The organism is Actinoplanes sichuanensis, assembly GCF_033097365.1.
GTDB lineage: Bacteria > Actinomycetota > Actinomycetes > Mycobacteriales > Micromonosporaceae > Actinoplanes > Actinoplanes sichuanensis.
In genome coordinates this window covers 230686-286460 of sequence record NZ_AP028461.1, presented here as the reverse complement: position 1 = coordinate 286460, position 55775 = coordinate 230686, and the positions used below count along the sequence as shown (strand labels likewise).

Annotated in this window: 53 protein-coding genes (2 of these 53 only partly in view); 17 read left to right on the top strand and 36 right to left on the bottom strand. The window is 71.6% G+C overall.

The features are described from left to right. Positions 1-40 carry the 5' end (the start) of a hypothetical protein gene (locus tag Q0Z83_RS01180; RefSeq protein WP_317791881.1) on the bottom strand. It extends 176 nt beyond the left edge of the window, so only the first 40 of its 216 coding nucleotides appear in the window; the start codon lies at positions 38-40; the stop codon falls past the left edge of the window. An 80-nt stretch (positions 41-120) separates the two neighbouring features. On the opposite strand from Q0Z83_RS01180, the gene Q0Z83_RS01175 reads away from it, so the two are divergent. After that, positions 121-873, top strand: coding sequence for an SIR2 family NAD-dependent protein deacylase (locus tag Q0Z83_RS01175; RefSeq protein WP_317791880.1), 753 nt, complete (start codon positions 121-123; stop codon positions 871-873). Here the strand turns inward: Q0Z83_RS01175 and Q0Z83_RS01170 are convergent. From Q0Z83_RS01170 to Q0Z83_RS01155, 4 genes are read right to left on the bottom strand one after another with little or no spacing between them, the layout of a single operon-like run. Next, positions 851-2338: an acyl-CoA synthetase gene (locus Q0Z83_RS01170; RefSeq protein WP_317797401.1), complete on the bottom strand. Its 1488-nt coding sequence runs from the start codon at positions 2336-2338 to the stop codon at positions 851-853. The two genes, Q0Z83_RS01175 and Q0Z83_RS01170, sit on opposite strands and share 23 nt — an antisense overlap. Then, positions 2338-2796 carry a MaoC family dehydratase gene (locus tag Q0Z83_RS01165; protein ID WP_317791879.1) on the bottom strand — a complete coding sequence of 153 codons (459 nt, stop codon included), beginning with the start codon at positions 2794-2796 and terminating at the stop codon, positions 2338-2340. Before Q0Z83_RS01165 ends, Q0Z83_RS01170 begins: the two co-directional genes overlap by 1 nt. Further along, positions 2793-3665: an amidohydrolase family protein gene (locus Q0Z83_RS01160; RefSeq protein ID WP_317791878.1), complete on the bottom strand. Its 873-nt coding sequence runs from the start codon at positions 3663-3665 to the stop codon at positions 2793-2795. The genes Q0Z83_RS01165 and Q0Z83_RS01160 overlap by 4 nt, the downstream gene beginning before the upstream one ends. Continuing rightward, a complete protein-coding gene (locus Q0Z83_RS01155) occupies positions 3665-4549 on the bottom strand; it encodes an SDR family oxidoreductase (RefSeq protein WP_317791877.1) in 885 nt (294 codons plus the stop codon). Before Q0Z83_RS01155 ends, Q0Z83_RS01160 begins: the two co-directional genes overlap by 1 nt. 107 nt (positions 4550-4656) lie before the next feature. Between Q0Z83_RS01155 and Q0Z83_RS01150 the strand changes: the two genes are divergently transcribed. Further along, positions 4657-5067 (top strand): MarR family winged helix-turn-helix transcriptional regulator, encoded by a 411-nt coding sequence (locus tag Q0Z83_RS01150; protein WP_317791876.1) that lies wholly within the window; start codon positions 4657-4659, stop codon positions 5065-5067. A 9-nt stretch (positions 5068-5076) separates the two neighbouring features. Here the strand turns inward: Q0Z83_RS01150 and Q0Z83_RS01145 are convergent, their stop codons facing one another. The 3 genes from Q0Z83_RS01145 to Q0Z83_RS01135 all read right to left on the bottom strand — a co-directional run bounded on the left by Q0Z83_RS01145 (position 5077) and on the right by Q0Z83_RS01135 (position 8885). Continuing rightward, positions 5077-6483 carry an amidase family protein gene (locus Q0Z83_RS01145; protein ID WP_317791875.1) on the bottom strand — a complete coding sequence of 469 codons (1407 nt, stop codon included), beginning with the start codon at positions 6481-6483 and terminating at the stop codon, positions 5077-5079. A gap of 22 nt (positions 6484-6505) precedes the next feature. Further along, on the bottom strand, positions 6506-8164 hold the full coding sequence (locus Q0Z83_RS01140; RefSeq protein ID WP_317791874.1) for a CocE/NonD family hydrolase: 1659 nt from the start codon (positions 8162-8164) through the stop codon (positions 6506-6508). 268 nt (positions 8165-8432) lie between these two features. Continuing rightward, the gene (locus tag Q0Z83_RS01135) at positions 8433-8885 is read right to left on the bottom strand and encodes a DUF3237 domain-containing protein (RefSeq protein ID WP_317791873.1); all 453 of its coding nucleotides are present in this window, start codon (positions 8883-8885) and stop codon (positions 8433-8435) included. An 80-nt stretch (positions 8886-8965) separates the two neighbouring features. On the opposite strand from Q0Z83_RS01135, the gene Q0Z83_RS01130 reads away from it, so the two are divergent. Next, positions 8966-9553 (top strand): TetR/AcrR family transcriptional regulator, encoded by a 588-nt coding sequence (locus Q0Z83_RS01130; RefSeq protein WP_317791872.1) that lies wholly within the window; start codon positions 8966-8968, stop codon positions 9551-9553. Here the strand turns inward: Q0Z83_RS01130 and Q0Z83_RS01125 are convergent. The 5 genes from Q0Z83_RS01125 to Q0Z83_RS01105 form a co-directional block, all read right to left on the bottom strand. Beyond that, positions 9540-10253: an ABC transporter ATP-binding protein gene (locus Q0Z83_RS01125; RefSeq protein WP_317791871.1), complete on the bottom strand. Its 714-nt coding sequence runs from the start codon at positions 10251-10253 to the stop codon at positions 9540-9542. The genes Q0Z83_RS01130 and Q0Z83_RS01125 overlap by 14 nt on opposite strands. After that, entirely contained in the window at positions 10253-11185 is a 933-nt protein-coding gene (locus tag Q0Z83_RS01120; RefSeq protein ID WP_317791870.1) for an ABC transporter ATP-binding protein, read from the bottom strand. Before Q0Z83_RS01120 ends, Q0Z83_RS01125 begins: the two co-directional genes overlap by 1 nt. Positions 11186-11282: 97 nt before the next feature. Continuing rightward, positions 11283-12110, bottom strand: a complete 828-nt coding sequence (locus tag Q0Z83_RS01115; RefSeq protein WP_317791869.1) for an ABC transporter permease — start codon at positions 12108-12110, stop codon at positions 11283-11285. After that, the gene (locus Q0Z83_RS01110; protein WP_317791868.1) at positions 12107-13051 is read right to left on the bottom strand and encodes an ABC transporter permease; all 945 of its coding nucleotides are present in this window, start codon (positions 13049-13051) and stop codon (positions 12107-12109) included. The genes Q0Z83_RS01115 and Q0Z83_RS01110 overlap by 4 nt, the downstream gene beginning before the upstream one ends. Next, a complete protein-coding gene (locus tag Q0Z83_RS01105) occupies positions 13048-14682 on the bottom strand; it encodes an ABC transporter substrate-binding protein (protein ID WP_317791867.1) in 1635 nt (544 codons plus the stop codon). Before Q0Z83_RS01105 ends, Q0Z83_RS01110 begins: the two co-directional genes overlap by 4 nt. A 174-nt stretch (positions 14683-14856) precedes the next feature. Here Q0Z83_RS01105 and Q0Z83_RS01100 point away from each other — a divergent pair, with 174 nt between their 5' ends. Continuing rightward, on the top strand, positions 14857-17067 hold the full coding sequence (locus Q0Z83_RS01100) for a putative bifunctional diguanylate cyclase/phosphodiesterase (protein WP_317791866.1): 2211 nt from the start codon (positions 14857-14859) through the stop codon (positions 17065-17067). 9 nt (positions 17068-17076) lie between these two features. On the opposite strand, the gene Q0Z83_RS01095 is transcribed toward Q0Z83_RS01100, so the two are convergent. From Q0Z83_RS01095 to Q0Z83_RS01065, 7 genes are all read right to left on the bottom strand, one after another. Continuing rightward, entirely contained in the window at positions 17077-18678 is a 1602-nt protein-coding gene (locus Q0Z83_RS01095) for a HAMP domain-containing methyl-accepting chemotaxis protein (RefSeq protein WP_317791865.1), read from the bottom strand. Between the two features lie 42 nt (positions 18679-18720). Further along, on the bottom strand, positions 18721-19746 hold the full coding sequence (locus Q0Z83_RS01090) for an aldo/keto reductase (protein ID WP_317791864.1): 1026 nt from the start codon (positions 19744-19746) through the stop codon (positions 18721-18723). 60 nt (positions 19747-19806) lie between these two features. After that, positions 19807-20505, bottom strand: a complete 699-nt coding sequence (locus Q0Z83_RS01085) for a DedA family protein (protein WP_317791863.1) — start codon at positions 20503-20505, stop codon at positions 19807-19809. Positions 20506-20644: 139 nt separating this feature from the next. Then, positions 20645-21817 carry an MFS transporter gene (locus Q0Z83_RS01080; RefSeq protein WP_317791862.1) on the bottom strand — a complete coding sequence of 391 codons (1173 nt, stop codon included), beginning with the start codon at positions 21815-21817 and terminating at the stop codon, positions 20645-20647. Between the two features lie 241 nt (positions 21818-22058). After that, positions 22059-22565 carry a ribonuclease H-like domain-containing protein gene (locus tag Q0Z83_RS55695; RefSeq protein WP_378079224.1) on the bottom strand — a complete coding sequence of 169 codons (507 nt, stop codon included), beginning with the start codon at positions 22563-22565 and terminating at the stop codon, positions 22059-22061. Between the two features lie 1116 nt (positions 22566-23681). Next, positions 23682-25364, bottom strand: coding sequence for an N-6 DNA methylase (locus tag Q0Z83_RS01070; RefSeq protein WP_317791860.1), 1683 nt, complete (start codon positions 25362-25364; stop codon positions 23682-23684). A gap of 29 nt (positions 25365-25393) precedes the next feature. After that, positions 25394-26326: a DMT family transporter gene (locus Q0Z83_RS01065; protein WP_317791859.1), complete on the bottom strand. Its 933-nt coding sequence runs from the start codon at positions 26324-26326 to the stop codon at positions 25394-25396. Between Q0Z83_RS01065 and Q0Z83_RS01060 the strand changes: the two genes are divergently transcribed. Beyond that, positions 26325-27743 carry an aminotransferase-like domain-containing protein gene (locus Q0Z83_RS01060; protein ID WP_317791858.1) on the top strand — a complete coding sequence of 473 codons (1419 nt, stop codon included), beginning with the start codon at positions 26325-26327 and terminating at the stop codon, positions 27741-27743. The two genes, Q0Z83_RS01065 and Q0Z83_RS01060, sit on opposite strands and share 2 nt — an antisense overlap. 496 nt (positions 27744-28239) lie before the next feature. After that, complete coding sequence (locus tag Q0Z83_RS01055) at positions 28240-28902, top strand: hypothetical protein (protein ID WP_317791857.1); 663 nt, start codon at positions 28240-28242, stop codon at positions 28900-28902. A gap of 207 nt (positions 28903-29109) precedes the next feature. On the opposite strand, the gene Q0Z83_RS01050 is transcribed toward Q0Z83_RS01055, so the two are convergent. The 5 genes from Q0Z83_RS01050 to Q0Z83_RS01030 form a co-directional block, all read right to left on the bottom strand. Continuing rightward, entirely contained in the window at positions 29110-30516 is a 1407-nt protein-coding gene (locus tag Q0Z83_RS01050) for a protein adenylyltransferase SelO (RefSeq protein ID WP_317791856.1), read from the bottom strand. 95 nt (positions 30517-30611) lie between these two features. Further along, entirely contained in the window at positions 30612-31445 is an 834-nt protein-coding gene (locus Q0Z83_RS01045) for a protein kinase family protein (RefSeq protein ID WP_317791855.1), read from the bottom strand. A 74-nt stretch (positions 31446-31519) separates the two neighbouring features. Next, positions 31520-32590, bottom strand: coding sequence for a hypothetical protein (locus Q0Z83_RS01040; protein WP_317791854.1), 1071 nt, complete (start codon positions 32588-32590; stop codon positions 31520-31522). A gap of 28 nt (positions 32591-32618) precedes the next feature. Beyond that, the gene (locus Q0Z83_RS01035; RefSeq protein WP_317791853.1) at positions 32619-33053 is read right to left on the bottom strand and encodes a hypothetical protein; all 435 of its coding nucleotides are present in this window, start codon (positions 33051-33053) and stop codon (positions 32619-32621) included. A gap of 24 nt (positions 33054-33077) precedes the next feature. After that, the gene (locus tag Q0Z83_RS01030) at positions 33078-34193 is read right to left on the bottom strand and encodes an NHL domain-containing protein (RefSeq protein WP_317791852.1); all 1116 of its coding nucleotides are present in this window, start codon (positions 34191-34193) and stop codon (positions 33078-33080) included. A gap of 83 nt (positions 34194-34276) precedes the next feature. Here Q0Z83_RS01030 and Q0Z83_RS01025 point away from each other — a divergent pair, with 83 nt between their 5' ends. Then, positions 34277-34849: a YbaB/EbfC family nucleoid-associated protein gene (locus tag Q0Z83_RS01025; RefSeq protein WP_317791851.1), complete on the top strand. Its 573-nt coding sequence runs from the start codon at positions 34277-34279 to the stop codon at positions 34847-34849. A gap of 29 nt (positions 34850-34878) precedes the next feature. Here Q0Z83_RS01025 and Q0Z83_RS01020 read toward each other — a convergent pair whose 3' ends face one another. Together Q0Z83_RS01020 and Q0Z83_RS01015 are read right to left on the bottom strand one after the other, a co-directional pair. After that, positions 34879-35475, bottom strand: a complete 597-nt coding sequence (locus Q0Z83_RS01020) for a hypothetical protein (RefSeq protein WP_317791850.1) — start codon at positions 35473-35475, stop codon at positions 34879-34881. Between the two features lie 140 nt (positions 35476-35615). Continuing rightward, entirely contained in the window at positions 35616-36080 is a 465-nt protein-coding gene (locus tag Q0Z83_RS01015; RefSeq protein WP_317791849.1) for an Asp23/Gls24 family envelope stress response protein, read from the bottom strand. 260 nt (positions 36081-36340) lie between these two features. On the opposite strand from Q0Z83_RS01015, the gene Q0Z83_RS01010 reads away from it, so the two are divergent. The 3 genes from Q0Z83_RS01010 (at position 36341) to Q0Z83_RS01000 (ending at position 38425) form a co-directional block, all read left to right on the top strand. Next, on the top strand, positions 36341-36700 hold the full coding sequence (locus tag Q0Z83_RS01010) for a PadR family transcriptional regulator (protein WP_317791848.1): 360 nt from the start codon (positions 36341-36343) through the stop codon (positions 36698-36700). Beyond that, a complete protein-coding gene (locus Q0Z83_RS01005) occupies positions 36697-37671 on the top strand; it encodes a permease prefix domain 1-containing protein (protein WP_317791847.1) in 975 nt (324 codons plus the stop codon). Before Q0Z83_RS01010 ends, Q0Z83_RS01005 begins: the two co-directional genes overlap by 4 nt. Positions 37672-37885: 214 nt before the next feature. Then, positions 37886-38425: a hypothetical protein gene (locus Q0Z83_RS01000; protein WP_317791846.1), complete on the top strand. Its 540-nt coding sequence runs from the start codon at positions 37886-37888 to the stop codon at positions 38423-38425. Between the two features lie 130 nt (positions 38426-38555). On the opposite strand, the gene Q0Z83_RS00995 is transcribed toward Q0Z83_RS01000, so the two are convergent. Continuing rightward, positions 38556-40802 carry a putative bifunctional diguanylate cyclase/phosphodiesterase gene (locus Q0Z83_RS00995; protein WP_317791845.1) on the bottom strand — a complete coding sequence of 749 codons (2247 nt, stop codon included), beginning with the start codon at positions 40800-40802 and terminating at the stop codon, positions 38556-38558. Between the two features lie 52 nt (positions 40803-40854). Beyond that, a complete protein-coding gene (locus tag Q0Z83_RS00990; protein WP_317791844.1) occupies positions 40855-41172 on the bottom strand; it encodes a hypothetical protein in 318 nt (105 codons plus the stop codon). Positions 41173-41237: 65 nt separating this feature from the next. Between Q0Z83_RS00990 and Q0Z83_RS00985 the strand changes: the two genes are divergently transcribed. Continuing rightward, positions 41238-42026 (top strand): alpha/beta fold hydrolase, encoded by a 789-nt coding sequence (locus tag Q0Z83_RS00985; protein ID WP_317791843.1) that lies wholly within the window; start codon positions 41238-41240, stop codon positions 42024-42026. 3 nt (positions 42027-42029) lie between these two features. Here Q0Z83_RS00985 and Q0Z83_RS00980 read toward each other — a convergent pair whose 3' ends face one another. Beyond that, positions 42030-44792: a BREX system ATP-binding domain-containing protein gene (locus tag Q0Z83_RS00980; protein ID WP_317791842.1), complete on the bottom strand. Its 2763-nt coding sequence runs from the start codon at positions 44790-44792 to the stop codon at positions 42030-42032. Between the two features lie 153 nt (positions 44793-44945). Here Q0Z83_RS00980 and Q0Z83_RS00975 point away from each other — a divergent pair, with 153 nt between their 5' ends. From Q0Z83_RS00975 to Q0Z83_RS00965, 3 genes are read left to right on the top strand one after another with little or no spacing between them, the layout of a single operon-like run. Beyond that, positions 44946-45386, top strand: a complete 441-nt coding sequence (locus Q0Z83_RS00975; RefSeq protein WP_317791841.1) for a hypothetical protein — start codon at positions 44946-44948, stop codon at positions 45384-45386. A 33-nt stretch (positions 45387-45419) separates the two neighbouring features. Then, the gene (locus tag Q0Z83_RS00970; RefSeq protein WP_317791840.1) at positions 45420-46022 is read left to right on the top strand and encodes a hemerythrin domain-containing protein; all 603 of its coding nucleotides are present in this window, start codon (positions 45420-45422) and stop codon (positions 46020-46022) included. After that, on the top strand, positions 46019-46978 hold the full coding sequence (locus Q0Z83_RS00965; protein ID WP_317791839.1) for a hypothetical protein: 960 nt from the start codon (positions 46019-46021) through the stop codon (positions 46976-46978). Before Q0Z83_RS00970 ends, Q0Z83_RS00965 begins: the two co-directional genes overlap by 4 nt. A 62-nt stretch (positions 46979-47040) precedes the next feature. Here the strand turns inward: Q0Z83_RS00965 and Q0Z83_RS00960 are convergent, their stop codons facing one another. The 3 genes from Q0Z83_RS00960 to ispH form a co-directional block, all read right to left on the bottom strand. Further along, positions 47041-47664 (bottom strand): TetR/AcrR family transcriptional regulator, encoded by a 624-nt coding sequence (locus Q0Z83_RS00960; protein ID WP_317791838.1) that lies wholly within the window; start codon positions 47662-47664, stop codon positions 47041-47043. A 76-nt stretch (positions 47665-47740) separates the two neighbouring features. Then, positions 47741-48358, bottom strand: a complete 618-nt coding sequence (locus Q0Z83_RS00955) for a VOC family protein (RefSeq protein WP_317791837.1) — start codon at positions 48356-48358, stop codon at positions 47741-47743. A 23-nt stretch (positions 48359-48381) separates the two neighbouring features. Further along, positions 48382-49368, bottom strand: coding sequence for a 4-hydroxy-3-methylbut-2-enyl diphosphate reductase (ispH, locus tag Q0Z83_RS00950; RefSeq protein WP_317797400.1), 987 nt, complete (start codon positions 49366-49368; stop codon positions 48382-48384). 98 nt (positions 49369-49466) lie between these two features. On the opposite strand from ispH, the gene Q0Z83_RS00945 reads away from it, so the two are divergent. The 3 genes from Q0Z83_RS00945 to Q0Z83_RS00935 are packed head-to-tail and all read left to right on the top strand — an operon-like array spanning position 49467 to position 52814. Further along, the gene (locus Q0Z83_RS00945; RefSeq protein WP_378079226.1) at positions 49467-50900 is read left to right on the top strand and encodes a family 2B encapsulin nanocompartment shell protein; all 1434 of its coding nucleotides are present in this window, start codon (positions 49467-49469) and stop codon (positions 50898-50900) included. Between the two features lies 1 nt (position 50901). After that, positions 50902-51966, top strand: coding sequence for a family 2 encapsulin nanocompartment cargo protein terpene cyclase (locus tag Q0Z83_RS00940; RefSeq protein WP_317791835.1), 1065 nt, complete (start codon positions 50902-50904; stop codon positions 51964-51966). A 2-nt stretch (positions 51967-51968) separates the two neighbouring features. Next, positions 51969-52814 carry a geranyl diphosphate 2-C-methyltransferase gene (locus tag Q0Z83_RS00935; protein ID WP_317791834.1) on the top strand — a complete coding sequence of 282 codons (846 nt, stop codon included), beginning with the start codon at positions 51969-51971 and terminating at the stop codon, positions 52812-52814. 48 nt (positions 52815-52862) lie between these two features. Here the strand turns inward: Q0Z83_RS00935 and Q0Z83_RS00930 are convergent, their stop codons facing one another. From Q0Z83_RS00930 to Q0Z83_RS00920, 3 genes are all read right to left on the bottom strand, one after another. Further along, positions 52863-54806 (bottom strand): sensor histidine kinase, encoded by a 1944-nt coding sequence (locus Q0Z83_RS00930; protein WP_317791833.1) that lies wholly within the window; start codon positions 54804-54806, stop codon positions 52863-52865. A gap of 259 nt (positions 54807-55065) precedes the next feature. Further along, positions 55066-55503, bottom strand: a complete 438-nt coding sequence (locus Q0Z83_RS00925) for an acyl-CoA thioesterase (protein ID WP_317791832.1) — start codon at positions 55501-55503, stop codon at positions 55066-55068. Beyond that, on the bottom strand, positions 55500-55775 hold the end of the coding sequence (locus Q0Z83_RS00920) for a TetR/AcrR family transcriptional regulator (RefSeq protein WP_317791831.1). Its footprint extends 360 nt past the window's final position; 276 of the gene's 636 nt are visible here — the last part of the coding sequence; the start codon falls outside the window, past its right edge — the gene reads right to left on this strand; its stop codon occupies positions 55500-55502. The genes Q0Z83_RS00925 and Q0Z83_RS00920 overlap by 4 nt, the downstream gene beginning before the upstream one ends.

The following is a 55775-nucleotide window of genomic DNA, read 5'->3' as shown; positions in this document are numbered from 1 at the left end:
GGGCGTTATCCCGGTTGGACGACGGCAACAGCACCTCCATACTCGACCGATCAACGAACCAGCGGCGGAATGGACTCTGGGACACTCTTTCGTGCTGGTGGATACGGCTGGGGGGCGACGATGGTTGACGTGCGCGAGGCGGCGAAGGCACTGGCCGGGGCGCGGCGGGTGGTGGTGTTCACCGGCGCCGGTATCTCCGCGGAGAGCGGCGTGCCCACTTTCCGGGACGCCCTGATCGGCCTCTGGGAGCGGTACGACGCGCAGGCGCTGGCCACCCCGCGGGCCTTCGAGGACGACCCGGATCTGGTGTGGGGCTGGTACGAGTGGCGCCGCAGCCTGATCCAGCGGGTCCGGCCGAACGCCGGGCACGACGCGGTCGCCACCATCCAGGCCCGTTCCCCGCACACCGTCGTCGTCACGCAGAACGTCGACGACCTGCACGAACGCGCCGGTTCGCGGGCGCCGATCCACCTGCACGGCAGCCTGTTCACACCGCGCTGCGCGGCCTGTTCGCGGCCCGCCGAGCCGGGTCCGGCCGACGAGCCGGAGGGGGGACGCCGTTTGGCCCCGCCGCGCTGTGGGTGCGGCGGGGCGATCCGGCCCGGTGTCGTCTGGTTCGGTGAGGCGCTGCCCGAGGAGGCCCTGGAGGAGGCGGTCCAGGCCGCGACCGAGTGCGACGTGCTGCTGACGGTCGGCACGTCGGGGGTGGTCTACCCGGCGGCGGAGATCCCGAAGGTGGCGTCGATGTTCGGCGGCACGGTGATCCAGGTGAACCCGCAGCCGACGCCGCTGGACACGGTCGCCACGATCAACCTGTACGGCACCGCGGCGACCGTGCTGCCCGAGCTGGTCAAAGCGGCCTGGCCGGAGTAGGCAGCGGGAGGTCCCGCAGCGGGCCCTTGCGGACCTTGTTGGAGCCGGTGCGCGGCAGGTCGTCGACGACGTCGACGTAGACCGGGATCTTGTACCGGGCGAGACGGCCGGACAGGAACTCGGGGACGTCGGCCGGGGTCAGCGACGCGCCGGACACCGGCACCACGAAGGCCCGGCCGACCTCGCCCCACTTCTCGTCGGGCACACCGACGACCGCGACCTCGGCCACCGCCGGGTGCTCGAAGACGGCCGCCTCCACCTCGGCCGGATACACGTTCTCGCCGCCGGAGATGTACATGTCCTTGGTGCGGTCGACGATCCGATGGTGGCCGGCTTCGTCGACGACGGCCAGGTCACCCGAGTGGAACCAGCCGTCGTCGGTGAGGGCGGCCGCGGTGGCCGCCGGGTCGTTCCAGTACCCCGGAGTCACGTTCGGGCCGCGGACCAGCACCTCCCCGGGTTCGCCGGGATCCACCGGCGTGAGATCGGGGCGGGTCACCCGTACCTCCGCGAAGAAGACCGGAAGCCCCGCCGAACCGATATGCGCCCGGCTCTCCCGTGCTTCCAGGAACGTCGCGCCGGGTGCCGTCTCGGTCATGCCGTAACCCTGGCAGAAGGCCAGCCCACGCTCCTGGTAGGCACGGATCAGCGCTTCCGGGACGGGCGCGCCGCCGGTCATCAGGCTGCGCACCGAGGTCAGGTCGGCGTCCGGCCAGCGCGGTGACCGGCTGAGTCCGGCGAACATCTGGGAGACGCCGAACATCCAGGTGATCCGATGCTCGGCGATGGCGTCGAAGCAGCCGTCGACGTCCCAGCCCGGCATGATCACCGAGGTGCCGCCCTTGAGGAACGTGGGCAGCAGGCACTGGTTGAGCGCGGCGACGTGGAAGAGCGGCGCACTGACCAGGGTGATCTCGTCGCTGGCGACGTCCACGCAGACCAGCAGGTTGTAGCAGTTCCAGATGATGTTGCCGTGGGTGAGCATCGCCCCCTTGGGGTGCCCGGTGGTCCCCGAGGTGTAGAGGATGCAGGCGACGTCGTCCAATCCCGCCGGCTCTTCGATCTCGGCGGGTTCCGACGCGAGGAACCCCTCCAGGTCCGCCAGCCGCACGTGCAGGCCGACCTCGGTCTGCACCTCACCCGCCGAGATCAGCGCGACCGCCCCGCTGTGCCGCAACTGGTAGTCGACCTCCGGCGGGGTGAGCCGGAAGTTCAGCGGGACGAAGATCGCGCCGAGCATCCAGGTCGCGAACATCGTCTCGACGAACGACGGATGGTTGGGGCCGAGGTAGGCGACCCGGTCGCCCGGGCCGACCCCGGCGGCGCGCAGGGCCGCGGCCAGGCGCGAGGTGCGTTCATACAGTTCGGCGTACGTCGTACGCCGCTCCCCGAAGATCAGGGCGGTCACCCCGGGTGACATCGCCGCCCGGCGCGCCGGCCATGACCCCAGCCCGGCGTTACGCATCACGCGTAGTGGCGGTAGACCGGGCGCGCCACACAGGCCGGCTTGGCCGAGCCCTCGACCTCGACGGTGAAGTCGAACGTGCTCTGCACGCCGGGGCCGGCCACGTCCTCGACACCGACCACCGAGGCGGCCAGCCGGATCCGCGCGCCGACCTTCACCGGGCTGGGGAACCGCACCTTCTCCAAGCCGTAGTTGACGCCCATCGAGATGCCCTCGACCTGCAGCAGCTGGGTGAAGAGCGGGATGACCAGCGACAGCGTGAGGTAGCCGTGCGCGATCGGGGCGCCGAACGGCCCGGTCTTGGCCCGCTCCACGTCGACGTGGATCCACTGGTGGTCACCGGTGGCGTCGGCGAACGTGTTCACCCGCTCCTGGGTGATCTCCAGCCAGTCGCTGTGGCCGAGGTCCTTGCCGGCGAGGCTCTTGAGTCCGTCGAGGCCGGTCACGGTGGTGGTCATCTCAACTCCCGGAAAAGTAGGCGGAGGGCGTTCTCTTTGAGGATCTTCGGGCGGACCGTGTCCTTGACGTCGAGTTTCTCGAAGTCGGCGAGCCAGCGGTCCGGGGTGATCACCGGATAGTCCGAGCCGAACAGCACCTTGTCCTGGAGCAGACTGTTCGCGTACCGGACCAGTTGCGGCGGGAAGTACTTCGGCGACCAGCCGGACAGGTCGATGTGCACGTGCTCCTTGTGGGTGGCGACGGCCAGCGCCTCGTCCTGCCACGGGAACGACGGGTGGGCCAGGATGATCCGCAGGTCCGGGAAGTCGACTGCCACGTCGTCGATCAGCATCGGGTTCGAGTACTTCAGGCGGATTCCGCCGCCGCCGCGGACCCGGGCGCCGATGCCGGTCTGCCCGGTGTGGAACAGGGCGACCGCGCCGAGTTCCTCGATCGCCTCGTAGAGCGGGTAGGCGAGCCGGTCGTCGGGGGCGAACCCCTGGATGCTGGGGTGGAACTTGAAGCCGCGTACGCCGTACCGCTCGACCAGGCGCCGGGCCTCGCGGACACCGGCTCCCCCCTTGTGCGGGTCGATGCTCGCGAACGGGATCAGCGTGTCCGGGTGCCTCGCGCAGTCCTCGGCGATCTCCTCGTTGGCGATCCGCGGGTGGCCGGTGGCGTGCTCGGCGTCGACGGTGAAGACGACCGCGGCCATCTTCCGTTCCCGGTAGTAGTCGGCCGTCTCGTCGATCGTCGGCTGGCGGTGCCCGTGCGCCTGGAAGTAGTCGGCGGAGGCGCCGAGCAGCTCGGGGCTGAGCGACGACCGGCCGTCCCGACCCACTTCGGCGTGCGTGTGGACGTCGATGGCGACCAGATTCGACGTGTCCATCACTTCCCCTTGGGCGCCGGAATGCCGTAGGTCTCCTGCTCGAAGCCCCAGGACGCCTCGATCGCGTCGGCGCTCCAGCCTCCCTCGGCATACGCGACGGACTTCTCCGCCGGATGCGACCACAGCGCCAGCTTGTCGCCGCCGATGCCGATCGCCTGCCCGGTGATGCCCTTCGAGGCGTCCGAGGCGAGGAACGTGATCAGCCCGGTCACGTCCGCCACGGTGCCGAGGCCCTCGTCGTGCCGCAGCCAGGCCGGGTACGGCGTACCGGTGCGCTCGGCCTCCTCGATGACCGGCCCGAACGCCGGGATCGTCTTGGTCATCTCGGTGGCGGCGATCGGGATCACGGCGTTCACGGTGATCTCGTTGCGGGCCAGTTCGAGCGCCCAGGTGCGGGCCATCGCGGCGATGCCGGCCTTGGCGGCGGCGTAGTTGGTCTGCCCGAAGTTGCCGCGCTGCCCGGCCGGTGAGCCGATCAGGATGATCCGGCCGCCGGTGCCCTGCTCGCGCATCCGGATCGCGGCGGCCCGGGCACAGGTGAAGGTGCCACGCAGGTGCACGTTGACGACCGCGTCGAAGTCGTCGTCGGTCATCTTCCAGAGCACCCGGTCGCGGAGGATGCCGGCGTTGGTGATCAGCACGTCCAGCCTGCCGAACGCCTCGACCGCGGCGTTCACCAGCTTCTCGGCGCTCGCGGTGTCACCGACCGCCGCGGTGACGCCGACCGTGTCGCCGCCGATCCGGGCGACCGCCGCGTCGACCGCCGCCTGGTCCACGTCGTTGACGACGACTGACGCGCCGGCCGCGGCGAGCGCCTCGGCGTAGGCCAGACCGAGCCCGCGACCGCTGCCGGTCACGATGGCCACCCTGCCGGTCAGATCCATGCTCATCAACCTCTCACGGATTTTTCGGTTCCTCAATCAACAGGAATCCTGTTGATCTGATCCTGGATGACGATCAGGTTTCCTGTCAATGGTGTAATCTGCCGCCCATGCCATCACTGCTCTACCTGGTGAAACAGCTCGAACTCGCGGTGCGCGCCCGTCTCGACGAGGTGGTCCGCGGGCATGGCATCACCGCGCTCCAGTACACGGCGCTCACCGTCCTGGAACGCCACGACGGCCTGTCCGCGGCCCAGCTCGCCCGCGACTCGTTCGTCACCGCCCAGTCCACCGCCGATCTGGTCCGGGCCCTGGAGACACGCGGCCTGATCCGCCGCGAACGCAACCCGGCCAACCGCCGCGAACTGCTCATCCACCTCACCGCCGAAGGTCGGGCGCTGCTCGCGGCGGTCGACGCCCCGGTCCGTGACCTGGAGTCCCGCATGATCACCAAGCTGACCGAGGACCAGGCGGCCGGTTTCCGTCAGTCCCTGATCACGGCCTGGCAGTCGATGGCCTGAAACCGGCGGTCAGGCCGGGCGGACCGGGGTGATCGGCGGGAAGGCGGCCTCGATGTCGCGGGCCGCGGCCAGGGCGATGTGCTCGCCGTTCCGGCGGGCGATCACCTGGACGCCGAGCGGCCGCCGGCCGGACACCCCGGTCGGCACGGCCACCGCGGGCAGACCCAGGAAGTTGGCGGTGACCAGGAGACGGTGGGCCTTCCACAGTGCGGTGGCCGCGGCCGGGCCGCTCAGGTCGTAGCCGATCTCCGGCATCGGGCGGGTGGTGACCGGCCCGAGCACGATCGGGTACCGCACGTGGAACGCCAGCCACGCCGCCGCGTGCACGAACCGTTCCGCCCACGCGCCCTGGTAGGCGGCCGACGTGTCGAGCAACCGCACGTCCGCGATGTTGTCCCGGAAGTATCGGACCGTGCCCTCGGACAGCGGCCCCGGGAAGACACCGGGGGTGAGCAGCATGGGCGCGTTCTCGGTCGACGACAGCTGCCGCCAGAGGGTGGCGCACCGGTCCACGGCGGGCGGTTCCACCTCCTCGACCGCCCAGCCGGCGGCGGCCAGCGCCCCGGCGGCCGACCTGATCGCGGCGACCACCTCGGGGTCGACCTCACCCCAGCCGGCCGGGTCGACGGTGACGGCGACGCGGCGCGGGCCGTCGTACCCCGCGGGGTGCTCGACGGTGACCGACAGCGGGTCGAAGTCGTCGGCGCCGTGCATCAGCCCGAAGATCAGGTCGAGGTCGGCCACCGAACGGGCCAGCGGACCGTTGACCGCCATCTGCTGAAGAGACAGCGGCAGCGGCTCGACCCCGCGTCCGGGTGCGGCGACCCGCCCGGCGGAGGGCCGCAACGCGGTGATCCCGGCGGCGTGGGCGGGCAGCCGCAGCGAACCGCCGTAATCGTTGCCGAGCCCGGCTGCGGCCATCCCGGTGGCGACCGCGACCGCGTCGCCGCCACTGGAGCCGCCGGGCACCCGGGCCGGGTCCCACGGATTGGCCGTACGCCCGTAAAGGTCGTTGTCGGTGTCCCAGCGCAGCCCGATGTCGGGCATGTTCCCGCGCCCGACCGGAATGGCTCCGGCCGCCAGCAGCCGGTCGACGAAGGTCGCGTTGGCGGCCGGGACGTCGCCGGCCGCGAAAGGCAGCCCGGACGTGGTCGCCGACCAGGTCAGGTCGATGTTCTCCTTCACGGTGATCGGCACGCCGGCCAGCGGCCCGGGCGCCTGCCCGTCGGCGATCCGGGCGTCGAGGTCGGCCGCCGCCTCCCGCGCCCGGTCGGCGAGAACCACGGTGACCGCGTTGACCTGCGGATTCACCTCTTCGATGCGGGCCAGGTGCGCCTCCACGACGGCGGCCGCGGTGAGGCGGCCATCGCGGACACCCGCGGCGATCTCGGTGGCGGTGAGGTGGGTGACGTCCATTTCGGTCCTTAGGAAGGGAGGCTCAGCAGGGGAGGACGGTGCAGGTCAGGCGGGTGGCGCCGAGGTGCAGGCGCTGCTGGTTGGGGATGGTCTCGGCGGCCGTCCAGCGGTGCTCGCCGGTGCCCGGAGCGGGCACGAACTCGGGCGCGTCCGAGCTGGCCAGGGTGAGCCGCAGCGCGTGGCCGGCGGGCAGCCGGTAACCGGTGTGACCGAGATCGATCGTCACGGCGAAGGCGTCGCCCGGGTCCAGGACGGTCTGCTGGCCGCGGGCGACGAGGCGGGTGGCACCGTCCGGGGCGACGTCGGTGAGCCGCACGAACAGGTCCATCTCGGGCCCGTCCGAGCCGATCACGGCGTCGAGGCGGATCGGCCCGGCCAGGTCGAGCGGCCCGGTCACCGGCGCCGCGGTGAAGACCAGCACGTCGGACCGTTCGGCGAGATGCCGCTCGTCCGGGAATTCGCGCAGGAAGGCGAAGGGGTCGGTCACCGGCGAGGGCACCGGGTCGGCGGCGTCGTGGGTCCAGACCGCGACGCCCCCGGCCGGGGCGGCCGCGGCGGCGGAGACCGGTTCAAGGGTTCCGCCCGCCGGTCCGCTCGCCGTTTCCCCGGCGTCGGCCAACCGCCACACCAGGGGGTACGCCGCAGCCGGCGGCCACACCGGCGAGGAGCGCAGTGTCGGGTCCCCGGTGTTGGCCAACTGCCACCGCACGCGGGGGATGTCGGCGTCGGCCCCGCGCAGGAACACGTCGAAGAACTCGATCGCCGGGTCCAGGTAGCGCGCCGCCATCCGATCCACCGACGCCGGCACCCCGGGTTCGAAGTGGCTGGTGTTCTCGTGGTCGATGGCTTCGAGCAGCAGGTATTCGTTGCGCGCCCAGCCCGGCCGCCGCTGCAGCTCCCGGTGGTCGGACCACTGCCAGGGCGCGCAGTTGTCCCACCACCCGATGGTCATCAGCACCGGCACGGCGGGCGCGTCGAACGGGCTCCCGGCCGGGAAGCGGCGCAGGCTGACCGGGTGCGGGAACCACAGGTCGTACGACGCGGATCGGCTGCCGACGGCGGTGAAGAACTCCTCGACCTGCGCGGCGAGCGGCCGCCGGGTCCAGTCGATCGCCCAGTCCAGGATGTCCCGGTCGTGGAACATCGACAGGGGGTAGAACCGGTGCACCGACATCTCGACGTCGTGGGTGCGCCGACCCGGAACGGGGACCGGCAGCTCACCGAGCCGGGTGCCGGTGACCCGGGGCACCATCGCCTTGAGGGCCGGATGCCCGGTCGACGCGGCCGCCCACTGGGTGTAGCCGTAGTACGAGTCGCCCCACATCCCGACGGTCCCGTCCGACCACGGCTGGTTGATCACCCAGTCCAGGGTGTCGTACCCGTCGTACGCCTCGTTGACGAAGAGCAGCGTCTCACCCTCGGAGCGGAATTTGCCGCGCACGTCCTGCACGACCATCCGGTAGCCGCGGGCGGTGAAGTAGGCGGCGATCCGCGGCATGAACGTGTACTCGCCGCACTTGTCGTACGGCAGCCGGGTGAGCACGGTCGGTCCGGGCTCGATGTCACCGGCCGGCAGGTAGACGTCGGTGGCCAGATGCACACCGTCGCGCATCCGCACCATGTACTGGGTGGCGTCGGGAGAGAGCGGCCCCGGCCCGGTCCGCTGCACGGAGATGGTCATGGCTGTGCCTCCTTCGACATGCCCTTCTGGCCCTCACCCGCAGCGTCGCGATTCGGTGGCGGTGGTTGCCGTTCGGTGCAGGCGGTCATGGCTGTACCCCCTTCGACATGCCCTTCTGGCCCTCACCCGCAGCGTCGCGATTCGGTGGCGGTGGTTGCCGTTCGGTGCAGGCGGTCATGGCTGTGCCTCCTTCGACATGCCCTTCTGGCCCTCACCTGCAGCGTCGCGATTCGGTGGCGGTGGTTGCCGTTCGGTGCAGGCGGTCATGTCAGAGCACCTCGAAGAAACGGATGCAGACCTGCCCGCGCTCACCCCGGGCCAGCCCCACGAACACCGATTCGGCGAGCCCGCGATGTTGCGGAACGTCGGTGCGGAACACCGGGCTGGTCCGGTAGTAGTAGTCGGTCTCCGGCAGGTCCTCCCCCGCCTCGACCCGGGCGTCGATCTCCGGGGTGGCCCGCCAGAACCCGCGGTTGCGGATGTCGATGACCGCCCCGTCGTCGGCCTGGAGCAGGTAGTGCGCGTCGAGTTCGGTGACCCCGTCGTGGGTGGTGGACCAGTCGCCGCCACCGGCCAGTACCCGGCCGGACAGGCGGGGGCCGTGGACGGTGCCACCGGTGATCGGGGTGAAGTCCAGGCCGCGCCCGATGTGCACGGTCGCACCGACGTCGACCCGCGCCTCGAAGGCGAACACCAACCGAGGGTCAGGCAGTTCGGACATCAACAACCTCGTTTTCTTTTCCATAATGACAATCAATTAGGCTGTACGGCGGGCACACTGACCCGGGAGGGGGAGGCGACGTGGGGCGTCCGAGCATGGCCACCGAGCGGACCGAGCAGATCATGCAGGCGACCGCTCGCTGCCTGCAGAAACACGGCCTGGCCGGGACGACCCTGGAGCGGGTCGCCGAGGAGTCCGGGCTGAGCCGCAGCCACGTCCGGCACTACGTCGGCAACCGCGACGACCTGCTGCGTGCCTTCGCGAACTGGCTCTACACCGGCTATGAGGCCGAGTTCACCGGCAAGATCGCCGCGGCGCCCGACCGGGAGAAGCTGCCGATCGCGATGGACTACCTGTTCAGCAGCGGGTTCCTGCCGATCGGCGACGACGACACGGTGATCCGCGAGCTGATCACGGCCGGGATCACCGACGACAGCATCCGGGCCACCCTTCAGGAGCGCTATCTGCAGGCGGTGCAGGCGGTCGAGCAGGCGCTGGCCGCCGAGTACCCGAGGGCCTCGCCCGGGGCACGGCGCTCGGTGGCGTACGGCCTGTGGTGTCTCGCCCTGGGCAACTCGACGATGGCCGAGCTGCAGCTGCCGGTGGCGTCCGGCGGCCTGATCCGGACCGCGGCTGAGCAGCTGCTGGAACGGCTCAGCCACGACTGACCGCCCGCGCCGGGACCCAGCCGGGCCGGGGCACCGAGGCCACCAGCCGGCGGGTGTATTCGTGTTCCGGCCGGCCCAGCACCCGCTCCACCGGCCCGGACTCGACGACCCGCCCGCGCGACATCACCACCACCTCGTCGCAGACGTGCCGCACCACCGACAGGTCGTGGGTGATGAACAGGTAGGCCACCCCGGTCGCGGCCCGCGCGTCGACCAGCAGGTTCAGGATCTGCGCCTGGATCGAGACGTCGAGCGCGGCGACCGCCTCGTCGAGCACCAGCAGTCGCGGCTCGGCGGCCAGGGCCCGGGCGATCGCCACCCGCTGCCGCTGCCCACCGGACAGGTGCCGGGGCAGCGCGTCGGCGAGCCGCCGGTCCAGGCCGACCAGGTCGAGCAGCTCACCGATCCGGGCCGGGTCCTTGCGGTGGTGGGCGAGGACCTCGGCCAGGCAACCGCGGACCGTCTGGCGACGATCGAGGCTCTGGTACGGGTCCTGGAACACCATCTGGACCGAGCCGTGCCGGGTGACCGTCCCGGAGGTGGCCTTCTCCAACCCGGTGACGATCCGGGCGCAGGTGGTCTTGCCGGAGCCGGATTCGCCGACCACGGCCAGCGAGCCACCGGCCGGCACGGTGAAGCTGACCCCGTCGACCGCGATCCCGCCCTTGAACTCTTTGCGCAGGTCACGCACTTCCAGCATCAGAGCACCTCCAGCAGGTGGCAGGCGGCCGAGCCGGTGAAGACCGGCCGTTCGTCGCGGCATCGGGCCTCGGCGTGTGGGCAGCGGTCGGCGAAGACGCAGCCGGCCGGGGCGGTCAGCGCCGACTGCGGGGTGCCGGGCACGGTGAGCAGCCGCTGTCCGGGGGCGACCGCGCCGGGCCGGGCCGCGAGCAGCGCCCGGGTGTACGGGTGCCGGGCGTCGTCGTGCAGCCGGGCCGCGGGCAGGATCTCGACGATCTCGCCCGCGTACATGACGGCGATCCGGTCGCAGACGGCCGCGGCCAGTTCCAGGTCGTGGGTGATGAACAGGAGCGCGGTCCCGCGGAGGCGACGCTGCTCGTCGAGGATCGCCACCACCTCCTCCTGGGTGGTCACGTCCAGGGCGGTGGTCGGTTCGTCGGCCAGGATCAGGCGCGGTTCGGTGAGCAGGGCGGCCGCGATCACCACCCGCTGGAGCAGGCCGCCGCTCAGCTCGTACGGCCGCTGAGTCAACCGTCGCCCGGCATCGCCGACGCCGACCTCGGACAGTGACCGGACGGCTTTCTCGATGGCCGCGCCCCGCGGCATGCCCTGGTCGCGCAGCACCTCGGTGAGGAAGTCGCCGACCGTGCGCACCGGATTGACGACGGCGCGCGGGTCCTGGAAGACCATGGCGACGTCCCGGGACCGCATTCGCCGGAGCCCGGCCGCGTTCAGGGCATGGACGTCGGCGCCGTCGAACCGGACCGTCCCGCCGACCGTGGCACCGGGTGGCAACAGTCGCACCACCGACTTGACGGTCATCGACTTGCCCGAGCCGGACTCACCGACCAGACCGACCGCCTCACCGGCGGCGACGTCGAGGGACACCTGTCTGAGGACCGGCCGGCCGTCGATGGCGAGGGCCAACCGATCGAGCGTCAACAGCGTCAACGGACGTCACCTCCGAAACGCGTGGCCGGCCGTTCCGATTCGAGCCGCCTCACCGGACCGCACCGCCGAAACGCCGGCCGTTCCGATTCGAGCCGCCTCACCGGACCTCGCCTCCGAAACGCGTGGCCAACCGTTCCGCGACGGCGGTGAAGGCGACCACGGTGATCACCACCGCGACCGCGGCCGCGATGGACTGCTGCGGGAAGCCCGCGAGGATGGACGGCTGACCGTTCGCGATCATCAAGCCCCAGTCGGCGGCCGGTGGTTGCAGACCCAGGCCGAGGAACGAGATCGACGCCAGGTCGATCATGGCGTAGCCGAAGCCGATGGCGGCCTGGACCATCAGCAGCGGGGCGAGGTTCGGGACCAGGTGACGCAAGCAGATGTGCCAGGCGCCGAAGCCCTGCACGCGCAGCGCCTCGATGTAGGGCAGGTTGCGTTCACGCAGTGCCGCGGCCCGCATCACCCGGGCGATGACCGGCACGAACGCCAGCGACAGCGCCACCACCGGGGTGACGAAACCACTGCCGAACAGGGCCGCCACGGTGATCGCGAGGACCAGGCCGGGGAACGCGAACAGCACGTCCAGCGCCCGGGAGAGCAGCGCGTCGAACCAGCCGCCGGACCAGGCCGCGACGATCGCCACCGTCGCGCCGACGGTGCCCGCGGCCAGCACCACGATCAGCGGGCCGGCCAGGCTGGTCCGCGAGCCGTGGATCAGCCGGGACAGCAGGTCGCGGCCGAGGTCGTCGGTGCCGAGTGGGTGCGCCGCGGAGAACGGCGCGTAGGCGTCGAGTGGGTCGAGCGCGTTCGGGTCGTAGGGCGCGATCCACGGCGCGAGGACCGCCACGAGAACGACGAGGGCGCAGATGACGGCGGCGAACGGAACGGCCCGACGGACCCCGGGGATCGAGAGCGCGGTCATGCCGCCCCCTCCCGGGCCAGGCGCGGGTCGAGGGCCGCGTTGAGCACGTCGACCAGCATGTTCACCACGACGAACACGGTGACCAGCAGCAACGACAATGCCTGCACGACGATCACGTCCTGGCGGGCGGCGCTCTGCACCAGCAGCGAACCCAGTCCGGCCACCCCGAACGCCTGCTCGGCCACCGCGGTCGCGGCGAACAGCCCGGCCACCGTGACACCGGAGACCGCGACGATCGGCGGGGCGGCGTTGCGCAGCACGTGTCGGCGCAGCACAGTCCAGCGCGGCAGCCCGCGGATCCGGGCGGCGGCGACGTGGTCGGCGGCGAGTTCGGCGCGGACCTCGGCGCGGGTGATCCGGCTGACGTAGGCCAGATAGCCGCCGGTCAGCGCCAGTGCCGGGAGCGTCAGGTGATGGAGGCGGTCGGTGAACCCGGTGCCCGACCCGTAGACCGGGAACCACGACAGGGTGGTCGCGAACAGCCAGATCAGCAGGATGGCGGCGACGAACGCGGGTGCCGCCATCAGCACCGTGGTGATCACCGTGAGCGCCAGGTCGACCCGCCGGCCGCCGACCGCGGCGACGACCCCGAAGGCCACCCCCAAGATCAAGATCAGGAGGGCGGCGTACGCGACCAGCAGCACCGTGGTGCCCAGGCGCGCCCCGATCAGCGCCGTGACCGGCTCCTTGAGCACCATCGAGGTGCCCGGGTCGCCGCTGAGCAGCCCGGACAGCCAGGACCAGTACTGCGCCGGGAACGGCTCGTCGAGGTGGTAGCGGGCGCGGATCTCGGCCAGCGCGGCCGGACTGGGCTGGTTGCCCCCGGCCAGCAGGCCGGCCGGGTCGCCGGGGGCCAGGTACAACGCCCCGAAGATCACCAGGCTGGCCACCGCGACGGTGGTCACCACCCCGGCCAGCTTGCGGACGACGAACCCGGTCACGGTGCGCCGACCCGTGCGGCCCACGCGGAGCTGATGTAGGAGAAGGAGGCGGGCGCGCCGGTGATGCGCTTGTTCAGGAACAGCCGGTTGTAGGAGCCGGCCAGGGTGATCTGGAGCCTGGCCGGTGCGAAGACGGCCTGCGCGGCGACGAATCTCTCCGCCGATTTCGCCGGGTCGGTCTCCGAGACGGCGCCGACGATGTTCGCGGTGACGCCCGGGTCCCGGTAGTTCGTCCAGTTGAACGCGGCGCCCTCGAGCACGAAACCCGGTGCGTAGTAGAGCGCGCCCGGCACTTCGAGGTATCCGGTGGTGGCGATGAAGTCGATGCCCTGCCGCAGTCCGGGGTCGTAGAAGAGTCCGGCGAACTCGGCCGGTTGCAGCTGCCGCACGGCCAGGTCGAGGCCGATCTGCCGGGCGGCGGCCTGGGCGATGGTGGCCGTCTGCAGCAGCGACTGGTCGCCGGCCGGGATGGCGATGACCAGCGCGGTCCGGCTCGGGGCGGCCTCGGTGACCAGCTTCTTCGCGGCGTCCAGGTCGGCTTTCGAGGTGTCCGGGAGGGCGGCGTAGCCCGCGTCGTAGACACTCCTGGCCGGACTGCCCCGCCAGGACAGCGGCGGGGTGAAGGTCTTCAGCGGCTCCCCGGCGCCCTTGAGCACGCCGGCCACGAACGCGGTCTTGTCGATCGCCAGGTCGAGGGCCTGCCGGATCCGCGGGTCGGCGGCCGGACCGTCGGCGGCCACCGCGCCGAGGCTGAACGTCTCGGTGCTCGGCCCGAAGTACAGCCTGCCCGCGTCCGAGCGCTGCAGTGCGGCGATGCTGCCGACCGGGGCGCCGTAGACCCCGTCGACCTCGCCGGCGAGCAGGGCACTGGTCAGGGTGCTGCTGTCGGTCAGGAAGACGAAGTCGAACGCCGCGGCCTTCGCCTTACCGGCGCTGTCCCAGTAGGTGTCGTTGCGTGTCAGGGTGATCTTCTGGCCGCTCTGCCAGCCGGCGAGCCGGAACGGGCCGGTGCACATCAGGCCGCCGGTGGCCGTACCGAATGCGGGTCCGGCCTTTGACGTGAAGGCCTTCTGCACGATGGCGCCGGGAACGCCGGCCAGGTCCGGGACGAACTGCATGTCGGGGGTCTTGAACTCGACGGTGACCTCGAGGTCGCCGGTCTTCTCGATGGCGGCGACGTTGGCGTAGACGTGCGCCGCGTAGGAGGCGAGTTTCGGGTCCATGTGGCGGCTGAGGCTGTAGACGACGTCGTCGGCGGTGAGTGGGCTGCCGTCCCAGAAGGTGACGCCGTCGCGCAGGGTGATCACCACGGTGAGCGGGTCCTTCTGGACGATGCCACTGGCCAGGCCGGGGCTGGTGGAGTAGTCGGTCTCCAGGCGCAGCAGGCTCTCGCAGAGGTTGGTGCCGACGGTGTTGGCCGAGTAGTCGCCGGTGCGGGCCGGGTCGAGTGAGGCGGGTTCGCCGGCGGGCAGCGCCCAGGTCACCTCGGCCACGTCGCCGGTGGCGGCCGGGGTGGTCTCGACGAGCGTGATCGCGGGTGCGGCGGCCGGGCCGGCGCCCTGGCCGCCCGAGCAGGCGGTCAGGGTGAGGCCGAGCAGCAGCGTCGTCGCCGTTCCAGATATGAGCTTCACGGGTTCCCCCTGAGCGGGCGGTGTGGTGTCCGCCTCAGGTTTCCGCGCCGAGCCATAGATTGTCAATCCTGGAAATCAACTATTGATTGCGCTCGTCGGCGGGGTATCGTGCTGACGAAGAACCCTGGTTGTCCTCGCCCCAGCCCCCCGCTGGCCGATTGGTCCGGCATGCGTATGAGCGGGTTCCTCCGCCACCTGTGGTGGATCTACCTGGTGCTCGCTTCGACAGCGGCGACGGCATATGTGCTGACGCCGTTCCACTCCGCCTCACGCTGGGTGTACGTGCTGGTCAACTGCACCGCGCCGATCGCCACCTGGATCGGACTCCAGCGCAACGCGCCCCAACGGCGGGGCGGCTGGCAGGTCATCGTGCTCGGACTGGCGCTCTCCGGCATCGGCGACCTGATCTTCGCGCTGTACTCGCTGGACGGCACGAACCCGCCGTTCCCGTCCGTCGCCGACGCCCTCTACCTGGTCGCCCACCTGGCCATCGCGGCCGGCGCGGCGATGCTCGCGGCCCGCTCCGGCCGGACCGCGTTCCTCGACTCGGCGGTCATCCTCGCCCCGTTCGCCAGCATCGCCTGGCTGCTCGTGGTGAACCCGCTGGTCACCGAGGGCGGCACCGCCCTGGCCCGGTTCGTCGCGGTCTCCGCCCCGGCCAGCACCCTGGTCGTGCTCTACTGCGCGCTCGCCTTGGCCCTCGGCGTCGAGCTACGCGCCCCCGGCGTCCGATGGCTGGTCGGCGGACTGATCGCGTGGTTCGTCTCGGACGCCCTCTACACCCATCAGGTGCTGACCGGCACGTACGTCGAGGGCAAGCTGATCGATCTGGGCTGGATGGCCATGCCGATCCTGATCGCCACGGCCGGCCTGCACCCGTCGATGGTCTACACCAAACCCCGCCACTCGACGGTCAGCACGCTCACCGTGACCCGGGCGCTCACCCTCTTCGGCGCCGCGCTCGTGCTGCCCAGCCTGCACCTGTTCTGGGAAGCCGGCTCGGACACCGCGCTCGTGGTCGGCACCTGGACATCGGTCGCCCTGGTCGCGATGCGCCTGATCACGCCGATCCACGACCTGGCCCGCCGGGTCGGCCACGACGCGCTCACCGGCCTGGCCAACCGGGCACTGCTGATGGACCGGCTCGCCCTCGCTCTGGCCTCGCTGCCACCCGACGGCACGGCCCGGGTCGGCCTGCTCTTCTGCGACCTCGACCACTTCAAGAACGTCAACGACAGCCTCGGCCACGACGCCGGTGACCAACTGCTCGTCGCCATCGCCACCCGACTGCACGGCGCGGTCCGTCCCGGCGACACGGCCTGCCGGCTCGGCGGCGACGAGTTCGTCATCCTGATGCCGTCGGTCACCGAGGACGAGGCCGCCACGGTCGCCGACCGGGTCGCCGCCGAACTGGCCCGGCCGATGCGCCTCGCCGACGGCAGCGAGTTCTTCGCCTCGCTCTCCATCGGGCTGCGCACCACCGACCAGCTCAACGCCGACCCGGAGAGCCTGCTGCAGGACGCCGACACCGCGATGTACCAGGCCAAGGCGGCCGGGCGGGGTCGTATGGTCCGCTTCGACGTGCAGAGCCGAACCGAGGCGACCCGGCGGCTGCGCCGGGACGCCGACTTCCGCCGCGCGCTCGCCCACCCGGGTGAGCTGTTCTGCGTCTACCAGCCGGTGTTCCGGGTCGACGACGGCAGCCTCAGCTCGGTCGAGGCACTGGCCCGCTGGCAGCACCCGACCGACGGGGTCCTACTGCCGGCCGCCTTCGTCGGGGTCGCCGAGGCCACCGGCACGGTCGGCCAGCTGTTCGCGGTGGTCCTCGAGGAATCCCTGCACGAGCAGCGGACCTGGTACAACCGGACCGGCCGCTGGGTGCCGATCGCGGTCAACCTGTCACCGCGCCAGCTCGAAACCGGCACCGCCGAGGTGGTCCTGGCCGCGCTCGACCGGGCCGGCACCCCGCCGTCCGCGCTCACCCTGGAACTCACCGAGATGGGCCTGGCCATGCCGGAGACCGTCGAGGCCGCGCTCGGCCCGCTGCGTCGCGCCGGCGTGCAGATCGCCGTCGACGACTTCGGCACCGGCTACTCGTCGATGGCCCGGGTCGCCGACCACGCCTGGGACACCGTCAAGATCGATCACACGTTCGTGAACGGGATCGCCGCCGACCCGGCCCGGCGCGCGCTGGCCGACGCCATGATCGGGATGGCGCACGCGCTCGGCATGTCGTCGCTGGCCGAGGGCGTCGACGACCACGCCGACCTGGCCGTCCTGGCCGAACTCGGCTGCGAGTACGCCCAGGGCTACCTGCTGGCCCACCCGGTCGACGCCACCGGAATCCTGGAGATCCTGACCGCGCCGGCCGCGATCGGGGCCTGAGCCGCCTCCTCAGTGGCGGAATCCGCCCACGATCGCGGTCAGGTCCGACGCCAGCCGGGTCAGTTCGTCGGCCGCCTGCTGGGTGGTCCGCGCCCCGTCCGCGGTCGCCGCCGCCACGTCGGCCACCCCACCGACGGTCGCCGCCACGTCACCGCTGTTCCCGGCCGCCTCGGCCACCGACCGGCTCATCTCGGCGGTGGTCGCGGTCTGCTCCTCGACCGCCGACGCGATGGTCGTCGTGTAGTCCCCGATCAGCCCGATCACCTCGGTGATCTCGGCGATCGCCGAGGCCGCCGCGGTGCTCGACGACTGGATGGCGGCGATCCGGGCGGTGATCTCCTCGGTCGCCTTCGCGGTCTGCTGGGCCAGCTCCTTGACCTCACCGGCCACCACCGCGAAGCCCTTGCCCAACTCACCGGCCCGGGCCGCCTCGATCGTCGCGTTCAGGGCCAGCAGGTTCGTCTGCTCGGCGATGCTGGTGATCAGCTTGACCACCTCGCCGATCTCGGCGCTCGCCTCGCCCAGCTCGGCCACCTGCGCGTTGGTCCGCTCGGCGACCGACATCGCCTTGGTGGCCACCTGCGCGGCCTGCCCGGCGTTGGAGGCGATCTCGGTGATCGAGGCGCTCATCTCGTCGGCACCCGCGGCGATCGACTGCACCCCGGCGTTGACCTCCTCCGACGCCCGGGACGCGGTGGTCGCCTTGGTCGCCGCGTCACCCGCGCCGGCCTGCAGTTGCGCGGCCACCGCGGCCAACTCCTCGGCGGCCGCCGACAGGCTCACCGCGGTCCGCGACATGTCACCGCCGATCACCGACCGCAGGCGGGCCGCCGTCGCGTTCAGCGCCGACGCCAGCTGGCCCACCTCGTCCCGCCCGGGCACGTCGGCGGTCGCCGTCAGGTCGCCCTGCTCCACCCGGCGCAGCGCGGCCACCACCCGGGCCAGCCCGCCGCTCACCGACCGGGCCACGTAGACGCCCACGCCCAGCGCCAGCACCATGCCGACGAGCAGGATGACGATCAACTGAGTACGGGCCGACAGGTACGCGTCCTGCGCATGGGCGGCACCTGCCGTACCCTCCTTCTCCTGGATCTCGCTGAGGGCGCCGAGCGCATCGCTGACCTTGTCGAACGCCGGGTCGAAGAGCTCTTTCTCGGCTTTCGCGGCGTCCGCCGTCCGCATCTGCCGGCTCGCCGGCAGCAGGTGGTCGTCGGCCGCCGCCAGCATCTCGGCCAACGCGGCCTCGAACTGCTGCCGTACCTCGGCCTCACCTTCGACCTCAGGGCTCTTGCGGTATTCGGCCCAGGCGGCTTCCAACTCGTCGCGGAACTGTTCGATCTCCTGCTCACGATCGGCCATCTCGGCGGCCTGGGTCGAGATCACATGCCGTAGGGCGGTCGCGCGGATCTCGTTGGTGAGACCGTCGACGTCCGCCAGTCGTACCGCCGGGATCAGGTTTCGCTCGAAGATGCCGCCACCGGCCTCGTCGACCTCGCCCAGCTTGATCACCCCGACGGTGCCGGCGATGGCCGCGGCGAGCGCCGCGACCAGCACCGTGCACAACACCTTCATCAGAACCGGCAGGTCGGCCCAGCCACCCTTACGCGCCATGTCTCTAGCTAATACCGTTTTCTGATTTTTAAGTCGGGAATTTCATGCTCCGGCCCGGTCGAGCCGGGCCAGCTGCTCGGCGTCCAGCTTGAGACCGAGCGCGGGCACCAGATTCTCGAACTGCTCCCGGGTACGCGGCCCGATCAGCGGCAGCACCGGCGGCTCCGACTGGTGCAGCAGCCACGCCAGGACCAGCTGGTTCGGGGTCACCCCGAGCTCGGCGGCCAGCCCGGTCACCACGTCCAGGCGGGCGTCGGCGTCCGGTCCGGCGTACGAGCCCATCATCCAGTGCTCGGCCCGCCGCGCCGGATCGTCGTAGACACCCTTCACGATCGGCGAATAGGCGACCAGCGTCAGATCCCGATGCTCGGTCAGGTAGTCCATCTGCTCGTCGTCGACGATCGACGCGTTGCTCAGCCCGGCCCGCCGACGCAGGTACGAATGCTGCTGCTGCACCGCGACCGGGGCCGGCCAGCCGTACCTGTCACACAGCTGCCGGATCCGCTCCAGCCGCCAGGTCCGCACGTTCGACCAGCCAAGATAGCGGACCTTGCCAGCCGACACCAGCCCGGCCAGCGCCTCCAGGGTCTCCTCCAACGGCGTCGCCCGGTCGTCGACGTGCACGTAGTACAGGTCGATGTGGTCCACCCCGAGACGCCGCAGGCTGCCGTCCAGCGCGTGCCGCAGCGTGTCGGCGCCCGCTCCGGCGAACGTCCGGCGGGCCAGCTCCCAGTCCGGGGTGCCGTCGGCCGCCCACAGATCCGGGGAGTACTCCGGCAGCGCCGTGCCCTTCGTGGCCAGGAAGATCTCGTCCCGGTTGGCACGCTCCCGCATCCAGCGGCCGAGCAGCTCCTCACTCTCGCCGCCCCGGCTGCCCGGCCGGGACCACCACTCGTAGCAGTCCGCGGTGTCCACGAACGAACCGCCCGACTCCCGGTAGCGGTCCAGAATCCGGACCGCCTCCGGCTCGGCTGTGGCGCTACCCATCTGCATCGCCCCCAGCGCGAGGCTGCTGACCTGCTCGCCGGTCCGTCCCAGTTCGATGGTTCCGATACGCGTTGTGCTCATGTTCATCGACGCTAAAACCTGGAGCGCGCTCCAGGTCAAACCCGACCGTCGACTTCCGCTTCACCGCCGCAACCGGATTGACGCCGCGGCCTCTTGGACCGCCCCCTGCGCAACCTCTCGGGCTGAATTCTCCGCCGTGGTCGCTCGGTCCGGCCTTTCCGTGCGGCCTCTGGCCGGCGACAGCAGGCGCCGGCCCAGCAGGGCGGCGCCACTCAGCAGTGCGGCGGCCAGCCAGCCCGCACAGAGACCCGCGAACGGGCTCCCGGCGAACGCGACCCCGCCCAGATAGCCGAGCAGCAGCGCCTGCCCGGTCCACAACAGCCCGCCGACCAGCGTGAACGTCACAAACCTGGGGAGCGCGAACCGGACCATCCCGGCGGTGTAGGCGGTCACCGACCGTACCCCCGGCAGATATCGCCCGAAGACCAGCAGAAACGGACCATGCCGCCGCATCACCGAGACCACCTGGTCGTGCAGTGCGGCGCCCCGGTTCCCTCGCCGCAGGCGGCGGGTCACCGCAGGCCCACTGCGACCCCCGAGGCGGTACGCGAGAAGGTCGCCCCCGAGCACTCCAGCGGTAGCGGCGGCCAGCACCGCGAGCACCGCCAACGGCCCCCGTCCGTACTCCGCGACCGCGACTCCACTGGCCACGACGGCGGTCTCACCGGGCATGAACGGCAGCAGCGCATCGAGCACCACGAACGTGAACACGGCCACCAGCACCCAGCCGCCCAGGACCGGCAGATCGACATGCGGCATCGGCACCTCCCCCGCCCCGCCGACAGTCGCACCCCCGAACGGCGCCGGAATGACATCCACGAAGACGCCACAAGTCACCCCCGTGATCGAACCCCGACCCACCGTGTCGGCCTGCGCCTCCGGTACCGCGGGGCCGGGGTCATCGGTGGTGGGCGGGGGCGGGGCGGGACAGCGGGAGGGACGCGGCGGTCATGGCGAACACCGCGACCGCTCCGGCCAAGGGGGCGAAGGTGAAGGCGTACCGGATGCCCTCGGCGACCAGGGGGCCGGTGACGGCCGCACCCGCCGCGCTGCCCACGGTGAAGGCGGTGATGATCCAGGCGAAGGCTTCGACCGCGGTTCCGGGTGGGGTCAGCCGGTCGGCGGTGAGGAAGACCGCGGTGAGCAGCGGGGGCAGGGCCAGGCCGCTGACCGCGAGCAGGGCCGCCATCGGTATCGGGCCGGGGACCAGCAGCAACGGCAGGTAGCCGAGGGCGAACGCGCATGCGGCGAGGGGCAGCCGGCCGGGGCCGCCGGGTTTGGCGCGGGTGTAGAGCAGGCCACCGGTGAGAGCGCCGACGGCTTGGGCGGCGAGGAGCCAGCCGCTGAGGGAGCGGCTCCCGGCGGCTTCGGCGTAGCCGGTGACCACGACGGGCAGACTGCCTACGGCGGCGCCGGCACAGATCACGCCGGCGACGATGACGACGAACCTGGGTACGCGAAGGGGGCCCGCCCAGTGTCGGACACCGGCTTCGCCGCGCCAGGTGCGCACGACCGGGGTGAGGGCGAATCCGGCGACGCCGACGAGTTGGAGTACGGCCATCACCAGGAGTCCGGCGGCGGGTCCGGCTAGGCCGACGGCGGCGAGCGTGACCAGGGGGCCGGTCACGTAGATGACCTCCTGGACGGCGAGGTCCAGGGAGTAGGCGGCGGCCACACTGTCGGCCGGGACGAGGGCCGGCCAGAGGGCGCGCAGGCAGGCTTCCAGCGGTGGTGTCCCGAAGCCGGCGAGAACCGCTCCGGCGATCATGATCGGGATGCGGTGGTCGCCGACGGCGACGGCGACGAATCCGACGCCGGACAGCAGCGCGGACCCCCACAGCACCGGTGGTTGCCGCCAGCGGTCGACGATCCGGGCGAGCAGGGGTGCGCTGACCGCCATGCCCGCCGTGTACGCGGCGACGACCAGCCCGGCGAGGGTGAGGCCGTGCACCTCGCGGGCGTAGAGCAGGAGGGCGAGCGGGGCGGCGGCCATCGGCAGACGGCCGGTCTGGCTGGAGACGAGCAGGGCGCGCACGTGTTTCGCGCGCAGCACGGTGCTGAGGGAAGGCATGTCGGATCGCTCCGGGTTAGAGACTGACGGATGGCGGTCGCGGACCCCGGCCGCAACGGCGACGGGAGTGCGGCCGGCGAAAGCGGTCACGCACCATCGCCGCCGGGGGCGGCCGGGAACGCGGCAGGCAGGCGCGCCGGATGTCAGGGAGCGAAGTCGGCCCGGTCGTGGTCGTTGCCGTACAACGGCAGGTCAGGCGTCATCCACCGCGCGTAGGCGGCGGCGATGGCCTGGACCGGGTTCATTCCCGCACCCTAAGCCATTCGCGGACGGCGCGCGTCGCCCGTACGTCGTCCTCGTTGTAGTCGAGCAGCCGCCGGGCGGCGACCGGATCGCCCTCGCGGGCCGCCGCATGCCAGGTTTGGGATTGCAGCCCGCCGGGGTCGGTGTCGCGCCAGACGTGCCCGGCGCCGTGCCGGGCGATGATCTTGAGGCCGTGTCCGGCGCGGGAGTCGACCGCGGCCCGGACCAGCGGCAACAGGTCGATCCAGGCGTCCGGGTGGGCGGGCCCGTCGGGCAGCGGCGGGAAGCGGCGGGCGTGCCGCGGCTCCGGCGACGCGTAGTGGAAGACGAGCAGGCTGCGGCCGCGGGCGGCGGCGTCGGCCGCGACGGCGGCCAGGTGGTCCAGGCAGGCGCGGGCCAGACGTTCCTCGTCGGTCGCCGCGAAATCGACGAACGGGGTGTACGTGGCGACGCCCTCCTCGGTGACCAGCAGCCCCACAGGTAGACGACGTCGTCGGCGCCCCATTCGACGTCGATGTCCACCTCGACGTCCGCGTACGGCAGGTCGCGCCCGTCCCGCCGGCGCACGATCAGCCCGTCCCGGGCCAGCTGAGCCGCGGTGACCGCCTTACGCAGCCGGAACGCGCGGGTCCGCAGGTGGCCGACCTCCCCGCCGTACAACCCGGCGAGCAGCTCGGCCGGATCCTCGGCGGCGAGATCGTCGACGGTGTGCACACCCGCGGCGCGGAGGGCGAGATATTCGCGTACGCCGAGGGCGCCCCGGAGTTCGGCGCTGAGATCCCCGGCGGGCAGCGTGTCCACACAGACCGGCGCCCAGCGACAGCCCGCGCACTCCTCCTGGCCGATCGGCTCGACCAGGGGCGCCGGGTCGTCCGGCGCGCCCCGCCGCTGCCGGGCCGCGTCGGCGATCCGGCGGCGGAACCCGTGCTCGTGGTCGTACCGTTCCAGGGCGCTGCGGGTGGCCACCCCGCCGGTGCGGGAGAAGGTGCGGAAGGCGGGGGCACTCAGGTCGTACCAGATCAGAATCGGATCGCCGGGCCGGTCCGTGCCGCAGATCGCGCCGCGGGGTTGTCCGGCCGCATGGCCGCAGGCCTCGAGCATGCGCCAGTAGTGGGCGAGTTGGAGCAGGTCCTCCTCGCGGTGCCGGGCCCCGCCGTCGGGCAGCGGCACCGCGTCGCGCCAGGCCGGCGCCTTGAGGGTGCTCGCCGGCGCATTGTCGTGCTTCCGGTCGAGGACGTGGTGGGCCTTGATGTCCGCCGGGTGGTATCCGCGGTCGTCGTCCCGCAGCAGGATGTCGGGTTTGCCGGTACGGGCGCCGTCGTGGTCGTCGGGCAGCCGGCCGCCGACGATGATCGCCGCGCCGGCCCGCATGGCGCCGATCGTCGCGCCGATGTGGACGTGTTTGTCGCCGTCGAGGTCACGCAGGTCGACGTATCCGGGCAGGTCGAGCGCCGCCCACATGTCCAGGACCTCGGTCTCGAAGTCGACGCCGGCGTCGAAGAGGGCCTGCATCTCCGGCGTGACCCGCACCTCGGGCCGGGGCACGGTCGGGTCGTACGCGTTGTGGACGGCCCGCGCGCAGGACTTGGCGGCGTAGCCGCTGAGCAGAATCGGTCTCAAGTCAGGGACGCAGAGTTCCGGAGGTCAGCCCGTCCCGGGCACGGGCGACGGCGTCGAGGCCGAGCGTGTGCAGTTCACGCAACAGCGCCTCGGTCTCGTCGAGGGCCCGGAACGCCGCCCCGTACCGCCGCTGCTCCTCGATCTCCATCTGCGGAATGCGTGCGCCGCGGACGTCGGCCCGGTAGGTGCCGCTGCTGCTGGTGTTCCGGGCGGTGTTGGCCGGGCCGCGCAGGAATCCGCGTAGATAGTCGGTGTCCAATTGGTCGCTGGCCGAGGTGGCGCCCCTGTCGTCGATGTCGACGAGACCGGCGCGGGCCAGGTCGGCGATCCGTAACGTGCCGCCCTCGATCGTGCCGTTGCCAGCCGTTAGTTCGGGTATCAGCGCGGCTATCCGGGCGGCCAGTTCGTGAATTCCGGCGCGGGCGCCCGCGTATTCCTCGGCCTGCCCGGACAGGCCCGCGGACAGGTGCGCGGCCGGGGTCAGGTCGACCGACTCGTCCAGCAGATCGATCACCGGGACGTCCGTGTACTGCGACGATTCGGCTTCGAACGGACCGGCCGGGTCGGCGGCCGACAGATCGACCAGCCGCACCGACGAGGCGGGCCGCGCACCGTCGGCGAGACGACGGAGAATCCACAGATGTACGGGCTGGGCGTGCGACGCCACCATTCCGGGCGGCAGCGCCACCACCGTTTCCAGAACGCCCGCCCGCAGCAGTTCCGACCTGATGCGTTTACCGGCCCGGCGATAGGCGACCGACGGCGGCATCACGAAGACGACCTTTCCGCCCGGTGCGGTGTGCGCGTAGCAGTGTTGCAGCCACGCCAGTTCGGTCTCCGCTTTCGTGGGAATGCCGAATTCCCAGCGCCGGTCCAGCAACAGACTGTCGCGTCCCCAGTCGGTGAGCCCGGCCGGCGGATCGCAGACCACCAGCTCGGCCCGCAGGGACGGCCACGCGTCGGCCTGGAGCGAGTCGCCGGTCCGCATCTCCAATTCGGCGTCGACGAGCCGGGCACGCGCGCGGGTCAGGGTGACGGCGGCCGGATCGGCGTCCTGACCGACGTGCCGGGTGGCGGCGCAGGCCAGCAGCAGGGTGCCCGCGCCGGCGGCCGGGTCGAACACGGTGCCGTCGACCGGTCCGGCGAACCGGGCGACCGCCTCGGCCAGGTGTGTTGACGTCATCGCCGTACCGGACGAGATCAGGCGGTCGGTGAACGCGGTGACCACCGCGGCGGCCGAGGTCTCCTCGGCCATCGCCAGCAGCCGCCTCCGAGACGCCTCGTCGAGCCGCCCCGCCGCCCCTTCGGCCGCGCCGATCCGCCCCGCAGCCGCTTCGGCCGCGCTGATCCGCTCCGCCTGCCCTCCCGGCTCGCCGAACCGCCCCGCCGCCGCTTCGGTGAGGATTGTCGCGACCTCGGCGACCGCGCTGATCATGTCCTCGCCGTGCAGGGCGCGCAGCTCCTGCCAGACCAGCACCTCGTCGGACACGTCGGTGTTCTTGCGTTGCGAGTCGAGCCAGGCGGTGATGTCGGTCAGGGCGAACAGGGCGTTGCGCCCGCCACCGACCGGCTCCGGGAAGTCGGGGTGGCGGCGGCGCCAGTTGGAGACCGCCGCGCGGGTGACGCCGGCCAGGCGCGCCACCTCGGCGGCGGAGATCAATCTGCTCGGTGTCGGCCCGGTCACGAGCCAGACTTTACAGGTTGACCAGCGATCTAACGACTCTCAGCCATGACAGTGTCAACATACGAATCCTTCGACAGGGTCGCCCGCGACCTCTGCGTCAGCACCACGAACACGAGCACGATCAGGGCCGCGCCGAACGACCACAGACCGACCTGCTCGCCCAGGAACAGCGCCGACCACAGCAGGGTGAGCACCGGCTGGACGAGCTGGATCTGCCCGACCCGGGCGATCCCACCGCGGGCGAGCCCGGCATACCAGGCGAAGAACCCCAAGAACATCGACACCACGGTGAGATATCCGAACGCCGCCCAGCCCGCCGGGCCCGCCTGCGGCGGATCAGCGACGGCGGCGGCCAGCGTCAACGGCACGGTCACCGGCAGCGCCACGATCAAAGCCCAACAGATGGTACGGGCACCGCCGAGTTCCCGGGCCAGCATGCCACCCTCGGCGTAGCCCAGTCCGCACAGGCCGACAGCCGTGAGCAGATAGAGATCGGTGACCGTCACACCGCCCCGCACGGTTCCACTGACCACCAGGAACGTCAGCACCGCGACCAGCCCGCTCGCACTGGCGATCCAGAACAGCGCCGGCGGCCGCTCCCCCGCCCGCAACACGGCGAGCACCGCGGTGGTGGCCGGCAGCAGGGCGATGACGACCGCCCCGTGCGCCGAGGTCTGGCTGGTCAGCGCGAGGGAGGTGAACAGCGGGAACCCGGCCACCACCCCGAGCGCCACGATCGTCAGTCGGCGCCACTGCTCCCGAGAGGGCCGGGGCGCCCCGCTGAACCGCAGATAGGCCGCGGCGAGCGCGGCGGCCCCGACCGCCCGGCCGAACGCGACGAACCACGGGTCGAGTTGCTGCACGGCGACCCGGGTGGCGGGCAGCGACATGCTGAAGGCGAGGACACCCAGCGCACCGAGTGTTATCGCCCCGGCGGCAGTAGCGCTACTCTTGTCTCTCATGTTCAACAGTAACGCAGCCGATCGGGTGGTCCAAGAGCTGCGCGGCCTGGCCGGTGCCGCTGCGGCCGGGACCCGCCTGCCGTCGGTGCGGGAGCTGACCGACCGGCATCAGGCGTCCCCGGTCACGGTGGCCGCGGCGATCCGGCAGCTCGTCGCGGAGGGCCTGGTGGAAACCCGGTCCGGGCGGGGGACGTTCGTCGCCGCCCGTCCCGTGGCACCACTGTCGCCGCCCGACCTGTCGTGGCAGACGGTCGCGCTCGGGCCGCGCCGGTTCGGTGAGGAGGAGATGCAGGCGTTACTGGCGTTACCGCCGTCCGGCACGATTCCGCTGACCGGTGGTTATCTCGACGCCGATCTCCAGCCGGCCGCCGCCCTGGGTGCCGCACTGGCTCGGGCGGCTCGGCAGCCGGCCGTCTGGCAGCGGGGGCCGGTCGAGGGGCGGGATGACCTACGCGCCTGGTTCGCCCGCGAGACGCAGCCGTCGTCCGGCGACGGGCTCCAAGCCGCCGACATGGTGATCTGTCCCGGCGGGCAGGCGGCGTTGTCGTCGGCGCTGCGGGCCCTCACCGAACCCGGCGACACCCTGCTCGTCGAGTCGCCCACCTACCTCGGGGCCCTGGCCGCCGCGCATGCCGCCGGTCTGCGGGTGGTACCGGTCCCGGCCGACCGCGACGGTGTCCGGCCCGATCAGTTGGCGGCGGCGTTCACCCGTACCGGCGCGCGGCTCTTCTACTGCCAGCCACTCCACGCGAACCCGACCGGCGCCACCCTGTCGCCCGCTCGGCGTCCCGCGGTGCTGGCCGCGATCCACGCGGCGGGCGCGTTCCTGATCGAGGACGACTACGCCCGCGACCTGACGATCGACGGCGACCCGCCGCCGCCGCTGGCTGCCACCGATCCCGACGGCCACGTCGTCTACCTGCGTTCCTTGACGAAGTCGGCGGCGCCCGGTCTGCGGGTCGCCGCGCTGGGCGCCCGGGGCCCGGCCGGAGCCCGCCTCCGGGCCGCCCGCCTGCTCGACGACTTCTTCGTGGCGGGTCCCCTGCAGCAGGCCACGATCGAATTCGTGACGAGCCCGGCCTGGTCCCGGCACCGCCGTCGCCTGCGCACCGAACTCCGCACCCGCCGCGAAGCCCTCCTGACCGCCCTGACCCGCCACCTGCCGGCCCTGCTCCCGACGGCCGTCCCGGCCGGCGGCCTGCACCTGTGGTCCCCGCTGCCACCGGGCACCGACGACGTGGCGGTGGCGGCCACCGCGGCCACGGCAGGCGTGACCGTCTTCCCGGGCCGCCCCTGGCACGCCGCCGAGCCCCCGTCCCCACACCTGCGCCTCACTTACGCGGCGGCACCCCCGTCGGCCATGGACGAGGCCGTCCGCCGCCTGGCCACCGCCCTCCCCCGAAGCCCGAAGACGTAGCCGGCCCCCAGAGCCGCCCCGACACCCCGACAACAGCCCTCACCACCAGCCGACCCTTCACTCCCAGCTGGCGCTGAGGGCTGCCCCGACAAACCCCACAAACACCTTGAAAGCCACCCAAGCCCTCGCCCCTTTGCCAGCGTTGAGGGTTACCCGAGAAACCCGACAAAAGCTCTTACAGCCAGCGAAACACTCACCGCCGGCCGGCGCTGAGGGCTGCGCTTGCGGCCTGACGACAGCCCTCGGCGCCAGTCGCCTGCCCCAGCTGGTCCGCGGGGCTGCCCCCGACAACCCGACGACAGCTCCTCACCAGCAGCTGCCCACTCCAGCTGGCGCTCAGGGCTGCTTCGACGGCCCGACGACTGCCCTCGGCGCCAGCCGGCAAAGCAGCTGATGGTCGGGGCTGTGCTGACGGGCCGATGGCAGCGACCACGAACAGCTGGTGGGTCGGGACGGCACTGGCGGGCGGGCCTGCAAGATCGGCAGGATGGCGGCCATGAAGGCTGAGGAGGCGCCGTTTCCGGCGTCGTGGTGGGGTACCGGGTTGGCGTCGGCAGGAGTGGCGGCCCGGCCGGACGTGGGAACCTATGGGCGGTATTCGTTCGCGGAACTGCCGCCGCTGCCGTTCTCGTTGAACGGCGATTTCGGCTGGCTGCGTGAGCAGGCGGCCCACGACGCATGGGCGATCAACGAAAACGGCGGGACGCACGAGGAGCTTCCGCTGCTGCGGTCGGCTTGCGAGGCTGCCGGGCTGGCCCTTCCGGATTCTTTCGTACGATTCATGAGCACCCCGGAACTGCAGGAGCGAGTGCGCTCGTCCACCGCCTGCTATCTGGATCTGGACGTCGGCTCGGTGCCGTCGCCGACCGGGAAGGGTCACCTGATCCGGTTCCTGGCCGACCAGCAGGGCTGTCTGTTCTGGTATCTGTACCTGACCGAGGACGGCTCGGAACATGCCGTGGTCTGCACGGTCGACCTGTACTCACACGGCGACGAACCGGACCCGGCCGCGGAACCCGACGAGATCCAGTTCTGCGCGGAGTCGTTCGAGGCGTTCCTGTGCCGCTACTGGCTGGAGAACGAGATCTTCTTCGCCGAGGACGACGAGGACGAACTGCCGGCGGTGGCCGCGGAGTACATCGAGCGATACCGCACCTGAGCCCGGACGCATACCGGGCCGCGCCGGCTGCCGGACCACCGGCACGGGTTTCCCGCCGAAGGCGGGTGTGACGGCCGGTGGTCTTCGGCGCGTCACCACAACCCGGTCTTTGGACCGCCTCCGCCCGAAAGACGCGCTGGCGGCCGCGCCGCCACCGGGACGTCGCGGGGTAGCCACGGCGCTCTCGGTGGCCGTACCGAATAGGGGTTATGTCCCGCAGAAGGTGCGGTAGGTGCCGAAGTCCGGTGGGCCCGGTTCCGTGAAGCGGTCGAGGCCCGGGCGCTCGTCGAACGGTGAGGTGATCGCGTCGAGGAGGCGGTGGAGTGGTTCGAGGTCACCGTCGGTAGCCGCCGCGAGGGCCTCCTCGACGAGGTGGTTGCGGGGGATGTAGAGGGGATTGACCCGGTTCATGGCTTCGTGGTCGGGGCCGAGGGCACGCCACCGCTTGATCCAGTCGGCGAGCTCGCCGTCCCCCTCCGAGCCGCGGGCCAGGTCCCGGAAGAATGACGTGAAATCGACTCCGCCGGCCTTGAGGAGAGCGAGCAGATCCTCGGTCAGCGACGTGAGCGCGGCGTCATCGACGTCACGCTCGGTGAGGCCGAGTTTGGCCCGGAAACCGGTCAGGGTGGCCGCCGCATACCGCCCCCGGAACTCCGAGAGCGCCTCGGTGGCCCGGCCGATCGCCTGCTCCTGATCGTCGTCGAAGAGTGGGAGCAGCGCCTCCGCGAGTCGGGCGAGGTTCCACTGGGCGATGCCGGGCTGATTGCCGTAGGCATACCGCCCACCTTCGTCGATGGAACTGAACACGGTGGCCGGGTCGAACGCATCCATGAATGCGCACGGACCGTAGTCGATGGTCTCGCCGGAGATGGTCATGTTGTCGGTGTTCATGACGCCGTGGATGAAGCCGGTGAGCATCCATCGAGCGATGAGTTCGGCCTGCGCGCCGACCACCGCCCGATAGAGCCCGAGCGGGCCGTCCACCTGCGGATAGTGCCGTGCGATGGCGTGCCCGGCGAGCCGCCGGAGCAGCTCGTCGTCGCCGGTCGCGCGAGCGAACTGGAAACTCCCGACCCGCAGGTGACTGGCCGCGACCCGGACCAGGATCGCCCCGGGCGCGAGATTCTCCCGAACGATGCTCTTACCGGTGGCGATCACCGCGAGTGACCGTGTGGTGGGGATGCCGAGCGCGTGCATGGCCTCGCTGATCACATACTCGCGCAGCATCGGCCCGACCGCGGCGAGCCCGTCCCCGCCGCGCGCGAACGGTGTCCGCCCCGACCCCTTGAGGTGCAGATCGCGCCCGCCGAGCTCGCCGAGCAGCAGCGCCCGCCCGTCGCCGAGCCGTGGCGAATACCCACCGAACTGATGCCCCGCATAGGCCTGGGCGACCGGCTTCGCACCGTCGGGCAGCGCGTTGCCGGTGAGGAACCGCAGCCCGTCATCGGTGCGCAGCCACTCCGGGTCGAGGCCGAGCTCGGCGGCGAGCGGTTCGTTGAGCACAAGCAGCCGGGGTGCGGCCACGTCGGCGGCCGACCAGGCGACGGCCATCTCGGGCAGCTCATCGGCGAACCGGTGGGCGAGGGCGATGACGGGCGCGGATACGTCACTCACCGGATCAACGGTACGTCGCCCACCCCCGACCGGCCCGCCGAGGTGGCCGTGGGCCGGATCACCGCTCGCCTCTCGATGGCGCCGATCGCTGCTCGTCATCCATCGGCGCGGGTCAGGCCGCGAATCAAATCGTCGATGGTCGACCGTCGCTCCGGGTCGGGGTGAAGGGCGGCCGCCAGCGGCTCGTCCAGCCGGCCCCAATCCGGCCGTAGCCGCGCCACCGGCAGTGGGTCCGCGCCGGGCGCCTCCCCGGTGACCAGGTGATAGACGATCGCCGCCAGCTGATACACGTCGGATGCCGCCGCACCACCGGCCCGCATCTGTTCGGGCGCACGGTAGGCGTCGGTCCCCTCCCCGGCCTCCGGCCGCGTCGCCGCCAGGCCGGCATCCCGCAGCCACATCCGGTCCCGCGACGCGAGCAGCACTTCAGGACGCAGCGCGCGATGAGCCCGCCCGGTTTCATGAAGACCTTCGAGGGTACGGCCGACGAGCACGATTCCACGGAGGACATCGTGCAGGACCCGCCCCGGCAGCGGCGGCCGCCCGTGCAACTCGGTGACGGCCACCCCGGGCGGCATCCCGGTGGCATAGGTGTAGGACGCGGCATCCTCATGCCGGAACACCACCCGCGGAAGCCCGGAAACCACATCGTGCAGCCGAGCCTCGACCTTCAGCTCGGTCCGCCACCGCCCGGCACAGTCCTCACCGTGGGCCGCACCGAGCCGGTCACCACCGCGAGCCACCGCGAGCGGGTCCCCGACCCGAGCCGCATCGAGACGGGCGAGGCGGACCTCACGACCTCGGACACTGCTCTGCCGGGCGTCGGCGCGCAGCACGAGACAGCCCTCGTCCAGGGCATGGATCTCCGCGGCCCCTCGAACACAGAAGATCTCACTGCCGGCGCGGATCTCCCGCCGCCTCGAGTACATATCGACACCAGTCGACAACACTCGGTCACCATAGGTTTCCGGACCTCATTCGGCAACCCAAGGTGACCATCCGATCACGCTGCATCTCCGTGACGGCCGCCCGGCCGGAAGTAGCCGCCGGTTATCGCCCTGGGGTCGGCATCGGCCAGTGCCGGGGTGGCGACCCCGAACGGGCCCGAGGCGTTCGAGGTGAGGGTCGGCAGCCGCCCTTCGACGACGAGCTGATGAAGGCTGCGCAACGAGCGCGCGATGCCCTCCTCCGCGACGTAGGTGTCGTTTCCCAGCACACTCTGAGCGTTCAAGATGTTGGAGGCGACGCCGGTGGCGGTCTCCGCCGCCAGTTCCAGCTTCGTCTTCTCCTCGTCCGGCGGCACCAGGCCGTTCAGGATGGTGCCGCCGACATCGACCAGCACGGCGCCGGCCAGCACGGCGGCCGGGCCGGTCACCAGTCCACCGACCGCGGTGCCGACCACGCACATCGCGATGGAACCCCACTTCAAGACGTCGGCGCCGGTACAGGCGCCGTTGCTGAGCTGCTGAGCCGCCTTGATGCCCTGGTCGAGCAGGTTGAGCACCGCTCTGCGCATCCGGATGTGGACGATCTTCGAGCCCTCGATCGCGCTACGGGTGTACTTGATCACCTCTCGCTGGTTGGGCACCACTGTCTGCAGCGGGGTGACGAAGTAGTCGATGAAGTTGTCCTTGAACGCGCCGTCCCAGAACTTCAGGTCGTCACGGACGTCGTTGATCCGCCCGAGAGCCGGGGAGACTCCGGTCCAGGTGCCGTCGGGGTTGGCGTTGCCGTCCAGGAGCGCCTCGATCGTGGCGAGCGCGGCGATGATCGGATCGAGCGCGTCCGGGTCCGGGTCGAGAAATCGCTCGAACGACGGGATCACCCACTCGTAGTCCTGGGTACTAACCTGTTGCCGGTACCGATCAACCTCGGCCTGGTCGATCGGCAGGCCGTCCCATTCGCCGGGGTGCGCGTTCGCCCACTTGTCGTTGACCGCCCGAGTCCAGGACGCGGCGTCCTCGAGAGTCTGCCGGATCAGCTCCTGCTTGAGCTTGCCGGCCCGGTCGCGTACAGCCTGCTGGTATGCCTGTCCGGCGAGGTCCGCCGGAGTGACCAGATCGGTCTCCGCCATGATGTCTCCTTCCCCGATCGGATTCGGCTCAGGCCGTCGGGTACGGGGTGCCGGGATCGTCGTCCGAGCCCGCCGTCGGCGGGTTGGAGGCTGTGTCCGCCGGATTGAGATTCCGCGGGTCCTCGAGGTATTCGCGCAGCAGTTCGGCGTTCGCGGTGTCCGCGTCGAGGTAGGCCTGCGTCGCGTTCCGAACCCCCTGGGCCGCGTCCAGCACCGTGGTGCCGACGTGTTCCATCATGGCCTGCAGTTCGCTGCGCATGGCTTCCCAAGGGCCGCCGATCGTGCTGGTCATGACGCTGGAGCCGGGATAGGCGGGCGCGCCGGCCCGGAACCTGCCGGCACCACCCTGCGATCCGCCGAGCAGCCGGTTCGCGTCGTAGAACACGTCCGCCACCCGGGGCAGATGCACCTCCGACACCCGCCACAGCCGGAACAGATCACCACCGGTCACTTCGGCCGCCATGTCGCCGTCACCCCGTTCGATCAGTCAGGCCCGCCGTCGGCGGGCGATCCAGAGAAGCAGAGCCAGGAGCGCGACCACGAGGACGCCGCCCACGGCCCAGTACCACGTCGGCGTGCGGGACGAGCCCTGGCCGTTGTCGGCGGAGGCGGCGACCGGCGCCGAGAAGATCCGGCTGCCCAGGGTGTCGACCAGGTAGAGCGGGCCGGCGGGTGCCGCTTCGGCGGCCACCGCCAGCGGATCGTCGGCACCGAACGGATCAGCCGGGAGGTCCGCTGCCGTGCTCACCGCGCCGTCGTCGGCCAGCCGCCGCGCCTCACGTCGTGTGTTGTCGATGACATAGACGCCGTCCTTGCCCGCGCTGATCGCGATGGCGTGGAACGGCGTGGATGTGGGCCGTCTCTCGTCTGCCGCCCAGCGGCCGTCGGCGGACTCCACGATCGTCGCGATCTTCCCGCCGTGCAGGCGGCTCAGCATGGACGACGCGCTGACGATCCAGACGTCACCCGCGGTGTCCGCGGCCAGCCCGACCGGAAGGCCGACAGGCGTCGAGATCGGCCGGCTCCCACCACCCGGCCCGACCTCGATGACGCGGTTGTTCTCTCGGTCGGCGAGGTGCAGAACGCCGTCACCGGTCACCGCGAGACCGTTGATCGTGTTGATCGGCCCGCCGAGCACGGTGGGGTCCACCCGGACCGTGATGGTCCCGTCCGGCGCCAGCGCGTAGACCCGCGACACCGTGCTGTCGGCGATGAAGAGCGTGCCGTCGCCGCCGATCGTGATGGCGTTGGGCGAGCCCAACGCGATACCGGTGCCCTTCGTGTTGGGCGGCAGCGGCAGCTGCGGCACGGTCGATCTGCCGTTTCCGGCGACCGTGCGGATGATGCCGTCGGGGCCGATGGCGCGCACCCGACGATTGACCATGTCGGCCACGAACAGGGTGCCGTCAGCGGCGACGGCTGCCGCCGTCGGCTTGTTCAGCTCGGCTTCCACGGCCGGCCCGCCGTCTCCGCTGAACTCGGCGCCGCCTCCGCCCGCCACCAGCTTCGGCGCGGTGCCACCCGGTTGCGCGAGCGCCGGCGCCGGCGCGTCGAGCACCAGAATCGTCAGAGCCGCGAGGGTGGCGGCGCGTTTTCTCGTCACGTCCGATGTGTACCACCGGTAACCGGCTGTAGGTTCATCTGAGTCGATAAAAAGTGTTGATCAAGCTGGGAGAACGTGGATCAATGTGGGACGGCGAGGTCGATCTGGGCGAGCGGTTGCGAACGCTGTCGGTGACCGCCACCTCCTCGGACGGCGCCATCCGGGCGACCGTCACCGGTGACAACCGGCTGTCGCTGCGCCTCCAGCCGGGGACCTATCAGTGGTACGACGAGCGTGGCATGGTCCGCCAACTCTCCAGCCTCGGAACCACCACATGGGTGGCGTGGACCCGCCAACGCGACGAGCTCATCCGGCTCGCCTCGGGACGCAGCCGGATCGAGGCGGAACAGAGCAGGCAGCAACACGCCGACCTGGGGCAGCAACGCTTCGCCGAGGACCTCCGCCGGCTCGAGTGCGAGGGCTGGTCCACCGGCCGCTCGGTGCGCATCGGGCTCACCGGCGCCACCCGATGGCAGGTCGAGATCGCCGACGGAACGCTTCGCGACCGGTCCGAGCAGGAGTTCATCGCCGAGGTCGGCTCGGCCTTCGACGCCCTGATCGGGGATCGCACGGCCAAGCTTGCGCTACTGCGAGCCGAGCACTTCGACATCGGCGTGCCGGCCAGCTGGATCCGGCGCGTACAGGACTCGAGTTGACCTCTCTCCGCCCGCGGGTGGGGCGGCGCTCAACTGAGGCGGTTGCCGCAGAAGCGGAACAGCTCGTCGGAGGCGTTGGGGTCGATCCATTCGAAGGTGCCGCGTAGCAGGTCGGCCCGCTGGTCGACGGTGGTCACCGCGGCGGTCAGTTCGCCCCACGGCATCGTCACGTGGAGCAGGGTGCGCTCTATGCCGTACGGCAGCGAAGGAAGATTGTCCTCGGTGGTGGCTCGCAGCAGCAGGCCGGAGGTGGAGATGTCCTCGACGCGGCCGGTGAGCGGGACCAGGTGGCGGCCGTCGATGTTCTCGATCTGGGCGGTGCCGACCGCCGGATAGGTGCCCGGGCGGCGGGCCGAGGCGCGGCGCTGCACCACGTCGGTGGGTGCATCGCCGATGACGGTGAGCTGGTCGTTGCGGAGTTCGGCCTCGACCCAGGTGACACCGGCCGAGGTGACGAGTTCGAGGATGCCGATGCGGCGGACGCCCGGGCCGTCGAGGCTGAGGACCGGGATCGGTTCCAGGTCGGCCAGGAACGGTGCGGAGACGTCGGCGAGGGAGACGAGGACGATGGCCTGGACGCCCGGGCATCGCAGCGTGAGGCTGCTCCCCGCGGGCACGGTGATCATCATTCCCCCCGGTGAAACGCCGTCGACGAACCGCACGTTACCGGCCGCCGGTCCACGTTTCCGGGAATATCCGAAATGTCGGAAAAGCGAAGCACGACGACGATGCCGGAGGCGGGCGAGCCCGGCCTCCGGCGGAAGGGTCAGTGGTCCGGCAGGCGGATGTCGTCGACCTTCACCGTGCACTCGCTGACGTGTAGCCCATACCGCTCGACCGCCTCGATCACCACGGTCCGCACCGCCGCGGTGACATCCGCGACCACCTCGCCCGCCGAGATCACCAGGATGACGGTGATCTCCACGTCGGTGCCGTCCACCTTGGCCCACACACCACGGGTCGAGTCGCCGACCTTGTCCAGGCCGATCTTGTCGAGCACCGAGTTGAAGAACCGGGCCACATCGCCACCGAGCTCGACGACCCCGGGAATCGACCGGGCCGCCGACGAGGCGATCTTCTCGATCACCTCGCTCTCGAACTTGGTCTCCCCGCGATAGGCCGCGATCTCGATCACCTCGGCGCCACCGTGCTGCGGCGGCACGGCCGGGACCACGGCCGGCAGGTAGAACTCCTGCGTCCGGTCCGCGTGGAACTCGGCCTCGTCACTCATATCCATCCCTCTACCCACTCCGGCCACCAACCGGCCACGAGCCTACTAGTGAAACCCCTTCAACCCCGAGGCCGGATTCGGTACGGCACACATGCCCCCCGACCGCACGTTCCCCGCACCGCCGGCGCCCCGCGGCAGCCTGCTCCCTCCCGACCGAAAGGCGCCTCACGGGCGTGGCGGCCCCACACCGAAGACCAGGTGGACCCGACACCATGCCGTGCGAGTTGCCATAGTGTGTGTCACACACTATCGTTAGTGGCATGACAATGGATGCGACGCTCTCCGGGCATCTGCAGGAGCTGCGCCGTGGCACGGTCGTCGTTGCGAGTCTCACCGTGCTGCGGACACCCGGGTATGGGTATTCGCTGCTCGAGACGTTGAGCGCGGCCGGGTTCGAGGTGGAGGCCAACACGCTCTACCCCCTGCTGCGGCGCCTGGAGTCCCAGGGCCTGCTGACCAGTGAGTGGAACACCGACGAGGCACGGCCGCGGAAGTTCTACCGCACCACCGAGCGGGGTGACGCCATCGCGGCGGCGCTGCGCGGCGAGTGGGCGCGGCTGGACTCCGCGATCGGCGACCTGGACACCCCCGCCGGCACCGAATCAGGGAGCGAGCTGTGACCACCCTCATCGACCGCTACGTCTTCACCGTGCTGCGCCGCGTTCCGGAGCAGCAGCGATCCGACATCGAACGCGAGCTGCGCACCTCCATCGACGACGCGGTCGACGCCCGGGTCGACGGCGGCGCCGCCCACGACACCGCCGTCGAGCAGACCCTGCTGGAGCTCGGCGACCCGGACCGGCTGGCCGACGGTTACGCGGACCGGCCCCGCTACCTGATCGGGCCGGCCGTCTTCCCGGCCTGGCAGCGGCTGCTGACCATGCTGCTGTCGATCGTCCTGCCCGCGGTGGTGACCCTTTCGGTGGTGATCCGGGCGCTGGGCGGCGCCTCGTTCGGCGAGGTCGTCGGCACCGGGATCGGCACGCTGCTGACCGTCGGCGCGCACATGGTGTTCTGGTCGACGCTGACGTTCGCGCTGCTGGAGCGGGGCGGTGTGACCCGGGCCGGGCTGCCCGGACGACGGCCGTGGACACCGGCCGATCTACCCCGTTACGAGCCCGGGTTCCTGACTCCGGCGCAGCTGTGGTCGGCGGTCATCTGGCCGGTGCTGCTGATCGCGGCCCTGGTCCTGCAGCAGTTCACCTTCACCGAGGAGCCCGTCCTCGATCCGGCGAACTGGTCGTTCTGGTGGCCGTACCTCATCGTGATCTTGATTTTGGAGGCTCTCTATGCGGTCTGGCTGTCGCGGCGCGGCGCCTGGTCGCACACGGTGACCCTGGTCAACGCGGTCCTGGCGGTGTTGTTCACCGGCCCGCTCGTGTGGCTGGCCGCGACCGGGCGGTTCTTCAACCCGGCCTGGATCGCCACTCTCGACTGGGGTGACACCGACCCGCTGCGGTGGCTGACCGGCATGGTGATCGTCATCGCGGTGGCCGGCGCGCTGTACGACGTGGTCGAGGTGGTGGTCCGCGGCGAGCGGGCCCGCCGGAAGCTGCCCACCGCCGTCCCGGGCACCGAGTCCTACCTCTGAGCGAGCGGGTCCGCCGAACCCTCAAGTCCGTGGCCGGGGTGCCGATTCTCGCGGCACTACCGGAGAAGGGGCGGCCACGGACGGCCGTTCCTCGTGGTCCGGAAACCGCACACGGACGAGCGGGAAGGACTCGAAGCCCATGACTCAGTTATCCGAAGGCTCTTTTCCGGTACGGGGTGATCGATGGAGACCGTCGAATCCTCTACTGGAGAGCGTGATTCAGAAGTACATCGACGAGGCCCGGCGGGAGGCGTGCGACACGACCGGCAACACCGGGACGATCACCGCCGGCGGCCTGGTGCTCGTCGGGTTCGGGATCATCCTGGCGGCCGGTACCGGTAACCCGCTGGCCGCGATCTTCGTCATGATCGTGCTGGCGCTCGCCGGGCTCGCCTGGATGGGTGTGAAAGCGCCGCCACTGCGACTGGATCCGCTGCAGATCCTCGAGGCGATGGGCGGTCCGGGCAACCTGCCGGCTGGCTACCTGGTGCATCCGCTCGCCTGGAAGGCCGGTATGCCGGAGTACCTGAAGGGTGTTCCGGAGCGCCGCCTGCGGATCGCCGTCGACCTCTGCCGGCAGCATCCGGGAGCCGTCACCGACCTGTTCCGGATGGTGGAGCGGTCGGAGCGGTGGGTCGCCGAGCAGCAGCCGGGCAAGGACTTCAGCCCGGCGGGCCGGGACGCCGAGGTCATCAAGTTCGCGAACCGTCTGATCGAGCACCAGATCCGCAACGTTCCGGTCATCTCCCGCTGACCGTCAAGCGCCCCCGGCCGACGCCGGGGGCGCTGCGTCGTTTCCGGACGGGGTGCGGTCGCGGCGGGCGCGCTGCCGTGCGAGGGCCTCCTCTACGGCCGGCCGGCCGGGCACACGCTGCGGACCTGAGCTACGCCGCGGCCCGATCGGCGAGTTCCCGTTCGAGCAGCCAGGCCGTGGTGGTGGCGGCATCCTGCGGTCGGGCGATCCCGTACCCCTGGGCGAGGTCGCAGCCGTAACCGCGCAGCCGTTCGAAGATGTCGGCGTCCTCGACGCCTTCGGCCACGATCTGCATGCCGAGCGAGTGCGCCAACTGGACGGTGCTGTGCACGATCGCGGCGCTCCGCGGGTCGACCCCGCAGCGGCTGACGAAGGCCCGGTCCAGTTTCAGGTCGTCGACCGGCAGGACCTGCAGGTAGCTGAGGCTGGAGTAGCCGGTGCCGTAGTCGTCGACGGCCAGCCGGACGCCCATGTCACGCAGCCGCCCGAGCGACTGCAACGCGTTGTCGGCGTCGGTCATCAGGACGCTCTCGGTGACTTCGAGTTCGAGGGCGGCGGGCGGCAGCCGGTGTCGTCGCAGCAACTCGCCGACCTGCTCCGGAAAACCGGGGTCGCGCAGGTCGGAGACCGACAGGTTGACCGCCACCGATACCGGCAGCCCCTGGTCGTGCCACAGCCGGCTCTGCCGGCAGGCCAGGTCGAGCACGACCGTGGTGATCCGGCCCATCAGGTCGGCGCTCTCCGCGGTGTAGAGGAACGCGTCCGGATAGACCAGACCGCGGGTCGGGTGCTGCCAGCGGACCAGCGCCTCCACGCCGGTGACCCGGGCGGCCGCGTCGACGGTCACCTTGGGCTGGTAGTGCAGTACCAGTTCCCCGCGGTCCAGTCCGGCGCGCAGTTCCTCGAGCATGGTCAGCCGGGCCCGCGCGTGGTCGTCGAGCCCGGTGGCGAAGACCGGTCCCCCGCCGTGCCCGGTCTTGGCCGCGTACATGGCCACGTCGGCCCGCCGCAGCAGCGTCGACCGGTCGGCGCCGTCGTCGGGGCAGACCGCGATGCCGATGCTGGCGTCGACGTGCAGGTCCACCTCGGGCAGGACGAACGGCTCCCGCAGGGTGCTCAGCACCCCGTCGACGATCTCGGCGGCCCGATCCCGACCGGTACCGGGCATGATCAGCCCGAACTCGTCCCCACCGAGCCGGGCCAGTAGCACCTCCGGCCCCAGCGACTCGCGCATCCGGGCGCCGACCAGCCGTAGCAGGGTGTCCCCGACGTCGTGGCCGAAGCTGTCGTTGACCTCTTTGAAGCGGTCCAGGTCGACGTAGGCGACGGCCGGTCCGGGGTCGGGGCGGTCGAGTTCGCGTTCCAGGCGTTCGACGAAGAACCGGCGGTTGGCGAGGCCGGTCAGCTCGTCGGTGCGCGCCTGCCGGCGGGCCGCGCCGAGCGCCTCCGCGGTACGGACACTGGCCATCATCCGTACGATCGCGGCCGTGACCGCGATCCCGGCGAGCACGCTGCTGACCGGCGGGATGCGGTGTGCGGTCAGCGCCGCCCACAGCAGCAGGCCCAGGCAGCAGACCGCGAGACCGGCCGGGACCGTGGTGCTCAGCCACAGGCTGGGGCGGGTCGCCCGGGTGTGGCCGGACGGCTGCCGGGCGGCCAGCGCGAGCAGGCTCAGGGCGGTGAGCCAGGCCAGGTCGACGGCGGCCGGGACGTCGAGGCCCTCCCACAGCAGCACCATGCTGACCGTGTCGGCCGCCGCGAACAGGCCCATTCCGGCGATGAGCAGACCGAGCACCCGGTCGGCGCGCCATCCGGACAGCGCCCATGCGCCGAGCAGGCAGCCCGCGACGGCGATGTCGGCGATCGGGTAGGCGGCGTTCACCACCACGCCGAGGACCGTGGAGTGCGGGGCCGGTTCGATCGCGCCGAGCACCGGGACCGACACCAGTGAGGCGACCGCGCCGGCCGCGATCACCCCGTCCATCCAGGCGGAGGCGCTGACCCGGGGCAGGCGGTGCCGCAACACCAGCACGAGCGCGGTCACCAGGCACGGATAGAAGGCCAGCCACAGCGGGTCGGCCGGGGTGATCAACGGTTCCGGATCGAGGTCGCGGACGAACGTCCACCAGTAGAGGTTCGCCACGGCGTAGGACAGCAGTCCGGCGGACAGGAACGCCCAGGCGGTACGGACCGGGCCGGGCGCACGACTGGCGAGGCTCGCCACGAGCAGGCCCGGGATCAGGTAGAGGATGTTGTGCAGCAGCCCCGCGACGGGGTGGTCGTCGACCCCGGCCGCGTAGATCGTCACCTGCGCGGTCAGCAGTGCGGCGAGGCCCCGCCACGCCACCCGTTCGCGGCGCGTCGTCGCCGCGAACAACGAACGGGACCACACTCCCGACCTATCGGGTCCGGCGCGCCGATCTTGAGGGTTAGCCCGGTCTGCCGGAGACCCGGCAGGGTCGCCTGGCCACCTGCCGGCGTGCCACGTCGAGCTGCTGATGCTCGGGCAGCCGGGTGCCGTGCGCGGCCAGGTGCACCGTGGTGAGCACCTCGACGGTGTCGCCGGCCGGCAGGGTGATCCGGGATCCGGGCGGTGCGACCGTGTCGGGTGGGCAGAGCAGGGTGAACCCGTCCGGCCGGCGGGCGATCACGCACGGGCCGACGGGGATCGCGCGGCGTCCGGGTGCCTCCACCCGGACGGTGCAGGGCTCGTCGACGTGGAGCAGAGCGAATTCCAGCCAGTTCACGTCTTCAAGATTGCCCGACGGCGACGGCTCAAACACCATCCCCTCGGGCGTGGCAGGATCGCCGGATGCCGTACTACGTCGCCCACGACGGCCTGCGCCTGTTCTACGAGGTCGCCGGGGACGGTCCGCCGCTGGTGGTGCTGCCCGGCGGTCCCGGTATGGACGTGCGGTACCTCGGCGATCTGGGCGGGTTGTCGGCGTCTCGAAGGCTGATCCTGGCCGACGCGCGGGCCGGTGGCCGTTCCGAGGTGCCGTCCGACCGGTCGACGGTGTCGTTCACGGCGCAGGCGCGTGATCTGGAGGCGCTGCGCGAACACCTGGGGCTGGACCGGCTCGACGTCTTGGCGCATTCGGCGGCGACGCTGACCGCGCAGGAGTATGCGGTGACCCATCCGGAGCGGGTCCGCCGCCTGGTCCTGGTGACGCCGATCGGCCGGGCCGGGCGCGACATCGACCCGGGCGAGGTGGCGCGGATTCGGGCGGCCCGTTCCGCCGAGCCGTGGTATCCGCAGGCGGCGGGGGCCCGGGGGCCGTTCGCGCAGGCGTTCATGGTCCCGTTCCACTGGCATCGCTGGACGCCCGAGCTGCGCTCGGAGTACGTGCCGGGCCACGCCAACCGGCTCCCGTGGTTGCGCGACGCGTTCTACGCCGGCGACGCCCGTCCGGGTCCGGTGCTCGCCCCGGTGCTGGTGGTGGCGGGCGCTTCGGACGGCATGATCGGCACCGCCCCGGCCCGCGTGGTGGCGGCCGCGCATCCGTACGCCCGCTATGAGCTGATGACCGAATCCGGTCACCGCCCGTGGGTGGAGCAGCCGGAGTTGTTCCGCAAACTGGTCGACGATTTCCTGTCGTAGCGGTCAGACGGCGGTGGCCAGCTCCCGGCGGGACGTCACGCCGAGCTTGGCGAAGATCTTGCGCAGGTGCCATTCGACGGTGCGTGGGCTGAGGAACAGCACCGCCCCGATCTCCGGGTTCGTGCGGCCGGCGGCGGCCAGGCGGGCGATCTGCCCCTCCTGGGCGGTGAGCTCGTCCCGTACCCCCGTCGTCCTTTTCCGCACGGTCTCGCCGGTGGCGAGCAACTCTCGCGCGGCGCGCTCGGCGAAGCCCTCCGCGCCCATCGTGGCGAAGGCGTCATGCGCCGGCCGCAGCTGGAGCCGGGCGTCGGCCCGGCGGTTCTCCCGGCGCAGCCACTCGCCGTAGAGCAGCCGGGCCCGGGCCGTCTGCAGGTCGAGTCCGGTGCCGGTGAGCTGCTCGATCGCTTCCCGGTAGGAGGCGTCGGGGTCGATTCCGGTGAGCGCGTCGGCGAGCGCGCGGGTGCCGCGGGCCCATCCGCCGGCCGAGGCGTCGGCCCGGGCCGCGAGGCGGTCCCGCGCCGCTTCGGCAAGATCCATCTCGTGGGTACGCGCAGCCGCCTCGACGAGTTCCGCGAGCCCCCACTGGAGTACCGCCAGGTCGTCGTGTCCGGTGGCCTGCCGGGCGGCGGCCAGCGCGGCCGGATAGTCCCCGTGCCCGTTGTGCAGCACCGCCCGCGCGTACCCGGCCACGCCGATCAGCCAGCCGACCCCGCCCGCCTCGGCCTCGACGCGCAGCGATTCGATCGCCTCCAGCGCCGGTCCGGTGCGCCCGCGATGGGCGGCGAGGATCGCGACGGTGGCCGGGTGTGGTGACGGTCCGGTGGCGTAGGCGAGCGCCCCGGCCTCGTCGATCAGGTCCGAGGCGTCGGCGAACCGTCCGGAATAGATCAGCGCGGTCGCCCGGAAGGTGAGCACGCTGGGCAGCAGCCCTTCGCGGCGGCCGAGCGTCACCGCCTGCTCGGTGCGGGACAGGAACGAGGTGTGGTCGAAGATCTCGTGCTCGGCCATCCCGGCCAGCCAGTGCAGGTCGAGGTCGTCCGCCGGGGTGACCGCGGCCAGCGCCCGGCGGAACAGCGGCACGGCCGCGGTGTGCCCGTCGAGGCTCCACGTGGTGAACGCGGTGAGCAGCCGCCCGGCCGGTTCGTCGCCGGCCGGGACGGTACGTGCCGCCTCGGCGACGCGGCGCAGGTCGTCGCCGCCGAGCCGGCCGGCGTTGACCGCGGCGCCGATCGCCGCCAGGAAGGTGGCCCGGGCCGCGGCCGGGTCGAGGGCCCGCAACCGGTCGGCGGCTTCGAGCAGCGGGGTGACGGCGGCCCGGCCGGAGTTGGCGGCGAACGCGACGCGGGCCCGGAGCCGCTCGATCTCGGCCTGCCGGACCGGATCGTGGGGGCCGAGTTCGGCCGCGGCGAGCAGTTCGGGCACGGCGCCGACGGCGCCGGAGGCGAACCGGGCACGAGCCGCGGCGACGGTACGGGCGGCGCGCGCCTCCGGATCGATGGTGAGTTCGGCCGCCCGTTCCAGGAACGACGCGGCGGCGGCCCGGCCACCTCGGGCGAGCGCGCGGCCCGCGGACTGTTCGAGCTCGGCGGCGACCGGTTCGTCCGGGCCGATCGCGGCGTGCGCCCGGTGCCAGGCCCGCCGGTCCGGGTCGCGTTCGGGGTCGGTGACCTCGGCGAGCGCGTGGTGGACGGCCCGCAGCTCGGCGGCCCCGGCCGACCGGTGGCTGGCCGACCGGACGAGCGGATGCCGGAACCGCACCCGCGCCCCGAACTCGACGAGTCCGGCCGCCTCGACCGGCGCGGCCGCCTCCGGCCCGACGCCGAGCCGTTGCGCGGCCCGCCAGAGCAGCGGCACGTCACCGACCGGTTCGACGGCGGCGGCCAGCAAAAGGGTGCGGGCGTCCTCGGGCAGGGCGGCGATCCGGCGCTGGAAGGTCTCCTCGACCCGCCCGGCGACGGAGGCCTCTCCTCTCGGGCCCGGACCGAAGCCTCCCGGGCTCTGCTCGAAGCCTCTCGGGCCCTGACCGAAGCCTCTCGGGCTCTGGCCGAATTCTCTCGTGCTCTGGCCGAAACCGAAGGCCAGCTCGGCCGGGGACAGGTCGCGGGGCAGTTCGAGCAGGGCGAGCGGGTTGCCGCGGGTCTCGGCGACGATCCGGTCGCGGACCCGGGTGTCGACCAGGCCCGGCAGCACCGAGTCGAGCAGGGCGCGGGCCTCGGCGTCCGGCAGCCCTTCCAGCAGCAGGTCGGGCAGCCCGTCGAGGACCGTGCCGCGGACCGCGAAGATCAGGGCGACCGACTCGGAGTCCAGCCGGCGGGCCACGAAGGTGAGGATCACCTCGGACATCCGGTCCAGCCACTGGGCGTCGTCGACGACACAGATCAGCGGCTGCTCGGCGGCCGCCTCGGCGAGCAGGCCGAGCACGGCCAGCCCGATCACCAGACCCTCCGGCGGGCGGCCGCTGCTCAGGCCGAACGCGGTGGACAGCGCGTCACGCTGCGGTTCGGGGAGCCGGTCGAGGTGCTCCAGGAGCGGGGCGCACAGTTGCTGGAGTGCCGAGTAGGCGAGCTCGGTCTCCGGCTCCACCCCGGCCGAGCGGACCACCCGACCGGCCGGGGCGTGCTCGGTCAGGTAGTCGAGCAGCGCGGTCTTACCGACGCCGGGCTCGCCGCGCAGCACCAGGACACGACTGCGACCGGCTCGTACGTCGCGCAGCAACCGGTCCAGCGTCTCCCGCTCCCGGTGCCGTCCCCGCAGTTCGAGTCCCACGTCAGCCCTTCCCCGCCGGCCACCCGGCAGCCTTCCGCATGTCCATCCGGCGGCTTCCCCGCGTCCACCCGGCGTCGGACACTACCGGGGCCAGGGTGTCCGCCAGGGTTGCACCCGGGTTCGACGCACGCCGTTTCCGGCGAGGCTCGTCACATGGCGACGATCCATTTCCACAAGACCATGTCGGTGACGCCCGAGCAGTTCATCGCCGCGATCACCGACTTCGGCCCGGGCCGTTCGAAGATCTTCGGCAACAGCTCGGACGAGTTCCTGAAGGTGCACGACCTGGGGCCGACCCACGCCGACGTGACCGAGGGCGGCGGTGGTGTCTGGGAGCGGCTCAGCTACGACTGGTCGGACCCGTACCGGGTGGTGATGCGCACGACCGACTCCAACGTGTGGGGCGGGGCGTCCGGGCACACGTACAACCTGTCCCGCCGACCGGACGGGACCACCGTCCTGGACGCGGTCGTGGTGCGCGACGGCAAGAACCTCAAGGGCCGGATCGTCGGGTTTCTGCTGGGCACGGTGGCCAAGCCGTTCCTCGGCAAGGCGCTCGACCAGACCATCGAGGCGGTCGAGGCCCGAAATTGACTATAGGGCCCTCTAGTCAATATGGTGCCGCCCATGTCTGAACCACAGTCGGTCGTGGAGACCCGTGTCATCCACGACCTGCACCGCGCGGCCACCACACTGCTGGCCGACGCCGCCCGCCGCCCGGCGGCCGATCCGGCCGCCGTGGACGAGCTGCGGACCTTCGTCATCGCGCACCTGCGCCACCACCACGAGTCCGAGGACGACAGGTTGTGGCCGCTGATCGAGCGGGTCGCCCCCGGAGCGTCCGCACCGCTCGCCGGGCTCACCGGTGAGCACCACGAGCTGGACGGGGCGCTGGACGCGCTGGCGGCGGCACCGCTCGGCGACCCGTCGCTGGCCGATGCCGCGGCGACCGTCCGCGACACCGTGCACCGTCACCTCGACCACGAGGAGCCGGTGCTGTTCCCGGCGCTGCGCGAGCACGTCACCGCCACCGATTGGGAGGAGTTCTCGGCGTACGTGATGTCGACCGCCCCGATGGCCGCCGCCCACCTCAACGTCGGCTTCTTCGAGCGCGTGGCCACCGCCGACGAGGTGACGATGATGCTGTCCGGCCTGCCCGAGCCGGTCCGGGCGCTGGTCCCGGTGATGCGGGAGCAGGCCGCCGCCACGTTCGCGGCGCTGGGCGCATGACGCTCTGGTCGGAGACGGCGCAGACGGTGATGGCCGGGGACCTGGTGACCGTGTTCGCCTACGGCACCCCGGCCGGCGGTGTGATCGCGATCCCGGTCTCCCCCACCGGTCTCGCCGACCGGGCGGCCGGGACGATCGGCGTCACCACCTCGCTGGCCTTCAGCCACAAGCTGCGGCACATCCTGCGCGACCCACGGGTGGCGATGGCCTACCACACCCGGGAGCACGGTTTCGGCGCGTCGGCCGGCGACGGGTTCGTGCTGGCCCAGGGGGTCGCCGCGGTGGGGCTGACGCCGTCACCGGCCCGGCTGGCGGCACTCGCCCCACAGGTCGCCAGGTTCCTCGGGGACACCCCGGCCGGACCGTTCTGGGACTGGCTGCTGCGCGAATACCACGAGCAGCGGGTGGTCATCGACATCGCGGTCGAGCGGGTGACCGAGGCACCGGCGCCGGTGCCGGTACTCGCCTCGCAGCCGCCACCGAGCCGGGGCAGCACTCCCCGGCACGATCCGGCGAAACTGTTCCGGCAGGTGGCGAGGCTGCCGCACCGGGTTCTCGCCTACCGCGGGGAGGACGGGTTCCCGGTGATCGTGCCGGTGCGGGTCACCGGGCACAGCGCGGCCGGGCTCCTCCTGGAGGGTCCCCTGCCGGCCGGGGCGCGGCGGGCGGCGTTCACCGCGCACTCGTTCGGGCCGCAGGCGATCGGGCTGTCCAACCGGATCTGCACCGGCTGGCTCGACGTCACCGCCGGGGTGGCCGTCTACGCCCCGCACACCGTGGGCGGGTTCACGTCACCGCCGCTACGGCGGGTGCAACTGGCGGTCAACGGGGCGATGGCCAAGAACGGCATCCGCCGGGCCCGCCGCGACGGCACCCTCGAAGAACTGGCCCGGATGACGCCGGTCGTCGCCCACCACCCGGATCGCCCGCCGAATACCGCGCCGGGCGACGGCTGAGGCGGCCGCCCCGACCGCCTACCGGCGGGGGCCGACCCGGCTGAGCGGCGGCCGGCGGGCCATCAGCCGGGTGGGGGCAGGAGGGCGGCGGTGGCGGCGGCGATCAACCAGTCGCGGGTCCGGTCCAGGGGCCAGCCGCGATCCAGGGAGAGCGCCGACCAGGCGGCGTCGCCGAAGTAGAACCACAGGATGTCCAGGACGTCGTCGCGGGACAGTCCGGGGCGCAGGCCGCCCAACTCGACCAGGCGGTCGGCGACGACACCGATGGCGGCCTGGTAGAGCCGCAGGATGTTCGCGTGGACGGCGGCCGCCGACGGCTCGGAGCGGGCCTGTGGGAACAGGCCGACGATGGTGTCCCAGTGCCGGCGATGGTTGTGCCATGTGCCTTCGCCGACGATGGCGATCACCCGGGCCGGGTCGTCGACGGCGCTGATGGCGGCGGCGACGTCCCCGGACGCCGGGTCTTCGGTGATCGTGGTGAGCAGTGCGGCGAGGATGTCGGCCTTACCGCCGGTGCTGGCGTAGACGGTGGGCACCGCGACCCGGGCGGCACGGGCGATCTGCGGGACTGTCGTCCCGGCGTACCCGTTGGTCATGAACAGATCTCTGGCGCAGGCCAGGATCTCCGCCCGGGTGGCGGCGGCAGCGTCGGCCCGCCTCGGCGAGTGATATCTGCTCTGTGCCACGGCTCCGGATTATCCAGGGCCGGTCGTCACCGAATCACCCCCGCCGGGTGTTCGACCTGCCGGGGGTGATTCGGATTCAGGCCGCCCGATCGAGCCCGGCCGCCCGTGCCATGTGTGCGGCGTACCAGGCGGGCCATTGCTCGTCGTGTTTCCCACCGAGCGCGGTGGCCTCGTACTCCCCGTGGGCGACGGCCGCGTCGCGCAGGGCGGCCTCGACGGCGGCGACCGAGTCGTAGACGACGTGGCTGATCCGGCCCGGCCGGCGTTCGGTGATCTCCTGGAGGACGAACTCGTTGCCGTCCGGGTCGGTGAAGGACAGGAACGAGCCGTACGACTGCCGGTCCGGGTGCGGCCCGTCGACGCGGGCGGTGGTCCCGGCGTGGTGGAAGACCCCGCCGGCGTCGTGGAACACCTCGCTGACCGGCACCCCGTGGGCGGCCAGGTGGTCGTGGGCGGCGACGATGTCGTCGACGATCAGGTGGACACCCCGGGACGAGCCGGGTTCGGCGTCGGTGACCCCGGTGCCGATGATGATCGACGCGGCCGATCCGGGTGGGGTGAGGTGCACGACCCGGAATCCGTCCGGGCCGGTGAAGTCGACGTCCTCGCGGAAGCCGATGTCGCGGTAGAAGTCACGGGACCGGTCCACGTCGGCGACCGGTAGCACCACGACCTCGATCTTGAAGTCAACCATCGTCTGCTCCCTGGCTGGTTCGCTTACCGCAACGACTGTCGCTCCCGGGACCCCGGGGTCGCCCCAGGGTGAGTCCCTGGCCGGTACCCGGGTGCCCCCGGGTCGCGCAGTGCCTGCGGCAGGACGAAGGTGACGTTCTCGTCGGTGACGCGGTGCTCGGTGACGATTTCCGGAGCTAGGGCGGCGATCACCTCGTCGACCAGGTGCGGCGGCGCCGAGGCGCCCGCGGTCAATCCGACGGTACGGACCCCGGCCACCCACTCGGAGCGGATCTGGCCGGCGTCCTCGACGAGGTGTGCCGGGGTGCCGTTGCGACGGGCGACCTCGACGAGCCGCTGCGAGTTGGAGGAGTTGGCCGATCCGACGACGAGCACCACGTCACTGGCCTCGGCGATGGCGGCGACCGCCCGCTGCCGGTTGGTGGTGGCGTAGCAGATGTCGTCGGTCTCCGGTCCGGTCAGTTCGGGGAACCGGTCCCGCAGCGTGCCGACGATGGCGGCGGTCTCGTCGGCGGCCAGCGTGGTCTGGGTGAGGTAGGCGACCCGGCGTGGATCGTCGACCTCGATCGCGGCGGCGTCGGCGGTGTCACCGACCAGCCGGATCCCGGGGATCTGGCCGAGGGTGCCCTCTACCTCGTCGTGCCCGTCGTGGCCGATCAGCAGGACGGTGTCGCCGCGGGCGGCGAAGCGCCGGGCCTCGGTGTGCACCTTGGCGACGAGCGGGCAGGTGGCGTCGATGACGTGCAGGCCGCGGCGGGCGGCTTCGGCGCGGACGACGGGCGCGACCCCGTGCGCGGAGAAGACGACGGTGGCACCGTCCGGGATCTGGTCGAGCTCATCGACGAAGATCGCGCCGAGGGCTTCCAGGCGGGTCACGACGTGGGCGTTGTGGACGATCTGGCGGCGTACCCAGACGGGTGGCCCGAGCAGGCGCAGTGCGTTCTCCACCATGTCGACGGCGCGTTCGACTCCGGCGCAGAAGGACCGTGGGGCGGCGAGCAGCACTTCCATGATCACGCAGTTTAGGGTGGATAGTTCGCTCTTCTATAAAAACCGTCAAATGAGCTCTGAGCTGGGATAAAACGGGCTAGATGTAAGCCTTATTCCGGATGAAACGGGGCGTTACCACCGTGACCAGTTCAGTGAAGCCGGCCAAGACGCGTGAGGAACAGGACCAGGAGTACCAGCAGAGTCTCAGCACGGTCGCCGCACGGAACCTGACCCACACCACCAAGTCGGTTCCGCAGATGCAGGAGATCACCTCCCGGTGGCTGCTGCGCAAACTGCCCTGGGTCGAGGTCAAGGGTGGCGCCTACCGGGTGAACCGGCGGATGACCTACCGGCTCGGCGACGGCCGGCTCACCTTCATCAACACCGGGGCGTCGGTGCAGGTGGTGCCATCCGAACTCCGGGAGATCGAGGTGCTCGCCGGGATCGACGACGAGGAACTGCTCCGCGGAATAGCCGACCGGTTCGTCCAACAGGAGTACCAACCCGGTCAGGTGATCGTCGAGTTCGGTTCGGTCGCCGACAACCTGTATCTGATCGCGCACGGCAAGGTGGACAAGGTCGGCGTCGGGGCGTACGGCGACCCGCTCAGCCTCGGTGTGCTCGCCGACGGGGAGAAGTTCGGTGAACAGGTCCTGGTGGCCGACGACCCGATCTGGGCGTACACCGCGAAGGCGATGACCGCGGTGACCATCCTGGCCCTGCCGCGCACCGAGTTCGCCGAGCTGACCGCGCGCAGCGAGACCCTGCGCGACCACGTCGAGGGATTCCGGGACAAGAGCCGCCGCCCGCAGAACAAGCACGGCGAGGCGGCGATCGCGGTCGCGGCCGGCCACTCCGGCGAACCCACCCTGTCCGGCACCTACGTCGACTACGAGACCAACCCCCGCGAGTACGAGCTGAGCGTCGCGCAGACCATCCTGAAGATCCACACCCGGGTCGCCGACCTCTACAACGACCCGATGGACCAGCTGGAGCAGCAGCTGCGGCTGACCGTGGAGGCGCTCCGCGAGCGCCAGGAGTACGAACTGGTCAACAACCGTGAGTTCGGCCTGCTGCACAACGCCGACCTGCGGCAGCGCATCCACACCCGCAGCGGCCCGCCCACCCCCGACGACCTGGACGAGTTGCTGAGCATGCGACGCAACACGAAGTTCTTCCTGGCCCATCCGCAGGCGATCGCGGCGTTCGGCCGGGAGTGCACGAAGCGCGGCATCTACCCGCCGACCGTGGACATGGACGGGCACACCGTGCCGTCCTGGCGGGGCGTGCCGATCCTGCCGTCCGGCAAGATCCCGATCAGCCACACCCACACCACGTCGATCATGGCGATGCGGATCGGTGAGTCCAATCAGGGTGTGATCGGCCTGCACCAGACCGGGATCCCGGACGAATACCAGCCCGGGCTCAACGTGCGGTTCATGGGCATCAACGAGCAGGCCGTCATGTCGTACCTGGTCAGCGCCTATTATTCGGCGGCTGTGCTGGTGCCGGACGCGCTCGGCATCCTCGACCACGTCGAACTCTCGCACTGACATGTCCGTCCTCACGGATCTACGAGGAGCACCTCCGGCCGATCTGCGCCGGCTGCTGCCGGGCTTCGGCATGTCCGCGGCCCGAGCCTTCCTGGGACCGCTGATCGATCCGCCGGCCGACGGCGGGCTGTTCTGCCCCGACGCGATCCGCGACGACCCGGCCCTCGGCGAGGCGGTCGACGACGGACTGATCGCCTGGGCACGGGACGTCGGCATCTATCCGGGCCGGCTGGACAAGCTGCGGTCCTACGGCTTCGGCCGGTTCATGATGCTCGCCCACCCCGCCGTCAACGACCCCGACCGCCTGCTGATGGCCACGAAATGCCTGGTCGCCGAATGGGCGGCGGACGACTACTACGTCGACGAGGTGGAGTTGGGCGCCGTGCCGGAGGTGGTCGGTTCCCGGCTGGCCCGGCTGATCTCGGTGGTCGACCCGGCCCAGATGGTCCCGCGGTACGCCGTCGACATGGCCGGATACCACCGGCTCCAGCCGATCTCGGAGGCGTTCCGCACGGCCGTCGAGCACCTGGCCGTCTACGCCACCCCGGCGCAGTTGGGCCGGTTCCAGCATCAGATGGCGATCCTCTTCCTGGCCTGGACGCAGGAGGCGGACTGGCACGTCAACCGGCGTACCCCGCCGGTCTGGGAGTACCTGGTCCAGCGGCATCTCAACAGCTACCTGCCGCCGATGATCCTGGTCGACGTGCTGGCCGGCTACGAGCTGTCCGCGCACGAGTTCTACCAGCCGGAGGTACGCCGTGCGTACACCCTGGCCGGCAACGCGGCGGTGCTCGTCAACGACCTGCACTCCGGCCCGGCCGAGTCGGACACCGATTACAACCTGCCGCGCGTACTGCAGGTCAACGAGGGACTCGAGCCGAAGGAGGCGATGGCCCGGACCGTCGAGATCCACAACGAGCTGATGCACACCTTCGTCGGGTCGGCCACCCGGCTCAGCGCGGCCGGATCGCCGAACCTGCGGCGGTTCCTCGCGGACGTCTGGGCCTGGACCGGCGGCAGCCGCCGGTGGCACGCCACCACCCGCCGATACAACCAAGGGAGCTGATGATGACCAGCACGATCCTCCGCACCGACTTCGAGAAGTCGGTCGCCGCGTACTGGAACACCAACCAGGACGACCCGGTGAACCTGCGTCTCGGCGAGGTCGACGACCTCTACCACCACCACTACGGGGTCGGGCCCTACGATCCGATGGTCCTGGACGGCCCGGCCGGCACCCGCGAGCAGCGGATCATCGCCGAGTTGCACCGGCTGGAGAGCGCCCAGGCCGACCTGCTGCTCGACCACCTCGGCCCGATCGCCCCGGAGCATCTGATCCTGGACGGCGGCTCCGGGCGGGGCGGCACCAGCATCATGGCGCACCAGCGGTTCGGCTGCGAGGTCGACGGGGTGTCCATCTCCGAGTATCAGGTCGGCTTCGCCAACGAGCAGGCCGCGCGGCGCGGCATCGCCGACAAGGTCCGCTTCCACTTCCGCAACATGCTGGAGACCCAGCTGCCGGGCGACACCCGGCAGGCGATCTGGACGAACGAGACCACGATGTACGTGGACCTGTTCGACCTCTACGACGAGTTCGCCCGCCTGCTCCGGTTCGGCGGACGCTACGTGTGCATCACCGGCTGTGCCAACGACGTGACCGGCCTGCGGTCGAAGGCGGTCAGCCGGATCAACGAGCACTACACCTGCGACATCCACCCGCGCAGCCAGTACTTCAAGGCGCTGGCCGCGAACGGGCTGGTCCCGATCAACGTGGTCGACCTGACCGCGGCCACCATCCCGTACTGGGAACTACGCGCCCGGTCCGAGGTGGCCACCGGAATCGAGGAGCCGTTCCTGACCGCGTACCGGGAGGGCAGCTTCCACTACCTGCTCATCGCGGCCGACCGCATCTGACATCGGCACGCCGGGCGCGGTCCGTACCGTGCCCGGCCCGCCGCGGTGTCAGCGGGGCAGGTGGAACTCGACCTCGGTGCCCTGCCCGGGGCGGCTGAAGATCTCGGTCGTGCCGCCCAGGTCGGCGATCCGTCCGCGCATCGACTGCGCCACCCCGAGCCGTCCGGCGACGGCCGCCTCGGTCAGGCGCTGCGGCTCGAAACCGACGCCGTCGTCGCGCACGGTCACCCGTACCCCATCGGTCTCGTCCTCCAGAAGGATCCAGGTCCGGGCGACCGGACCGGCATGCCGGACGACGTTGTCCAAGGCCGCCTGGACCGCCGCCAGCAGCTCGGCCGCGCGGTCGGCCGGCAGGCGCACCGGGCCGGCCGGCGCGGACACCTCGATCCTCGGTGTGGCCAGCGCGGTCAGCGTGGCCCGCAGATCGGTGTCGCCGCGCGGGCCGTCCGCGGTGGCGGCGCCGCTGAGCAGATTGCGGAGGGCCACCTCCTGCTCGCCGGCCAGCGCCGCGAGTTCGGCGCCGCCCTCGCGCTGCACCAGCGCCAGCACCTGCAGCACCCCGTCGTGGATGGGCCGGGCCAACCGGTCGCGTTCGGCGGTGGCGGCCTCCTGCCGGATCTGTTCGGCACGCTTACGTTCGGCCCAGCGCTCGGTCAGGTAGTGGGCGACACCGAGGCCGACGATCGCGGCCGCCGCCACCAGCATCAGCACGGCCGAGGTGGACAGCGAGTCACCCGAGTTCGGGATGTTCGACGGTGGCCCGCCGCGGCGCAGCTGGATCACCCGAAGCGCCGGCACGCCGGCCAGCGCGAGCACCGCGGCGATCGGCCCGAGCACGGCCGGGACCGCGCCCCGCGGCGCCAGCACCTGGGCGATCGCGCCGAAGGCCGCCGTCACCGCGGCGACGGCCAGCACGAGCATCACCAGGGTGGGCAGGGTGTTCTGGCCGACGGCCAGCCGCTGCGGCGCTCCGCCGGTGCCCTCGTCGGCGATGAACATGACCAGGGCGGCGCCGACCGCGAGGGTGCCCGCGGCGGCGATCCGCCACCTGGTGACCACGGCCGCGATGCCGACCGCGACACCGGCGACGACGCCGAGCAGGCGCGCCGGTCCCGTCGGGTCCAGCGAGGTGTAGGCGACCACCAGCGGGTACGCCGCGGCCACCGACACGGTCGCGGCGGTGAGGGCACCGGTCAGCCCCCACAGACCGGTCAGCGTGGCGCAGACGGCGACCAGCAGGAGCGTCGCCAGACCGATGATGGCGGCCTTCTCGGTGCCGTAGGCCAGGCTGTACCAGCTGATGCCCAGCAGCCGGGCCAGGTACTCGGTGGGGAACAGCGCCAGCGGCAGGACGACGAAGGCGGCGAGCCCGGCCGCGACGACCAGACGCAGGCGCGGCCACGACCAGAAGCCGCCCCCGGGCGGTCCCTCGGCGGGCCGGTCACCGTGTCGCAGCATCCAGAGCGCCGGACCGGTGGCGGCCAGCCCGGCGACCAACAGCGCGGCCGACCGCAGCGTCGGGTCCGAGGCGGATTGGGCGGCGATGCGGGCCAGTGCGCGCCCGGCCAGCACCGCCCCCGTGCCGAGGCCGGCCACCGCCGAACCCAACGCCACCGCCCGGCTGTTCAGCAGGCTCTGCGCGCCGCCGAGGACTCCGACGACCAGCAGCGGGAAGGCGGCGGTGGGCAGGTACTGGTAGGGCATCGTCGACGAATCGGGCAGCATCTGCGGCCAGACCAGCGCCGTGCTGATCAGGCCGCCCACCACCAGCAGGTACGGCCACCAGCGCAGCAGGCACAGGCCCAGCACGGTCGCCACGGTCGGGATGAGCGGGAGGATCAGGCCGCGGGAGTCGTAGTACCCGTCCGGGCCCTGCACTCCGACCATCGGCGAGAACGTGGCGCCGAGGGCCGAGGAGGCGGCCGGCAGGATCAGGAGGCTGCCGCCGAGCCCGCCGAGGGCCGTCCACCATCGCAGCGTCCGCTCATTCATGGCAGTGATCATGACTGATGAGGCGAAACCGCGGAGACCCATCCATCGACGATCGCGGACATCGGCGGCCCGGGCCTGAGTACGGATACTCATCCCGACCCGCTCTTCGACTCAGATCGCGCGCCGGCTCGACCGGGTCCGGTACGGTCCGTGACTATGATCGCGATCAAGCCGTGGCAGCTGCTCTTCTGTCTCGTCGTCGTGCTGGTGATCGCCGGCGTGGCGATCGCCGTGTCCAGATCGAAGCGGAAGAGGTAGCTCAGTCCGTGAGCAGCAGGCCGGCCAGGTCACGGGCGTGGTCGGTCCACGGGGCCGGGCGCATGGTGGCCGGGTCGAGGCGGATGTTGACGCGACGGCCCTCGGCATACACCTCGGTGCCGTCCGGCGAGGTCACCCGGAACCGGTAGTCGGCGCTGGTGGTGCCGAGTTTGGCCAGCCAGAAGTGCACGGCGATGTCACCGACCGAGGAGACCGGCCGATGGAAGGTGATCGCATACTCCCGGACCGCGTTGAACGCGTCGGGTGAGGTCGGGCGGCCGCCGCTGAACGAGACACCCCGGTCGGCCCACCACTGGGAGACGGCCCGCTCGACCAGGACCGCGTAGCGGGAGTTGTGCAGGATGCCCATGGCGTCCAGGTCGTCGAAGTGCACCGGCGTGTGCTCGACGGCGCCGTGCGAGACGGTGGGTGTGGTCATGACGGCTCCGGGAGGATCGTGGGGTCGGTGGCGATGGCACGCAGGTGCTCCAGCAGGGAGCGGCGGGCCTGGCGGCAGGTGGTCTCGGTGCCGAGGACGGGTGACTGCATGACGGCGCAGACGCCGAGCGCCTCGGTCTGGTAGGCGAGCTGCCCCGGATCGGCCCCGGCCGGCAGCTCGCCGAGCGTGACGGCCTCGGCGGCGAGCCCGGTGAGGAAGGTCATCCAGTCGGTGAGCTCGGCGGCGAGCCGATCGCGGATGACGCCGGGCCG

Bases quoted from the DNA above. Each gene is read 5' to 3' on its own strand.
- Q0Z83_RS01175 (WP_317791880.1), top strand. From the start codon at position 121: ATGGTTGACGTGCGCGAGGCGGCGAAGGCACTGGCCGGGGCGCGGCGG.
- Q0Z83_RS01170 (WP_317797401.1), bottom strand. From the start codon at position 2,338: ATGCGTAACGCCGGGCTGGGGTCATGGCCGGCGCGCCGGGCGGCGATG.
- Q0Z83_RS01165 (WP_317791879.1), bottom strand. From the start codon at position 2,796: ATGACCACCACCGTGACCGGCCTCGACGGACTCAAGAGCCTCGCCGGC.
- Q0Z83_RS01160 (WP_317791878.1), bottom strand. From the start codon at position 3,665: ATGGACACGTCGAATCTGGTCGCCATCGACGTCCACACGCACGCCGAA.
- Q0Z83_RS01155 (WP_317791877.1), bottom strand. From the start codon at position 4,549: ATGGATCTGACCGGCAGGGTGGCCATCGTGACCGGCAGCGGTCGCGGG.
- Q0Z83_RS01150 (WP_317791876.1), top strand. From the start codon at position 4,657: ATGCCATCACTGCTCTACCTGGTGAAACAGCTCGAACTCGCGGTGCGC.
- Q0Z83_RS01145 (WP_317791875.1), bottom strand. From the start codon at position 6,483: ATGGACGTCACCCACCTCACCGCCACCGAGATCGCCGCGGGTGTCCGC.
- Q0Z83_RS01140 (WP_317791874.1), bottom strand. From the start codon at position 8,164: ATGACCATCTCCGTGCAGCGGACCGGGCCGGGGCCGCTCTCTCCCGAC.
- Q0Z83_RS01135 (WP_317791873.1), bottom strand. From the start codon at position 8,885: ATGTCCGAACTGCCTGACCCTCGGTTGGTGTTCGCCTTCGAGGCGCGG.
- Q0Z83_RS01125 (WP_317791871.1), bottom strand. From the start codon at position 10,253: ATGCTGGAAGTGCGTGACCTGCGCAAAGAGTTCAAGGGCGGGATCGCG.
- Q0Z83_RS01115 (WP_317791869.1), bottom strand. From the start codon at position 12,110: ATGACCGCGCTCTCGATCCCCGGGGTCCGTCGGGCCGTTCCGTTCGCC.
- Q0Z83_RS01100 (WP_317791866.1), top strand. From the start codon at position 14,857: ATGAGCGGGTTCCTCCGCCACCTGTGGTGGATCTACCTGGTGCTCGCT.
- Q0Z83_RS01095 (WP_317791865.1), bottom strand. From the start codon at position 18,678: ATGGCGCGTAAGGGTGGCTGGGCCGACCTGCCGGTTCTGATGAAGGTG.
- Q0Z83_RS01090 (WP_317791864.1), bottom strand. From the start codon at position 19,746: ATGAGCACAACGCGTATCGGAACCATCGAACTGGGACGGACCGGCGAG.
- Q0Z83_RS01085 (WP_317791863.1), bottom strand. From the start codon at position 20,505: ATGCCGCATGTCGATCTGCCGGTCCTGGGCGGCTGGGTGCTGGTGGCC.
- Q0Z83_RS01080 (WP_317791862.1), bottom strand. From the start codon at position 21,817: ATGCCTTCCCTCAGCACCGTGCTGCGCGCGAAACACGTGCGCGCCCTG.
- Q0Z83_RS55695 (WP_378079224.1), bottom strand. From the start codon at position 22,565: ATGGGGCGCCGACGACGTCGTCTACCTGTGGGGCTGCTGGTCACCGAG.
- Q0Z83_RS01060 (WP_317791858.1), top strand. From the start codon at position 26,325: ATGTTCAACAGTAACGCAGCCGATCGGGTGGTCCAAGAGCTGCGCGGC.
- Q0Z83_RS01065 (WP_317791859.1), bottom strand. From the start codon at position 26,326: ATGAGAGACAAGAGTAGCGCTACTGCCGCCGGGGCGATAACACTCGGT.
- Q0Z83_RS01055 (WP_317791857.1), top strand. From the start codon at position 28,240: ATGAAGGCTGAGGAGGCGCCGTTTCCGGCGTCGTGGTGGGGTACCGGG.
- Q0Z83_RS01045 (WP_317791855.1), bottom strand. From the start codon at position 31,445: ATGTACTCGAGGCGGCGGGAGATCCGCGCCGGCAGTGAGATCTTCTGT.
- Q0Z83_RS01040 (WP_317791854.1), bottom strand. From the start codon at position 32,590: ATGGCGGAGACCGATCTGGTCACTCCGGCGGACCTCGCCGGACAGGCA.
- Q0Z83_RS01035 (WP_317791853.1), bottom strand. From the start codon at position 33,053: ATGGCGGCCGAAGTGACCGGTGGTGATCTGTTCCGGCTGTGGCGGGTG.
- Q0Z83_RS01025 (WP_317791851.1), top strand. From the start codon at position 34,277: ATGTGGGACGGCGAGGTCGATCTGGGCGAGCGGTTGCGAACGCTGTCG.
- Q0Z83_RS01020 (WP_317791850.1), bottom strand. From the start codon at position 35,475: ATGATCACCGTGCCCGCGGGGAGCAGCCTCACGCTGCGATGCCCGGGC.
- Q0Z83_RS01015 (WP_317791849.1), bottom strand. From the start codon at position 36,080: ATGAGTGACGAGGCCGAGTTCCACGCGGACCGGACGCAGGAGTTCTAC.
- Q0Z83_RS01010 (WP_317791848.1), top strand. From the start codon at position 36,341: ATGACAATGGATGCGACGCTCTCCGGGCATCTGCAGGAGCTGCGCCGT.
- Q0Z83_RS00985 (WP_317791843.1), top strand. From the start codon at position 41,238: ATGCCGTACTACGTCGCCCACGACGGCCTGCGCCTGTTCTACGAGGTC.
- Q0Z83_RS00975 (WP_317791841.1), top strand. From the start codon at position 44,946: ATGGCGACGATCCATTTCCACAAGACCATGTCGGTGACGCCCGAGCAG.
- Q0Z83_RS00970 (WP_317791840.1), top strand. From the start codon at position 45,420: ATGTCTGAACCACAGTCGGTCGTGGAGACCCGTGTCATCCACGACCTG.
- Q0Z83_RS00965 (WP_317791839.1), top strand. From the start codon at position 46,019: ATGACGCTCTGGTCGGAGACGGCGCAGACGGTGATGGCCGGGGACCTG.
- Q0Z83_RS00955 (WP_317791837.1), bottom strand. From the start codon at position 48,358: ATGGTTGACTTCAAGATCGAGGTCGTGGTGCTACCGGTCGCCGACGTG.
- ispH (WP_317797400.1), bottom strand. From the start codon at position 49,368: ATGGAAGTGCTGCTCGCCGCCCCACGGTCCTTCTGCGCCGGAGTCGAA.
- Q0Z83_RS00945 (WP_378079226.1), top strand. From the start codon at position 49,467: ATGAAACGGGGCGTTACCACCGTGACCAGTTCAGTGAAGCCGGCCAAG.
- Q0Z83_RS00940 (WP_317791835.1), top strand. From the start codon at position 50,902: ATGTCCGTCCTCACGGATCTACGAGGAGCACCTCCGGCCGATCTGCGC.
- Q0Z83_RS00935 (WP_317791834.1), top strand. From the start codon at position 51,969: ATGACCAGCACGATCCTCCGCACCGACTTCGAGAAGTCGGTCGCCGCG.
- Q0Z83_RS00930 (WP_317791833.1), bottom strand. From the start codon at position 54,806: ATGAATGAGCGGACGCTGCGATGGTGGACGGCCCTCGGCGGGCTCGGC.
- Q0Z83_RS00925 (WP_317791832.1), bottom strand. From the start codon at position 55,503: ATGACCACACCCACCGTCTCGCACGGCGCCGTCGAGCACACGCCGGTG.